Genomic DNA, 52,664 nt, shown 5'->3' with positions numbered 1-52,664 from the left:
TCGTAGGAGATTATACTGAGGCTGGTGCTGTCGGAGACATACGAGTAGCCGCTGCGCGGGTCGTGGGCAAGTGGCCCCAGCTTCTTCTCCTCGGCCAGCACATGGACTATCGGCTCCGCCGTTATGTTCGCGAGCGTGAACTCCAGCAGGTCGCCGTCCTGCTGCGAGGCCAGGATCTTGCGGCTCGCCCCTGTGTAGGCGATGCCGCCTATGATCCCGTCGGTCTCCTTCTCGACGGAGAGGCTAGGGGGCTGCTCCGGTTCCAGGTCGAAGGCGCCCATGTCGAAGAGCTCGAGGACCTCGCCGTAGGACACGGCGAGCTCGCGGTCGGATATCAGGAGGAACCCCGACGTGAGCGAGCTCAGGCCGAAGTTGAACGGGGGGCCTCCGCCCGCCTCCCAGACCTTCTCGGCGTCGGGGAACGCGCTCAGATCGGGGGGTGCCAGCAGCGCGAGGCACAGGGCCGCAGTCGCCGCCATCCCCTTGATCAAAGCGCGCGCGCTTCGCATCAGATATGCTCCTCGATCATGAGCTCGGCGATCTGCACCGCGTTGAGCGCCGCGCCCTTGCGCAGGTTGTCGGCCACGACCCACATCGCGAGCCCGTTCTCCACGCTCGGGTCGCGCCTCACCCTGCCCACGTACACCGGGTCCTTGCCCGAAGCCTCCATCGCGAGGGGGTACCTGCAGCGCGCGGGCTCGTCCACGAGCTCCACGCCCGGCGCTTCGGAGAGTATCTCCCTCGCCCGCTCCGGCGTGATCCCGTCGGCGAACTCCACGTTTATGGACTCAGAGTGGCCGCAGAACACAGGGACCCTCACCGTGGTCGCGGCGACCTTCAGGTCCGGATCCCCCATGATCTTGGCGGTCTCCTCGACCATCTTCCGCTCCTCCTCTGTGGAGCCGTCCTCTAGGAATTTGCCTATCTGCGGTATGCAGTTGAACGCGATCCTGTGCGGGAACACCTTCGCCCTGATCTCGCCGCCGGAGAAGAGCGCCACCGCCTGCTTCGAGAGCTCCTCCATCGCCTCTATCCCGGCGCCGGAGACCGCCTGATACGTCGAGACCACGATCCTGGTCGCGCGCGCCTCCCTGTGGAGCGGGGCGACCGCGACGAGCATCTGTATGGTCGAGCAGTTCGGGTTCGCTATGATGCGCTTTCTCTCCCAGTGCGCGAGGTCGCCCGGGTTCACCTCCGGCACGACGAGCGGGCAGTCGGGGTCCATCCTGAAGGCGGAGGTGTTGTCCACGACCACCGCGCCCGACGCTGCGGCGACCGGCGCGAACTCGCGGCTCACGTCGCCGCCCGCCGAGAACAGGGCTATGTCCACCCCCTTGAACGAGTCGACTCCGAGCACCTCCACCGGCACCGACTCGCCCCTGCAGGTCACCTCCCTGCCGATCGACCGCTCCGACGCGAGGGGGATCACCCTCTTCGCGGGGAACGAGCGCTCCTCCAGCACCTTGATCATCTCCGCGCCCACCGCGCCGGTGGCCCCGACCACGGCGACCGTGTATTCCCTCTTCTTCATCCGCGCCTCTCCTTTTCTGTCGCCCGGCTATTTCCTGAACAGCCCCTCCAGCCTCTTTCTGCTCTCCTCCTGCTTCGCCCTCTCGGCCTGCGCGTCCCTGCCGAACTCGAAGAACTCGCAGAAGTTGGAGCGCTCCTTGTCCCCCACCATGGCGGCCTGGCTCTCGCGGCACTGGTTGTGGAAGCTCCGGTCGTAGAAGCGGCACTGCAGGCACGCGTGCAGGTCCCTGCCGCAATGCGGGCAGGTGTCCTGGCGGCCCACCTTCCTGTAGATGAGCTCCACCTCGCGGCCGCAGAATGAGCACCGTGGCATGCAGCCCCCTACCCGGAGAGCCTCTCGCCCCGGTCCGAGTCCCTGCCGCCCACCACCTCGAGGCGCCCGGCGGCGTCGGGGGGCCTGCCCGACCTTATCCGCTCCACGAGCCTGCGGCTCTGCCTGAGGGTCACCGCCTCCTCGAAGATGCCTGAGGCCACGTACGCGACCGTGAGCGCCAGCATCATGACCTCGGGCCTGGCCGCCACGACGAAGAGACCGAACACCAAAAGCACCAGCACGAAGAACGGGTTGCGGCTCTTTATGTCCACGACCTTCATGCTCCGGTAGCGGATCGTGGAGACCATCAAGAGCGCCAGCGCTACCGTCATGCCCGCGGTCAGGATGCTGCTCTCGGGAGGGAAGACGAAGTAGAAGTGGTGGAAGATGATGCATGTCGCGATGACGTATGCGGCCACCGGTATCGGCAGCCCCTGGAAGAACTCCTGCTCCACGTCGTCGTGCTGCACGTTGTAGCGCGCGAGCCTCAGCGCCCCGCAGGCGAAGTAGAGGAAAGCGGCCAGCCACCCGAGCTTGTCCATGGTGTGCAACGACCATGTGTAGATGAGTATGGCGGGGGCGAGCCCGAATGACGCGAGGTCGACGAGCGAGTCGTACTCTATGCCGAACTGGCTCTCCGCCCTCGCGAGACGGGCGATCCTGCCGTCGAGCAGGTCGAAGAGCCCCGCCAGCACGATCGCCCACGCGGCCGGGACGAAGTGGCCGCCGAGCGACTTGATCACCGAGTAGAACCCGCAGAAAAGGCTCGCGGAGGTGAGCAGGTTGGGCAGGATATAGACCCCCCGCTTCATCCCCTCCCGCCTCCTGCGGGGCCTGTTCCTCATTCGAACCTCCCCAGCACCGTCTCGCCCGCGCGGGTCCTCGCGCCCGGAGAGAGATCGACCGTCGCCTCAGGCGGGAGATACAGATCCACCCTGGACCCGAACCTGATCAGCCCGAAGCGATCGCCAGCGCGGAGCCCATCGCCCTCCCTGACGTAGCAGACGATGCGCCTGGCGACGATCCCCGCTATCTGAACGACCACCATGCGCCTGCCGGCAGCGTCCTCGACGACCAGCGAGTTGCGCTCGTTGTGTTCGCTCGCCTTGTCCATGCTCGCGACGAAGAACCTGCCGGCGCTGTACACGGCCCGCCGGACCGTGCCTGCGATCGGGAAGCGGTTCACGTGCACGTCGAGGATCGACATGAATATGCTGACCTTGGTCGCGGGCTCGCCGGTGTGGGGGGCTATCGCGCCTTTCTCCACACTGATCACCCTGCCGTCGGCCGGCGCTATCACAAGGCCCTCGCCCTCGGGCGCCTTCCTGCGCGGATTGCGGAAGAAGAAGGCGGTGAAGGCCGCAAAGGCGAGCATGGCCGCGGACACCCAGGCCAGCGACATCATCCACGCGGCGAGCGCGGCGATGAGAGCCGCCGCGACGAAGGGGAAACCCTCCACCGCCACCGGGAGCTGTCTCGGCACGGGCCTGTATGCGGTGCTCGCCGATTCCATAGCGTTCTACCTCGCGCGGTAGGCGCGCAGTATCGCCTCCATCCTGTCGCGTCCCACCAGCTTCTTCTTCTGCAGGTTCTTTCTCTCGATCTCCTCGCCCGGCGTGAGGAACGGCTTGCTGTTGAATTTCTCCAGCATTCGCTCGTACTCGATGTGCTCGGTGTAGAGGGAGGCCAGCGCCCTGTCTTCCTTCATGTGCCGCTGTATGATGTCGATGTCCGACTTTTCCATGGCTCCATCCTCCTTTGAGCAATAAAACGGCCCGCGCGCAGCGCTGCGATCGGGCCTGCCGTATCAACTCTTCGGCAGCCGAGGAGAGCGCCCTGATCCACAAGCGCCCACCCCGGCGCGGTGCTCTGCCATGCGGCAAATGCTATAGGAAAGCCCCTCGGACTGTCAATCAATAATTGCTTGATTTTAATGGTTTTTTAAGCCTTTCGGCCCGATCTGGGCCTGTGCATCGCGTTGAACCCTATCTCCGCGTCGGAGCGCCTGACATAGTTGGGGGCGAGCGAGGCGAGATCGTCCGATCTGCCCCTCGCGAGCCGGGGGAGGGCTAGCATCGCGAGGTTGGCCGCCTGGGCCAGGGCCTGCGCCCCCCGGGCCACATGCGCCCTGGCGCCGAGCCCCCTCTTCAAGACCTCCGAATACGCCAGCGCCCCGTCGCCCACGAGCAGGAGCTGTCCCTTGATCTTCCCGAGGCCTGCGATCACCGACTCAGGCGAAGCGGCGCATTCCTTCGAGAGGGGGCGCATCGTGCCGCCCGACTCCACCTCCCAGGGCTGGGCGAACAGCTCGCCCCGCTTCGCGTCGATGAGGGGTACGACCGCGCCCGCGAACCCGGCCCCGTTCAGCGCAAGCGATTTGAGCGACGAGACCCCGACGATCGGGATGCCGAGCGACAGGGCCATCCCCTTCGCGGCCGCGAGCCCGATGCGCAGGCCCGTGAACGATCCGGGCCCGATCGCCACCGCGATCGCCTCCGGATCGCCCTTTCGCCAGCCGGCCAGCTCGAGCATCCTGTCGACGGAGCCGATGAGCCTCTCCGAGTGCGTTCCCGGGACCGCCTGCTGCTCGGAGGCCACGAGCCTCTCCCCGTCGGAGAGGGCGATCGATCCGGCGACCACGGTCGTGTCTATGGAAAGTATCTTCACGGCGCTCAGAATATCTTCTCGATCATCCTGCGGATGCCCCAGACGTTGTCGATATCGTTTATCGTGACCAGCAGCATGAGACCGATCAGCATCAAAAATCCCACGTGGTGAGCCACGGCCCTGACGGTCGAGTTCAGCGGCCGCCTGATCGCCGCCTCGAGGCCGAGGAACACAAGCTGCCCGCCGTCGAGCACGGGGATCGGCAGGAAGTTGAGTATGCCGAGCTGAAGCGAGAGGAACGCTATGAAGTAGAGGAAGTTCGCGAAGCCGGCCGCCGCGGCCGCCGCCGAGGTCTTGGCGATGATGATCGGGCCGCCGAGGACCTTGTAGGACAGCTTCAGAGTGACGAGCCTCCAGAGCACGTCGAAAGTCATGCGCGCGAGCTTTATGTTCTCCTTCGTGCCGCGCACTACCGAGTCCACGAACCCGTGACGGACCACGGTCATGGGCACGCCGCTCGCGCTGTCCTTGGATATCCCGATGACCCAGCGGCCGAACTCCTCGCTGTACTCGGCGGAGAGCTCCGACTCGACTGTCTCGCCGCCCCTATCGACCGCGATCCTCTGTTTTCCCCCCTTGCTCTCGTTGATCCTTTTGGTGAGGTCGAGCCAGTCGTCGACAGGGCCCCCGCCGTACGAGAGCACTCGGTCCCCCGGCCTTATCCCGGCCTCGTCCGCCGGCCCGCCGGACCTCACGTCGTCGACGACCGGATCGCCGCCCACGAAGAGCATCGGGGCGATCCCCACGTACCCGCCCTTCATGTCCGGCATCTCCTCGACCGCGACGTTCGCGTGCACGAGCTCGCCGCCGCGCTCGATCCCGAAGTCGATCGTCGAGCCGGGCGACACCAGTATCCTGCTCATCACGTCGTCCCAGGTGGAGACCGGCCTGCCGTCGAGGGACACGACGAGGTCGCCCTCGGCGAGGCCCGCGCGCTGCGCCGGGGAGTCGGCCTTCACACCCTCTATCAAAGGCCTCTCCCGCAGGAAGGCGGGCTCCGCCCTGCCGAGCATGAAGACCGCAGGCATGACGATGAGGCAGAGGATGATGTTCATCATCGGGCCCATGAGCACGACCCTGGCCCTGGTCCACACGCCCTTGGCCGCGTAGGAGCGCGGGTCGAGGCTCCCCTCTTCGCCCGGCTCCTCGCCGAGCATCTTCACGTAGCCGCCCAGCGGCAGGAGCGAGACCCGATAGTCGGTCTCCCCCCTTCTGAAGCCGAAGAGCCTCGGCCCGAAGCCGAGCGAGAAGACCTCCACGCAGACTCCCGCGCGCTTGGCCGTTATGAAGTGGCCCACCTCGTGGATGAAGATGAGGGCGCCGAGGGCGATTATGAAATACGCTATGGTCATAGGATGCCGCGGGCGTGCTCGCGCGCCCATCGGTCCGCTTCAAGTATCATGTCCAGGGTGTCGGCCGGCGCCTTGTCGTGCGCCGACATGGTCTCGTCGACAACGCGGGCGATCTCCATGAAGCCTATCCTACCGTCGAGGAACGCCTCGACCGCCACCTCGTTGGCCGCGTTGAGCACCGCGGGCATCGAGTCGCCCTCCTGCAGCGCCTGGTATGCGAGCGAGAGGCACGGGAACCTCGCGAGGTCCGGTTCCTCGAAGGTGAGGCTCTTCACCGCGGCGAGGTCGAGCCTGGGACAGCCGCTCTCCACGCGCTCGGGCCACGATATCGCGTAGGCGATCGGGGCCCTCATGTCCGGCATGCCCAGCTGCGCCATCACGCAGCCGTCGCGGTACTCCACGAGCGAGTGCACGATGCTCTGCGGGTGCACGATCACCCGGATCTTCTCCTGCGGCACGGAGAAGAGCCAGCGCGCCTCCATGACCTCGAGCCCCTTGTTCATGAGCGTGGCGGAGTCGATCGTGATCTTGGCGCCCATGTTCCAGCGGGGGTGGGCGATCGCCTGCTTTGGGGTGGCGGCGCGGATCTGGTCCATGCTCGCCCTGAGGAAAGGCCCTCCCGAGGCGGTGAGATGGAGGGCGGTCACGTCCTCGCGGCGGTGCCCGGCGAGCGACTGGTGTATTGCCGCGTGCTCGCTGTCCACCGGGAGTATCGCGACTCCCATGCGCGCGGCGGAACTCGATACCAGCGCGCCGGCCACCACCATGGTCTCCTTGTTGGCGAGCGCGACGTTCTTGCGCGCCTCGATCGCGCGCAGCGTGGGCAGAAGCCCCGCAGCCCCGACGATGGCGGAGACCACGAGGGCGGCCTCGGGGGCCTCGGCCACGCGGCACGCGCCCTCGATGCCGAAGAGGATCTCGGGCATGTGGCCGCGGACGATCTCCCTGAGCCTCGCTGCCGATTGGGCGTCGCGGACCGAGACCACCGCCGGCCTGAACCGCTCTATCTGACGGGCGAGCAGCTCCACGTCGTGGCCCTCGGCAAGCCCCACCACCTCGAAGCGGTCGGGGTTGCGCGCCACGACGTCCAGGGTGCTCTGGCCGATCGATCCGGTGCTTCCTAGTATCGAGATTTTTTTCATATGTCCCTTCACATCCCGACTACGTATCTGAAATAGGCGTACGCGGCCGGCGCGGTGAATATCAGCGCGTCGAGGCGGTCGAGCAGCCCCCCGTGCCCCGGTATGACGCTGCCCGAGTCCTTCAGCCCGCAGCTGCGCTTCAGCATCGACTCGATCAGATCGCCCAGCGGCGACACGATCCACACCACGAGGGCGAGCACGGCCGCGAATGCGAGCGAGAGCTCAGGCAGCATCGCGAAGCGCACCGCAGCGACCCCGACGGCGGAACCGACGAGCGAGCCCGCGAGCCCCTCCACGGTCTTGTTGGGGCTCACGGAGGGCGCGAGCTTGTGCCTGCCGAACGCCTTGCCGGCGACGAGGCCGAACACGTCGCACAGGCAGGCGGGAACGATCGCGATGAGGATCAGCGCCCTTCCGCTGTGCATCCTGAGAAACCATGACCAGATCGGGAACGCGACGCCGAGGTAGATAGCGCCCATGAGGGCGAGCCCCAGCCTCTCCGCGACCCGATCGAGAGCCCGCGCCCTGACCATGAACACCAGGGCGAGCGCGAAGAGCGCCGCGACTATCCCGAGGGCCGCCGCCTTGCGCCAGGGGGCGGGGCCCATCATCCACAGCGCGAGCAGCGCGCCGGCCGCGAAGGTCGCCCATCGCTCGACCCTGTCGGCGAAGAACATCCTGGAGTACTCGGCGAGGCCGGCCGCGGCGGCGCCGAATATGAGCGCGGCAAGCGCCCAGGCCGGGAGCCAGAGCACGGCGGCCAGGACCAGCGCGCCGAGGACGATCGCCACCACAACCCTTTTCATCCGCACCCCGTGCTAGAGAAGCTGCTCGTCGGTGAGCCCGAACCTGCGCTCCCTCGCCTTGTAGGATTCTATCGCCCTGTCGAGCTCCGCCTCGTCGAACTCCGGCCAGGGCCTGTCGGTGATGTAGAGCTCGGTGTATGCGATCTGCCAGAGCAGGAAGTTGCTCACCCTCATCTCGCCGCTGGTGCGCACGAGGAGGTCCGGGTCCGGCATGCCGGCCGTGTCGAGCGCCCCGGAGAGCGACTCCACCGTGACATCGGAGGCCCCCGAGCCGATCAACCTGTTGACCGCCCTCACGATCTCCTGCCTGCCGCCGTACGACAGCGCCACGACCAGGGTTATGTTCCGGCCGCGCGCGGTCGCCTCCACGGTCTCCGCGATCTCCTGCCTCACGTCGGCCGGCAGCCTCTCCACGTCGCCGATCACCCGGAAGCGCGTGCCCTCCTTCACCATCTCGGGGCGCTTGACCACGAGGAAGTGGCGCATCAGCTGCATGAGCGAGAGGACCTCCTCGGAGGGCCTCTGCCAGTTCTCCTCGGAGAAGGCGTAGAGCGTCACGTACTTCACTCCGCGGTAGCGGCAGGCGCTGACGATCCGCTCGATGGCCTCGGCGCCCATGCGGTGGCCCTCGGCGCGCGGGAGGTCGCGCTCCTTCGCCCACCGGCCGTTGCCGTCCATTATGATCGCTATGTGCCTGGGTATCCGCCGCATCAGAGCTGCATCACGTCCTTTTCCTTGTGGGCGATCGCATCGTCGACCTGCTTGATGAAGTCGTCGGTGAGCTTCTGCACCCGATCGTGGGCCTTGCGCTCCTCGTCCTCGGTGATCTCGCTCGCCTTCTTGAGGACCTTGAGCTCCTCGTTCGCGTCGCGGCGGACGTTGCGGACTATGACCTTGCAGTCCTCCCCGTGCTTCTTGATGACCTTCACGAGCTCGATGCGGCGCTCCTCGTTCAGCGGCGGCACCGGGAGCCTGATGACCTTGCCGTCGTTGGCCGGGTTGAGGCCCAGGTCCGCCTTCTGGATCGCCTTCTCGATGGCGGAGGCAGCCGAGTGGTCCCACGGCTGAATGACGATGGTTCGCGGGTCCGGGACCGACATCGTGGCGAGCTGGTTGAGCGGCGTCTGAGTCCCGTAGTACTCGACCCTCACGTCGTCGAGCACCGCGAGCGACGCCCGGCCCGTGCGGAGCTTCGAAAGCTCGTGGCGGAACGCCTCCAGCGCCTTCTTCATCTTCTCCTGCGACTTGTCGAACACTGTGTTATCCATAGATTATGGTCCCCGTTTTTTCCCCCTTCACCGCGCTCATGAGGTTCTTCGGCTTGAAGATGTCGAAGACGATGATGGGGAGGTTGTGTTCCATGCACATGGATATCGCGGTGGCGTCCATCACCTTCAGGCGCCTGCTCAGGACGTCGACGAATGTCAGGCTATCGAACCGCTCGGCCTTTGGCTCCTTGACCGGATCCGCGGAGTACACGCCGTCCACCTTGGTGCCCTTGAGGATGACCTCCGCGTTGATCTCCACCGCCCGGAGCGCGGCCGCGGTGTCGGTCGAGAAGAACGGGCTGCCGGTCCCCCCCGCGAAGACCAGGACCCTGCCCCTGGCGAGGTGCGCGAGCGCGCGGCGCCGGATGAACGGCTCGGCGATCTGGGGCATGGAGATGGCGGTGAGAAGCCTCGCGTCGAGGCCGCGCCGCTCGAGCGCCGACTGGAGGGCCAGGCCGTTTATCACGGTGGCGAGCATGCCCATCATGTCCGCCTGGGCCTGCTCGATGGCGCCTCCCTCGGCGGCCACGGCGCCGCGGAATATGTTGCCCCCGCCGATCACCACCGAGACCTCTGCGCCCGCCTTCGAGACAGCCTCTATCTCCCCCGCTATCGCGTCGGCTGAGTCGAGGCCGATCCCGCCCTGCCTGCCGCGGAGACCGAGCGCCTCGCCCGAGAGCTTGAGCAGAACCCTCTTGTATTTCATGGGAAGCCTACTCCTTCCTCTTTTCTACCCCCTCGCCTACCTGAAGGCGCACGAACGAGTCGACCTTGATGCCGTCGTCGATCTTCGCCAGCCACCTCCCCACCGTGGACTTGCCGTCCGGGTCGCGCACGAATATCTGCTCCTCTAGGCATATCTCGGTGAACACCTTGCCCATCTTGCCCGTGACTATCTTGTCCATGATCTCGGGCGGCTTCTTCGTTTCGCCCATCTGGGCCAGCATGATCTCCTTCTCCTTGGAGATCACCGACTCCGGTACGTCGTCGCGCCTGACGTACTGCGGGTGCATGGCTGCCACGTGCATCGCGACCTCGCGGGCCGTCGTTTCGTCGAGCTTCCTGTTGGGATCTCTGAACTTCACGATCACGCCGATCTTGGAGCCCGCGTGGATATACTGCGCGAGCCTGCCCTTCGCGTCGGCCTCGACCCTGGAAAACCGCCTCACGCCGAGGTTCTCGCCTATCTTCGCCACCAGCGCTGTCTGCGCCTCGCGAACCGTGGACCCCCTGAACGCCGCGCCCATCAGCGCGTCGAGGTCGGCCGGGTTCGCGTCGCGGATCACCCCAGGCAGCTCTGCCACGTATGCGCGGAAGTCGTCGGTCTTGGTGACGAAGTCGGTCTCGCAGTTGACCTCCACCAGCACCCCCACCCTCGCGTCGTCCGACATGGAATACCCGATGAGGCCGTCGGCCGCGGTGCGCCCCGCCTTCCTGGCTGCCGTGGCCACCCCCTTCTTCCTCAGTATCTCCACCGCGCTGTCCATGTTGCCGCTCGATTCGGCCAGCGCCGTTTTGCAGTCCATCATCCCTGCGCCCGTCTTCTCGCGCAGCTCCTTCACCATCTCGGGTGTTATAGACATCTGTTTCCTCCGTGAACTGTGATCAGTGATCAGTGATCGGTGATCTGTGATCAGTTGTCTGTTCTCAGCTTCTCAGCTTCTCAGCTTCTGCCTTCTCATCCCTCCACTTTCGGCGTCTCAGGCTCGACCTTCGCAGAGGCGAACTTCTCGGCCTCCGCATCGGGCGCCGCAGCCTCCTCGCGCCTGGCCACCCACGCCTTGCCCTTGCCCCCTATCTTCTGCTCGCGGACCGCCGGCCCCTTGGGCCTGGCCTCGCGCTCCTTGCCCGCGTGCTCCTTCTGCTCGCGCAGCGCCGCCTCTCGGCGCTGGGCCCCCTCGCTGCAGGCGTCGGCCACGAGCTTCGTGAAGAAAGATATGGAGCGGATCGCGTCGTCGTTGCCCGCGATGAGGTAGTCGATCCCGTCGGGATCGCTGTTGGTGTCGATGAGGGCGATGATCGGGATGCCGAGTTTCCTCGCCTCGAGCTTTGCGATCTGCTCGTGGTTCGGGTCCACTATGTACACCAGCCCCGGGGTCTTCGCCATGTCCTTGATGCCGCCGAGCGAGAACTCGAGCTTCTCTATCTCGCGGTCGAGCTTGAGCGTCTCCTTCTTGGGGAGCTTCTCGAACTCGCCCTTCTCCTTCTTGGCCTCCAGGTCCTTGAGCCTCGTGATCGACTGCTTGATGGTCTGGAAGTTGGTGAGCATGCCGCCCAGCCAGCGCTTGGTGACGAAGAACTGCCCCGCCCGCCTCGCCTCCTCCTCGACGACATCCTGGGCCTGCTTCTTGGTGCCCACAAAGAGCACCGAGTTGCCCAGGGCCACGGTGTCGGCCACGAACTTGTAGGCGCGCTGCGCCTGCTGCGCGGTCTGGTCCAGGTCGATTATGTGGATCCCGTCGCGGGCCGAGAAGATATACGGCCTCATCTTGGGGTTCCAGCGCCTCGTCTGGTGCCCGAAGTGAACCCCTGCCTCGAGCAGCTCCTTTACCTCGATCTGCGGTGACATCGTTGCCTCCCATGGTTTTGCCTGTGGGCCCCCTCAACCGCTTCCTGTCAGGACCACCCTGACCGGCTTCGCGGAACCATTGCGGGGGGCTTGAGGAAATATGCCGATATTATTACAGAAACGTCCCTTTTTTGAGTCCGTTGCCTCTAACACGCGAATTCCGGTTATGCAATAGAAATCAGCTGGTTTTCGGAGCGGATCTTGGCGGCTTCGGGTCCTGTCTGCGGACCACCCCCATTTGCGGCATCGCCGCAGCAAGCCCCGAGTCCAGACATGCGACGAAAGCGGCTGCTGGCGTCAAATGGGGGTCCCCCGCTCCGCAGCCACCCGAAGCCGGAAACAGTTCCGCTACGAGGAAGCCCCGTTCCGCTACGTCAAATCGGCACTGTTGCGCTCCTGCCTGTCGCCGTGTCGAGGTTGTCCGTTTCGGACACGGCGACGCCCGGAGGCGAAATAGTATCGATTTGACGGAGCGGGGCGGGGGATTCGGCAGACGGAGAGGGTCGGGGATACCCCATCTCGCTACGGTTCGTCGCCTCAGACGCCGCTCGAGGGGTATCCCCGACCCTCTCCGTCAAATCGGCACCCACTGCCTTTGCTCTTCAGCGTAGTGGTGCCTTGAGGGTTTTGGAGCGGGACGGCTGGTGAGCGGCGTCATGAGGCGCCGCTTTCCAAGCCTACGGTGCTGCGGCGCCGAATGCGCAGGTGAGCGAGCGGCGTCTGAGCGAGCGAGCCGTAGCGAACCGGCCGTCCCGCTCCAAAACCCGAACTGGTACCCGGAGGCACTTGTGCGTCTGCAGAGTTACGCTAGGAACTCTCGGGTTTTTCTGGTAGCATGGGGACAAACAGAGGGGCGATAAACTTAAAGTGGATTATAGATATGAAGTATAAATATTTAATATTTATAATTTTAACATTAATATATACCGTGGCAGGTGCGTCTCAGGCACCAGACATGAGACTGGGCGACATGATGGGGTCTGCACCGGTGCTGCCTGAGGCGAAGCACCCACCGCAGCCGGCAAAGGCGCCTCCCCCGGTTTCTGCCTCAACACCACCCGCTGCGCCGGCGACCGGGGTGGAGCCGATCCGGTCGACCACCCCCGACGACCTGAACCTCTACAGAAAACAGGGGCACAGGGACGCGAAGTGGGACGAGTTCATAACCCCGGCCTTTGAGTGCTTCGACGCCGACCGATTCGCGACAGCGGGAATCTTCCTCAGGAAGGCCTACGAGCTGGGCTGCCGCGACCCCCTGGTCATCTTCCGGCTCGCAATATGCCGCGAGAGCGCAGGCGACGCGAAACTGGCGGCGGAGCTCATGATCGAGGCGGAAAAGGGGCTCGCCTCGCGCTATCCCGGCCACCCGCTGTCGCAGGCCATAAGCAAGCACGCGGGACGGGCACTCTACAAGGCGGACCGGTACAAGGAGGCCCTGCCCCATCTCAGGAAGGCGCTGGAGAGGGAGCCCGGCGACTTCATGCTGCTGCTCATGGCCGGCCAGGTCGAGCGGATGGAGAAGAACCTAAGCGAGGCGCGCTCGCTCTTCGAAAAGGCGATTGCCTCCGGGGCGCCCGCCGGGATGATCCCCGATCCGGCGCTGACCCTCCTTCGGGAGCTCGTGATCCTCACCTACGAGCTCAAGGACTTTGCGGCCTGCGAGGCATATGTAGCGATGGTGAGGGAGCGCGACCCGCAGGACAGGGTGGCCGCGGAATACGACCGCAGGCTCAAGTCAGCGCGCGCCCGCGAGAAGGAGCTGGAGATAATAAAAAAAATGGTGCAGTGAAAACATGAAACGATTGGCCCGCGAAGACAAGCGATAGAACGCGATGAAACTCCGATGACAGGGCGATGGAAATGCGATCATTTACAGCCATCGCATGAGCCCCCAGAGCATCTTGCTGACCTCGGAAAGGCGCGATTTGAGCGAGAGCGCCCTCTCCTCGCGGATGAGCCCGAAGGCAAACATGAGGTCCACGCAGGCCGCGACCTCGGAGGCTGAGGCCCGGGCGATCTCGAAAAACCGGCGCCGCTCGGCATGACTCCTCCGGGCGTTTCCTTCGGCCGTGTTGAGAACCACAGAGGCCATCGCCCTTCGCTGCTGATCCAACAAGTATCCCAGGCCCTTGGGCCACCTGGCACCCCCCTTGCTTAACTCCTCTGCCAGCCTCACTGCCCTGCGGTAGCACTCCAGTTTTTCGTGCAACATAAACACCTCCAAAGGTTCGGTTTTCGTTTCGGGCTCCCGCCCGATTGAGAGCCCGAAACGAAAACCGAACCAAAAGGAGGTCGTATGAATCACGAAAAACTGGAGTGCTACAGGCAGTTGCTTTCAACGGCAGAGGAGGTTGCAAGGCGGGTGACCAGGTGGCCGCGGGGCCACGGCTACCTAGCCGATCAGCTCAGCCGGGCGATGGCCTCGGCCGTTCTCAATCTGTCCGAGGGAAATGGAAAACAGAGGCAGGGCATCGAGCGGCGCCGCTTCTTCAGGATCTCAATGGGTTCAATCTCCGAGGTCGCGGCCGCGCTCGACCTCGCCCATGCCTTCGGCCTCATCAAGAGGCCCGAGCAGGAGTCGCTCAAATCGCGCCTCCGCCTGGCCTATGTAAAAATAAGGGCCTTGCCGTAGCAAGGCCCCTTTTTTTCTCTCGGTTTTCCGTGTCTCAGTTCTCCCGATCTCCTCTCTATTTTTTTGGAAATAAGAACCCCGGGAAGCCGAAGCTAACCCGGGGCCTTTGGGGGAGCTCACTAACCCTTCATCTCAAGCAGAGGCGTTCCTCCGCCTCATCGCGATCGCCTTCACCGCGGCCAGCAGCACGCCCATGAGGTAGAACATGCTGGTGGGCGAGCCTCCCGCCGAGCCGACCATGGAGCAGCCTTCCCTTCCCAGGGTCGCGCGGCTGATGTTCTCGGTGCTGAAGCCGCGGCCGCCGTGTATCATCTCGTCGTAGTCGCTGAAGCCGTCGAGATCGGAGTCGGGGTTGCGCGGATCGGTCTCGAGGTAGCGGCCCTCCGCGTCCACGTCGCGGATCCCGTTGCAGTTGAGGTCCTCGCCCAGACCCATGCCGGCTATCCAGCCGTCCGGCAGCCCGTCGCCGTCGGTGTCCCACGAGAGCGCGTTGGTCTCCGCGCCGACGTCGTACACTCCGTTGCGGTTCGCGTCCTCGATGCCGTCGGGAACGCAGTCGCCGTCGGTGTCGATGTTGGTCGGGTCGGTCCCGTAGCGCAGCTCGTAGCCGTCGGTGAGGCTGTCGCCGTCCGTGTCGGAGTTGAGCGCGTTGGTCTCGCCCAGGTGCGGCTCGTACACGCCGTTGCGGTTTCCGTCCTCGATCCCGTCCCACACCCCGTCGCCGTCCGTGTCGGGGTTGTAGGGATCGGTCCCGAGCATCATCTCGTGCAGGTCGGATAGCCCGTCGCTGTCCGAGTCGAGGCCGTCGGCCGTGCCGTCCTCGCTGCCTATGCAGTTCGGGTCGGTGTTGAGCCTGCAGCCGGGGAGCTCGTCCTTGTCATGCATGATGTCGCCGTCCGAGTCGACCATGCAGGGATTGGAGTTGTAGAAGAATATGGAGTTTCCGCCGTACTCCTCACTGTCCGTCAGCCCGTCGTTGTCCGAGTCCTTGGCGTTCGGGTCGGAGCCGTGCCCGATGCCATCCACCCAGATCGTGGCGTCCTGCAGCATGGCCTTGAAGAGGTCCGGATCTATGATGTCGCCGTCGATCTCGACCTTGTCGGAGATGCCGTCGCCGTCGGTGTCGGCGTTCCTGGGGTCGGTGTCGAAGGTGCCGATGCCCTTGCACATCATGCCGGTGCGGTCGACGAAGGTGATGTACCTGTCGCCGTCCATGTCCTCTCCCAGGTCGGTGAGGCCGTCGCCGTCAGTGTCGATCAGCGCGGGGTTGGTCCTGTAGGGCCAGCCGAAGACCTCCTCGAAGTCGGAGAGGCCGTCGGCGTCGGTGTCTAGCTTAATCGGGTCGCTCTCCGAACGGACGATGCCTGCGAGTCCGTTCTGGGGAGTGTCGACCTTGCCGTTCTGGTCCTTGTCCTCCAGGCAGTCGCGCACGCCCTCCGAGTCGCGGTCGAGGAAGCAGGAGAGCACCTGAAGGGGCCTGCCGCCGTTGCTGTAGACCTCGCGCGGGTTGCAGCTGTAGTTCGGGTTGACCTCGTTGAATGCGTCGGAGTAGCCCATGGCGACCTTGTTCGTGAAGGGGCAGACGTCCGATTCCATGTCGCCCAGACCCATGCCGTCTATGAGGTCGTCGCCGTCGGTGTCCTGGTTATACGGATCCAGCCCTATGGTCTGCTCCTGCGTCGGGGTGCAGCTCCAGCTCCAGCGCTCCGCGCAGTCGGGTATGCCGTCCCTGTCGATGTCGGAGCAGCTGTCATGGATTACCTGATAGTCTATCACATCGATGCAGTCGTCCGGATCGTCGCCGCAGAACTTCATGGTCTGCTCGAAGAGATCGGGCACGCTGTTCCCGTCCTCGTCGGTGAGCTGGATCTTGGTGCCCACCTGCTCCCAGAACTTCTCGTCCGCATGGAGGGAGACGTAGGTCATTATCTCGCCCTCGACGCACAGCGGGGTGCACTTGTTGTCCGGGTGCATCCTCTGCGGGCAGCGGTCGTTGAGCCACGCCGGATTGCTCATGGTCAGAGCGCTGCTGTGGTACTCGCTGCACGAGGCAAAACCCACCCAATCGGTCTCCTGGGCGTCGATCGCCGCGCAGCCGGGGCCGTCGCCGTCGCACACGCAGTCGCCGTCGGTGTCCGCGTTGCGGGCGTTGGTCTCGCCGTTGACCTCGTTGTAGATGCCGTTGAAGTTCGTCGCCGAACTGACCGACTCGTTTATGCAGGCCATGGGGTACAGCCCCCTGCCGCTGCCGCTGGTGAGGATCCCCCCGATGTTGAACGGGGATGCGGAGACCGGCTCGGAGAGGTAGTTGCTCCCCGTGCCGCCTGCCACGTAGATGCCGTACATGATACCCTTGTCGAAGCCGTTGTTCGGGTCGGCCTTGAGCTCGTCGGTGCACTCCACCATGGAGCCCGCGTCCGCCTCGCCCGGGCCGGCCGGATAGTAGGTGTTGCCGATGGTGTCGAGATACCTCCAGTAGGCCCTCGCATAGGGATTGAACACGCGCGAGCGGTCCTCGGTGCCGTCTTTCAGCGAGTCGTTGTCGCTGTCCTCGTCCTTGCAGTCCGGGGTCCCGTCGCCCTCCGTGTCGGTGGGCTGGGGCTTGAGCTCTATCCCCTTCTCGCCCACGAGCGTGCCGAATTCGTCATTATAAGTATCGTCCAGGTAGTCCTTGCTCGCGTAGAACTTCCACGCGGTGAGGAAGTCGTACCGGTCCTTGCCGTCCTTTATGCCGTCGAAGTCGCTGTCGGGCCTGAACCAGCAGGTGAGCTCGGTGTCGTCGCAGTTGCAGTTCGCGTGCATGGGATCGTAGACCCACTTCCCGGCCTTCTTCCTGATGCCCATCTCGAGGAAGTCGGGTATGCCGTCCATGTCGCTGTCGGTCGTGGTGTCCACCATCTGGCCCGACTGCATGTCGGTCGCGATGGAGCACTCGCCCACCGTGAACCACTCGACCAGCTTGTCCATGCTCCAGGTCGTCGCGCCGTCCGTGTCGTAGTCCTCTCCGCTGCCGGAGATGTCGGTGCAGTCGTTCTGGCCGTTGGTCAGCCGCTTGTAGGCGCTCGCGCGGCCCATGAGCTCCCAGTCCTTGCTCACCGGCACCAGCACGAACTTCGCGCCCGTGAAGGCCTCCTGGCCGTCCGCCTCGGGGTCGAAGTAGAACTTGAACGTCCCCTCCTTGCCCTTGACGCCCATCGCCGAGTTGTTGCCCACCACGCCGGCGAATTTCATCTCGGTGTCGCTGACCATGAAGACCGCGAGGCGCGCCACGCTCTTGTCCACGACGAGGTCCTTGCACTGGATCTGGTCGAATCCGCCCTCGCCGTCCTCGTCGAGTTCCTCCACCTGAGCGAAGAACCCCTCCACCATATAGCGCTGGCTCGTGCCGATCTGCCTGACCTCGGTGACCAGGGGCACCACCTCTTTATTGGACTTGAGGAGGAGCTCCGCAGTCACGGAGATGTCGATCTTGGAAGTCCCGGCCGGATCGGAGACGCCGGAGAGATCGCCCAGCATCTGATTCACGGAGTAATACTCCTCCTCCTCCCAGATCAGGATGCCCTCGTCCGTCACCGCGTCGTAGCCGTCGTTGTCGACCGAGCCCACGCGGTTGGTCATGATCACTATGTTCGTGCCCGCGTTGCTCTTCGAGGAGTCGTCCAGTATGCCGACGCCGCTGTCGGTCGAGGCCTGGAACGTGCAGTTGGGCAGCACCTTGTTGCCCGTGACCCCGGGGCCGAACTCAAGGCCGGTCTCCCCGGCCGAGTTGACCTCGATGTCGCTCAGCCTCGCGTTGTTTCCCAGTAGCCTGACGCCCGCGCCGTCCACGTTGTTGATCTCGACGTCGGTCAGCTTGACGCCCTCCGCCTCGACCGCGATGCCGTTTCCGGAGTCGTAGATGTCGATATTGCTCGCCTCGGACTTGGTCCCCGATATCTTGACCCCGTCGTTGTCCATGTCGCTTATGGAGATCTCTTCGATCTTGCCGTCCTTCTTCTTCAGGCAGATCCCGCTGTGGTTGATGCCCGACTTTCCGGAGATGCTGAGGTTCTTGATGGTGACTTCCTCGGCGCTCACGTAGATGGCGCAGCCGTGGCCCGAGTTGCCGTCCGTGGCCGTGTGCCCAGACCACTTCGAGAGGTTGATGGTCTTGCCGTTGCCGTCGATCTCAAGGCCCTTGGCAGGCCCCAGTATCACGGCGGGGCTCTCCATGAACACATCGGTCATGAGAGTTATTTTGTCGTAGCAGGCGTAGTGCTGCCCGTCTATTTTGTTGGCGTACCAGAGCGCGCTGCGCAGGGATATGCCCGTGCTGCCGGGCGTGTGGTCCCAGCCGCCGTTATTGATCTCGCACTTGCCGAGATCGTCGGGATCGATGCCATCGGGCGGCGAACCCTTGGCAAATGCTGCCTGGGAGAGGCACAGGGCCAGGCACAAGGCCAGCGCCCCGAGCACCCTCGTCATCCCCTTTATCGTCATCTTCATCTTGACCTCCGTGTGATCCGTTCTCCCCCTGAATTCATCCGATCAGGATCCCCCTCCCGATCATTTGTTCACGAGATTCAACAGGCCCTCCAGGCCCAGCATGATAACGAAGGCGTGTGACACGCCCGTTGTCTTGACGCCGGCCCAATCCTCCTGCGGCTTGGTCCTCAGCCCGCTGTAGCCTGCGCTGAGCACTAACGCCATACCCGCATGTTCTCCTTCGAACGGGATCGCGACCTTGGCCAGGGCGAGCACGCCGTCGGCCTTGAGCTCGTCCATCACCGTGCCGACTATCGTCTCGCCCGAATATGCGTGCCTGTAGCCGAACTCGGCGCCGAGCGCAGCGAACTCGTGCACGCGGCCCATCACCTCGATGCCCGCATCCACGGTCAGAATCGGCTTGAGGTCCTGATATATCCCGTTGCCGTAGTTGTAGTCCTCCTGGGCCACCCAGCCGAGCGCGGTCTGCAACGCGATCCTGACTCTATCGCCGGCCGCGAATGCGAATTTCAGCCCTGCCCTGCCGGAGAACAGCCTTGACTCCGCATCCTTTGCCGGCTCGAAATTCGGGTCCTCACCCGACTGGAGATCTCCCTCCGGGCCCTCGCCCACCTTGGCGCCGTCGAAGGAGAAGCTCATCGTGTTGATGCCCACATCGGCCATCAGCCCCAGTTGAAAGCGGGACTTCCAGGACGCCTCGCCCTCGACAGATTCATCGGCCTCGTCGCCCTCATCGGCCTCATCGGCTTCATCGGTCTCATCGGTTTCATCAGTCTCATCGGTCTCATCGGTTTCACTGGTCTCAGTGGTCTCAGTGGTCTCAGTGGTCTCATCGGCAGGAGCGATGCTCAACGCGAGCATCGAGTGCTCCTCTTGAGTAAGACCGGAACTCCGGCTGATCTCCGACTCGGGATCGTACGCCTCTCCCAGATAGCTGTCGGTACAGGTCTTCACATTATCAGGGGAAGCAGCGTCGCCCCCCATAACCCCCTGGCAGGCGTCATAGAGGCTCATGGACGGAGTGAGGCATCCGTAGTCCTCTTCCTTTCCCGGGCAATACCCCTTGACGATCGTCATTTTGTCGCTCATGGCTCTTCTCCTCTTTGTGCCCCCTGAAAAGACGCATGCATACTCGTCTACGTTTTCTTCCATCTTCATTATCGGGTGAGGCCGAAGAAAGTTGCGTCATTTTTATCAAAGGCCCGTGAGGGGGGCGGGCACAGGGCGCCAAGGCACAAAAAAGTGACAGATTTATAGGGGGTTATAAAGACGCACCGCGTCCTGCGCATCGCGCAAAAAATTTATTTTTTGAGGAAAAAATACGGAAAAAAAACGGCGGACAAAATCGGCCTGCAGGGCACTATTGACAACTATTTATATTATAAGGGGTCAGAGCGATTCGACCACGATGGCCGTGGCGCCGCCGCCGCCGTTGCAGAGGGTGGCAAGGCCCTTTTTCGCCTTTTTCGCCTTCATCGCATAGAGGAGGGTCGTGAGTATCCTGGCGCCGGAGGCGCCGATCGGGTGGCCGAGGGCGACTGCCCCTCCGTGGATATTCACTTTGGAGTTGTCTATCCCGAACTCCCGCACAGCGGCCATGGTCACCGCAGAGAAGGCCTCATTAATCTCAAATAAATCTATATCTTTAATAGTTAGCTTGGCTTTATCAAGCACTGCTTTAATTGCCCCGACAGGGGCGGTCGTGAACCAGACCGGCTCGTGGGCAAAGCTCGCGTGTGCCACGACCCTTGCCATGGGCCTGATTTTGGCCTTATCCGCCCAATCCTCGGACATGAGGACAAGGGCGCTGGCCCCGTCGGAAACTGAGCTCGCGTTGGCCGCGGTGATCGTGCCACCCTGTTTGAAGCTGGGTCTGAGCCCCCTCATCTTCTCGAAGTCCGCCCTCCCCGGCTCCTCGTCAATGTCGAAGGTCACGCTCCCGCCCTTCCTCCCCGGCACCTCCACCGGCACGATCTCGGCCTTGAAGGCGCCGGAGGCGATCGCCCCCTGTGCCTTTTTGTAGCTCGCGGCCGCGAACTCGTCCTGCCCCTCCCGGGTGAACCCGTACTTCTCCGCGCACAGCTCCGCGCAGGCTCCCATGTGCTGGTTCGAGTGTATGTCCCAGAGGCCGTCGTGGACCATGCTGTCCACGGCCAGGGAGTTCCCCATGCGCATGCCGGAGCGGGCGTCGGGCAAAAGATACGGAGCGCGGGTCATGGACTCCATGCCGCCGGCCACCACGATGCGGTTGTCGCCGGCGCGTATGAGCTGGTCGGCCAGCATCACGGCGCGCAGCCCGGAGCTGCAGACGCGGTTTACGGTGATCGACTCGACCGAATCGGGGATGCCTGCCGCGATCGCGGCCTGGCGCGCGGGGTTCTGGCCCAGCCCCGCCGCGAGCACGCAGCCCATGAGCACCTCGTCCACGTCGGAGGGGGCCACCGACGCGCGCCTGAGCGCCTCGCGGATGACGCAGGCGCCGAGGTCGGTCGCCTTGACGGAGGCGAGCCCGCCCTGGAACGAGGCGAGCGGCGTGCGGACTGCGGAGAGGATCACAGAATGAGTCATCGCAGGACCTCCATTTTTCGGGGCCCGGGATTCGGGACCCGGGATCCGGAACGTCAATTCGCGTCACGTGTCACGATTTCGGATCGTACGGATATTTCAGAGCCAGATCCTCGAAGGTCTTACGCTCCTCGGAGCCTATGTCTTTGGGCGGAACGATCTTCACGATCACATACTGGTCCCCCTTGCCGCGCTCGCCGAGCTTCGGCGCCCCCTTGCCCTTGAGCCTGAACTTCTGGCCGCCCTCGGTGCCGGAGGGCACCTTCATGCTGGCGTGGCCGTCGAGGGTGGGGACCTCGACCGCGGCCCCCAGCACCGCATCATATATAGTGATGGGGACCTCGGTGTAGACGTCCGCCCCCTCGCGCCAGAAGTCGGGGTGGGGGCTCACGTGTATGCGCAGGTACAGGTCGCCCGATCGGCCGCCGCCGAAGCCGGGCTGCCCCTTGCCCGAGATGCGGACCTTGGAGCCGTTGTCCACGCCGGCCGGGACCTTGACCGTGAGTTTCTCGACCTTGTCGCCGCGGCGTATGGATATCTTGCGCTCCGTGCCGGCGATCGCCTCCTCGAAGGCGACCTCCACTTCCGCGTAGGTGTCGTGGCCGTTGACCGGCGCCTCGGGCCCGCTCCTGCCCCACTCGGGCCTCGGGGCCTTGCGCCTCACCCCGCCCATGTTGAAGAGCTCGCCGAAGAGATCGCCCAGGTCGCCGAAGTCCGCCTGCCTGAAGTCGAACCCCTCGGGGCCCGCTCCCGTGGACTGCCAGCTGAAGCCCCCGGGGCCCGCCCCGCCGAAGCCCCCCTGGCTGAAGAGGTCGTATTTCCTCCGTTGCTCCGGGTCGGAGAGGACGTTGTAGGCCTCGGAGATCCCCTTGAACTTCTCCTCCGCCGCCTTGTCGCCGCGGTTCACGTCGGGATGGTGCTGCTTGGCGAGCCTGCGGTAAGATTTCTTGATCTCGTCAGCGGAGGCCCCCCTCGGGACGCCGAGCACCTGGTAGTAGTCCTTCATGGCGCCCGATATTCAGGCCCTAACGCCTTGATGTCAATTGGTTTTAGAAGCTAGAGACAGCCATTCAGACTGAGCGAATCGGGCCGTTCTTCTCGCTCCGCTCGTCGCCTCATGCGCCGTCTCCTCGCTGGGCCACGTCGGCCGGATCATAACAGGCTACGGCACCCGGCCTCCGTGAGCCCCGCTGCGAAGAACACCCCGATTCGCTCAGTCAAAGCGACACCGTTCGGCCTCTGTGTGGCATAGTGTCGAGAGTCTCAGTTTCGTATTCACAGGGCGCGCGAGAGGGGGGAGGCGTCGGCGGGGTGGTTGGCCCGGAGTCTCGCGAGGTCATATACGAAGGATGCGCGGTCAGCTGACGGCGGGGGCAGCGGCCCCGCGTCCATGCGGAGGGCGTCGCAGGGGCACGCCTCGACGCATGCGTTGCAGCAGATGCAGGCGAGCATGTCGATCTCGAACGAGGAGGGCGCGCCCTCCCCGGCCTCCATCGCGATGCACTTCACGGGGCAGGCGATCGCGCAGAGCCCGCAGGCGTCGCAGCGCACCGCGCCGTCGGGGCGAAGCATGAGCCTCGGCGCGAAGGCCGGGGCCGCCTGGACGCGGGCCCGGGCTGCCCTGCCGGACCCCGTGCGCGCGATCGCGCCGGAGAGCCTCGAGAGGGCGGCGAGCCACAGCGTCCGCAGGGCGGACGGGATGAACAGGAACTCAGCGAAGGGGCTGCGATGTCCGTCGATCACGAGGGGAAAGTAACACAGCGGGTGCTCAATGCAAGCTCACCGAGCCGGGCCGCTGGGCGAAGAGCAGGTCGAGCGATCGGCGCTCGAAGGGGTCCTCGGCGAGCCCGTGCCAGTGCCCTATGGCCGGCTCGCCGTACTGCCACGAGAGCATGATCTCACGGCCGAAAAACCAGGTGTGAAAGCCGACCATGCCCAGGTCCACGTCGCACAGCACTGCCCCGGTGTCCGCGATGTCGTCGAGGATGTCTAGGTACTCCTCGGAGAGCTCCTTTATCCTCGCGCCTATGGCCGGCAAGGCCCGGCAGCCGCAATCGAGGCGGCCCTCGATGGCGTCCTCCACGTCTATCCTCACGCCCGCCGCCTCGGCGGCCCTGCAGAGGTCGTTGACCTTGAGCTGTATCTTCGCGAGCTCCGCGAAGAGGTGCTCCAGCTCCGGTATCATGCCCTCCGCCTCCACGAGGTCGAAATATTTTCTCAGCTCGTGCATCCCGCTCAGCCCTTTCCCTTCGCAGCGGTGATCTCCCTCTGCGCCTGGTACTTGCCCTTCTTGTCCGCGTACGAGACACGGCACGGCTCGTCTGCGCCCAGGAATATCACCTGGCCCATCCCCTCGCCCGCGTAGATGCGGGCCGGCAGCTTCGTGGCGTTGGATATCGCGATGGTCGCGTATCCCTCCCACTCGGGCTCGAACGGCGTCACGTGGATGTGCACCCCGCAGCGGGCGTAGGTGGACTTGCCGTACGTGACCGTGAGCACGTCCCTGGGTATGCGGAAGTACTCGACCGTTCGCGCAAGCACGTAGCTGTTCGGCGGGATCTCGCAGACCGGCCCCTTGAAGTCGCGGAAGTGCACGTGGCCGAAATCCTTGGGGTCCATCACCCCCATTCCCGCCGGGTCGAAGATCTTGAACTCGTCGGCGATGCGGAAGTCGTAGCCGTAGGAGGCGAGCCCGAAGGAGATGCCGGTGCGCACCTGCCCCTCCTCGAACGGCTCGATCATGCGCTGTTCCTTCGCCATCTTCCAGATCCACCTGTCCGATTTCACCGCCATAGCGCCTCCCGGAAACTCTCTGGGACCAAGGTCCGGCGGAATATACACAACGCCGGAGGGAGTTCAAGGAGAGACCCAAAAATTTACGGGAAGGCATTTGGCCTTCCCGTAAATTTGGCGACCCCAACGGGACGCCGGCTCGCGGTTCCCACTCGCCGGCACTTCAACATCAGATGAACCATTCTGTCTGAAGGTCGTCGAACAGCGGCCTCTCGGCCGCGGTTCTCGTCCCCCAATGGCTCAAGGAAATGGGGGGCATAAAGCCCCCCATTTCCTTGCGACCCCAACGGGACTCGAACCCGTGCTGCCGCCGTGAAAGGGCGGTGTCCTGACCGCTAGACGATGGGGTCCTATCTGTGAGCCGCCCCGGATTCGAACCGGGGACCCACGCCTTAAAAGGGCGTTGCTCTACCGACTGAGCTAGCGGCCCGCCTTACCGCCTAAATTGCTGATTTTCTTAACCCAAAAGACGCCGCAGGTAAAGCCAAGATGCGCACACAGGGCCGGCCCCGTTAACAGATGGTGCGCCGGATGTCAATTCGCCCCCGCCTCTTTTTTATTTGACTAAACAGCCGTTTTCCAAGATTGTAGGCCATCGAATTCAACGAAATAACCAAAAGGAGGGGATTGATATGGCAAGCGAAACTCTGGTGGTGGTCTCCAAGATCAAGGAGTACGTGAAGACCAAGGGCATGCAGACCTCTGAGACGGCGGTGGACGCCATTTCCAACGCAGTCCGCGAGCTCCTGGACAAGGCAGTGGCGCGCGCCAAGGACAACGGCCGCCAGACCATCAAGGACCGCGACATCTGAGTTGCAACGAAGTCGGCTAAAAGGACCCGGCGCCGCAGGCCCCGGGTCTTTTTGCGTCAGAGGCGGCCCTGTATGACAGAGGCCCTCCGCTGGGAAGAGGGGGCGTCCCTGCGCCTGTCGTAGAAGCGGGGCCTTGGGAGTATGGAGGCGAGAAATGCCGCCTCGCCCCTGCTCAGATCGGCCGCCGCCTTCCCGAAGTAGTGCCTGGAGGCGGCCTCGGCGCCGTAGATGCCGCCGCCCCACTCCACCACGTTGAGATACAGCTCCAGTATCCGCTCCTTCGAAAGGGTGCGCTCGATCTTGAGCGCGATCATGAGCTCCTTGAACTTCCTCAGCAGCGACTTGTCGGGGGACAGATAGAGGTTGCGCGCCAGCTGCATGGTGATGGTGGAGCCGCCGCGAGAGAAACGGCCGCGCCTGAGGTTGACCCTGGCCGCGTCCTTGATCGCCTCGATGTCATAGCCGTTGTGCGAATAGAAGCGGTCGTCCTCCGCTATCACCACCGCCTGCCTGAGGTACGGCGATATCCCGGAGAGCGGTTTCCAGGAAAACTTCAAAGGCCCGCTGCGGTCAGCGCGCATGTACGAGGTCACCCCGGGCCTCGCGAAGACAAGATGAGCGACCGGAGGCGTGCTCACGCACTTGGTGATCCAGAGGCACCAGGCGAGCCCCGCCGTCATCGCCGCGGTCATGAGGAGGGCGCCCCGCAGGGCGAGCCGCGATGATCTCATTTCGCCCCCCCCTTCCGCCCCACCGGCAGCGTCATCCGCACGGCGGTGCCCTGCCCCTTCGCGCTGAAGACCTGTATGTTGCCCCCGTGCTCGGTCACGATCGAGTGGGAGACGAACAGGCCGAGCCCGGTGCCCGATCTCCCCTTGGTCGTGAAGAACGGCTCGAAGAGATAGGGGATGTCGTTCTCCTCTATGCCGCAGCCCGTGTCGGACACCTCGATCTCCACCGCCTCCCCGCGGCCCGAGGTGGATATGGTGAGCTCGCCGCCCTCCTGCATGCTGTCGAGGGCGTTGATGAGGATGTTGAGCGCCGCCTGGTGCAGCCTCTTCTCGTCGCCTGACACCCTGGGCAGCCTCTCGTCGAGGAACCACCGGATGTTGATCCCCCTGTCCGCTTTGCTGGAGAGGAGCCCGAACGCGCTCCTGAGCACCTCGTTGACGTCGACCGGAGCGAACTCCACCTTCGACCGCGAGGCCTCGGAGAGCCTTCCTATGATCTCCGATATGCGTTTGAACCCCTCCAGCACGTGACCGTAGGTGCCCATGCCGCCCTCGCCCACGTGGCCGGCCAGCGCCTCGAGGTGGAGCAGTATGCCCTGAAGAGGGTTGTTGATCTCGTGGGCGAAGACCTGGCTGAGCCTTCCCATGGCGGCCAGCCTCTCGGCGCCGAGCATCTCCTCCTCGAGCCTGCTGCGCTCGATCTTCTGCGCCACTATCCTGCAGGCGCTGCTCAAGAGCTCGATGTCTACATCGTCCCAGCGACGGCTGCGGTCGCACTGGTCGAAGCCGATGAACCCGTGGGGCCTGCCGAAGACGAAGATGGGGATCGAGAGCACCGATTTCACCGACGTGGAGTTGAGCAACTCGACGAGCTCTGCGGACGGGGCCGCAGAGACATCCTCCAGGCAGACGATCCTGCCCGCCAGCATCTCTTTGCTCCACCACGGCTGCGCGCCGATCGGCACATCCTGCAGCATCTCCCTCGTGGGCTCGACGCCGGGCGCCACCCACTCGTGGGTGTTGCTGGCCGTCTGCCGCTCGTGGTCGTAGAGGAAGAAGTAGGAGCGGCTCACCTCAAGCCCCTCCCCGAGGATCGATATCACCGAGCCGAGGAAATCGTTCATGCGGTGGCGCGTGATCGAGCTGCGCACTATCTCCCTGACCATGTGCTCGAAGTGGACGCGCTGGCGGAACATGGACTTCGCCCGCTCGGAGCCGATCTGGAGCTCCTCCACCATCCTCTTCATGTCGGTTATGTCGCGGCTTATCCCTATGACCGCCCTCACCTCGCCGTGCGCGTCGAGGACAGGGTTGAGCGAGGTCGAGTAACAGCGGCTCACGCCCTTTATCGCGATCCACTCCTGCAGGGCCAGCGGCTTGCCTGACGAGATGACCTGCGCGTTGTTGCGCATGAAGGGGCGGCCCATCGCGGGCCCGAACGCCTCCACCGGCGTCCTGCCGATCACATCCTCCTGCCTGAAGCCGCACTCCTCGAGGCCGCGCCTGTTGAACATCGCATAGCGGCCTTCGCGGTCCACCACATAGACGAGGTCGTCCACCGCCTCGACGAAGGCGCTGTATATCTGTGCGCTTGACAGCCCGGGGCGCTTCCTGACTGGGCTCATGGCAGGGACGTGGGGAGGGGGGTCAACCCTTCCTCACCCTCTTCTTCTTGGGCCTGACGGCCCTGACACCCTTGCGGGGCTTCAGCATGTCAGCGACGCTCTCGAACAGCGCGGCGCGATCGATCGGCTTCGAGAGGCAGACGTCGGCGCCGAGCTCCTTTGCGCGATCGACGTTGCGCTCCGAGCCGAAGCCGGTGAGCACCATTATCTTCACGTGGGAGAGCGCGGGCGAGCGCCTGATGCTCTGGCACACCTTGAAGCCGTCCATGCCCGGCATGACAAGATCGAGTATCACGATGTCGGGCTTCACAGACTCCATGATCGTGCCCGCCTCGAAGCCGTCCGATGCCGTGTAGACCTCGATCTTCTCCGGAAAACCGCGCAGCGCGTCCTGGATCGCCGTGCGGATCACCTCCTCGTCGTCGACGACCAGGAGCTTCCTGGGGGCCGGCGCCGCCCTGTCGTCCATGGGTATCCCGTGTTCGCGGCAGAATATCCGTATGTCCTCGGAGTTGATCCGGAGGTGGCCGCCGGCGGTGCGGTAGGCGTTGAGCAGCCCCCTCTTTATCCAGTTCTTGATCGTGTTGTAGCTGACCCTGCAGAGCTTCGCAGCCTCGAATGTGGTGAGCACGTCCTTCTGGCGCATCTGATTTCCCTCCTTGGGCGTCGGTCCTCCGATTACGTTATAGAGATTGCACAATTGATACGTGAAGTTGCGCTCTTAGCAGATAGGGGATTATTCGACAACCCAAAATATAAAATCGCCGAATTCCATGATTTATGGCGCTTATTTATGCATAAAAAAAAGACCCACCGCAGCGTTGGAAATTCAACCATGAATTTGCTATAATTGTCTTGGCCAGGTCGGAGTGCGGGAATCAGCCAATTTTTCAAAACAGCCTGAACCAGGCTTGAAAGGAGGATAGGCGATTCCCTTCCGGACTTGGCCTTTTTTTATCCCCGCTTCAGCAGCGCTGCGAAGAACCCGTCCCAGTCGCCGAGCCGCGGATCTGTAAAAAGAAAACCCTGATCGGTGACGATCCCGCCCGGATCGACGCCGCGCCGCAACATGACCTCCCCGGCATCGACCGTCTCAAATCCGCCGCGTGCGATAAACCGCGCGACGACGCGTTCGTTCTCCTCCGCGAGCAGGCTGCACGTGGCGTAGAGCAGCCTCCCGCCGGGCCTCACAAGGCGCGCACAGCGCTCGAGCAGCCCAGACTGCAAAGCCGCCATCCCGCCCGCGGTCTCGGCGTCGATGCGCCACTTGAGGTCAGGGGCGCGCCTGAGCGTCCCGGTCCCTGTGCAGGGCGCGTCCACGAAGACCATGTCGAACGCCGCGCCCTCACTATCGAGCGCCGCTGCACCGACGGTCCTTGCGCACCTCGCCCCAGCCCGCGCCGCGCGCCTCGCGAACTCCTTCCTGCCGCGCCCCTTACTGTCGAAGGCGAGTATCTCGCCTCGGCCCCCCATCATTGCGGCGAGCGCGAGCGACTTGCCTCCCGCGCCCGCGCACGCGTCCAGCACCCTCTCCCCCGGCCGCGCGTCGGAGAGGATCGCCGCCAGCTGGCTCGACTCGTCCTGCGCCTCGAAGAGGCCGTCCGTGAACGAGCGAAGGCCGCGGAAGTTCGACCGGATCGACAGCCTGAGCCCGAATGGGGAGCGCGGCGTCGGCGTCGCACCGATCCCCTCCGCTCGGAGCCTTTCGATCAACTCCTCCCTCCCCGCGCGCAGCGTGTTGACCCTGAGCGTAGGGCCCATGGGGTCGTTGAGGACCTTTGCCATCTCGCGCGCGCCCTGCGCGCCGAACCGATCGACGAGCGCGCCGTAGAGAAAATCAGGGAACGAGAAGAAGGCCGCGTCGCCGCCGGGAAAACGCTCGATGCCGACCGCTTCCACGTCCAGCCCGTCCAGCCGCGGATCAGGGCGGAGCGCGGCGCGCATGCGCTCGAAGTCGTCGCACGGGTGCCAGCGCAGGTAGGCCTCGGCGCGCAGCCTGTGGTCGGGCCTTGCGATGCCGGCGAGCCGCATGCAGGCGTCGATCCTTCTTCCCCAGCGGGCCACGCCGTAGACCGCGCGGGCCACTACCCTGCGCTGCCTGGAGTTCATTTCAGGATGGTCTTTCAGGTAGGAGTCGAGCAGCCGGTCGAGCGGCGCGGGCTCGATCTCGAACATGCGCAGGACGCATGCTGCATGATCGATGGCGTCCATCTCAGAATGGGCTCTTGAGTATCATGTGGGCGCTGCGCTCGGAGCCGACCGAGACGAGGGAGATGGGGACCTCGACGATATCCGCGATGCGGGCGAGGTAGTCCTGCGCCTCGCGGGGGAGTTCCCCCAGGGTGCGCGCGGCCGAGATGTCGCCATCCCAGCCGGGCATCTCCTCGTAGACCGGCTCGATCCGCTCAAACTGCGCGAGCTCCGCCGGGAAGTCGTCTATGACGTTCCCCTCGCAGCGGTAGCCGGTGCAGATCCTGAGCCTCTCCAGCCCGGAGAGCACGTCCAGCTTGGTGACCGCGAGCATGGTGAGGCCGTTGACCCGCGCCGCGTGTCGCACCACCACCGCGTCAAACCAGCCGCACCGGCGCCTGCGGCCGGTGGTGGATCCGAACTCCCTGCCCTTCTCCTGCAGGTACTCGCCGGTCCCGTCGCGAAGCTCCGTGGGGAACGGGCCGTTCCCGACGCGGGTGGTGTACGCCTTGGTGATGCCGAGGACCCCGTCGATCATCGTGGGGCCCACGCCCGCGCCGCAGCACGCCGCGCCCGCGACCGTGTTGGACGAAGTGACGTAGGGATAGGTCCCGTGGTCCACGTCGAGAGCGGTGCCCTGCGCGCCCTCGAACAGTATCTTCGCCCCCTCCTTGATCTTCCGGTGGAGGAGCTGCTCGGCGTCGCACACGTGGCGCGAAAGCAGCCTGGACCACTCCGCGGCGGAGTCCATGAGCTCGTCATAGACAACCGCTTTCCCGCCCAGCATCTCGATCTGGCGGTTCTTCATCGGAAGCACCGCGTCGAGCCTCGACTTGAGGACGTCGGGGTCCATGAGATCGCCCGCCCTTATCCCGAGGCGCGAGACCTTGTCCTCATAGGCAGGGCCTATGCCCCTGCCGGTGGTCCCGATCCTCGCGCCGCCGAGAGACTCCTCCCTGAGCTGGTCGATGACCTTATGATAAGGGAGCACGAGGTGGGCGCTCTGGCTCACAGCGAGCCTGGATTTGTCCTTGAGATACCCCTGCTGTTGGAGCCCGTCGATCTCGTCGATGAGGACCTTGGGGTCCAAGACGACGCCGTTGCCGATGATGCACAGGCACCTCTCGTGGAGGATGCCGGACGGGACGAGGTGGAGGATGGTCCTCTGCCCGCCTATGACCATCGTGTGGCCCGCGTTTGCGCCGCCCTGGTAGCGTACGACCACGTCCGCCTGCGGCGTGAGCAGGTCGATGATCTTCCCCTTGCCCTCGTCGCCCCACTGAGTCCCCACCACAATCACGTTTGCCATCATCTCTCCCTGCTTCTAGCTTCTAGCTTCTTTTTTTCAGCCCATCAGCTTCTCAAGTATCGCCTTCTGCACGTGCAGCCTGTTCTCCGCCTGGTCGAACACCCTCGACTGCGGCCCGTCCATCACCTCGTCGGTGATCTCGTCGCCGCGGTGCGCGGGAAGGCAGTGCAGGACGATGGCGTCTTTCTTCGCCAGCGAGAGCAGCTGGGCGTTCACCTGGTAAGGCCGGAACACCTTGAGCTTTTCCTGTTCGCCCTCGCCCTCCTGCCCCATGCTCACCCACGTGTCGGTGTTGATCACATCCGCATCCTTCACCGCCTCGCGCGGGTCGCGCACGAGCCTTATGTTTGAATAGCCGCCGTCCTTGACCTTGTCCAGTATCATCCCGGCGGGGTCGTAGCCCTCCGGGCAGCCGAGGGAGAGCGAAAAGCCCAGGATGATCGCCGCGTTGATCCAGGAGTTGGCCATGTTGTTGCCGTCGCCGACGTACGCTATTCGCCGGTCCCTGATGGAGCCCGTGTTCTCGACGACGGTGAACATGTCGGTCAGCACCTGGCAGGGGTGGACGAGGTCGGAAAGCCCGTTGATCACAGGCACGCTCGATGCCGACGCCACCCTCTCTATCCTCCTCTGCTCGAAGGTGCGCATCATGATGCCGTCCACGTAGCGGGAGAGAACGCGGGAGGTGTCCTCGTAGGTCTCGCCGCGGCCGAGCTGGGATGCCTGGGTGGTGAGGTTGAGGGCGTGGCCGCCTAGCTGGTACATCCCCACCTCGAACGAGACCCTGGTGCGCGTGGACGACTTCTCGAAGACCATGCCCAGCGTCCTGCCCTCCAGTGGCCTGTGGCGCTTGCCCGCCCTCTGCATCTTCTTGAGCTCCGCGGCGCGCTTCATGAGGCCAGTGATCTCGTCGGCGGTGAAATCGAACATGGTGAGCAGGTGTCTCGGCATCGAATCCTCCTTTTTGTGGCATCGTTCGCCTGCGGCCCGGGACGGCACCTACAGTATGTATCGCGACAGGTCGCGGTCCCTCACGATGTCGGAGAGGCTCTCGCTCACGTATTTCCTGTCGATCGTGACCGACTGGGGCGAGCGCTCCGGCGCGGTGAACGAGAGCTCCTCGAGCAGCTTCTCCATCACCGTGTGCAGGCGCCGCGCCCCTATGTCCTCGAGCTGCGCGTTCACCTCGGCCGCTATCTCGGAGACCTCGCGCAGCGCCTGCTCGTCGAACTCTATCTGCGTGCCCTCGGTCTTCATCATGGCCTTGTACTGCTTGACCAGCGAGTTGTCGGGCTCGGTCAGTATCCTGAAGAAGTCGTCCTTCGTGAGAGTGTCGAGCTCGACGCGGATCGGGAAGCGCCCCTGGAGCTCGGGAATGAGGTCCGACGGCTTGGAGACGTGGAAAGCGCCCGAGGCGATGAAGAGTATGTGGTCGGTCTTCACCACGCCGTACTTGGTGACGACCGTCGAGCCCTCCACTATGGGGAGGATGTCCCTCTGCACGCCCTCCCGCGAGACGTCCGGGCCGAAGGATCGCCCCTCGCCCCTGGGGCTCGCGATCTTGTCGATCTCGTCGAGGAACACTATGCCGTTCTGTTCGACCCTCTCCACCGCCTGCTTCACCACCGCGTCCATGTCGATGAGCTTGCCCGCCTCCTCGTCGGCGAGGAACCCGAGCGCCTCGGTCACCTTCATCTTCCTGCGCTTGCGGCCCGAGGGGACGATGTTCGAGAGCATGTCGCGGAGGTTGGCGCTCATCTCCTCGAGGCTGGTCGCGGCCACGACCTCGATCGGGCCGCGGGGTGCGCGCGGCGCGCCGTCCAGCTCGACCGAGCGGCGGTCGAGCTCGCCCCTCCTCAGCATCTCGCGCAGCCTCTCGCGGGTGGCACCGCGCTTGTCCGCGGCCGACTCCTCCGCGCCGGGGGCCTGCGGAGGCTCCGCCTCCTGCCCGGGCAGCAGCAGGTCCAGCAGCCTCTCCTCCGCCTGCTCGCTCGCGCGGGCCTTGACCCGGCGCCCCTCCTCCTCGCGAACCATCTTCACCGCGATCTCGGTGAGCTCGCGGATCATGGACTCCACGTCCTTGCCCACGTAGCCGACCTCGGTGAACTTAGAGGCCTCGACCTTGATGAACGGCGCCTCGGCGAGCCTCGCGAGACGGCGGGCGATCTCGGTCTTGCCCACGCCGGTGGAGCCGATCATTATGATGTTCTTCGGCACGATCTCGTCGCGCAGCGGGGCGTCGACCTTGCGCCTGCGCCACCTGTTGCGCAACGCGATGGCCACGGCGCGCTTGGCCCTGCCCTGGCCGATGATGAAGCGGTCGAGCTCCGAAACTATCTCGCGGGGCGTGAAGTTTTTCTCGCTCATGGGGTCGGCGCCTGGTCCAGTCCCACAACATGTATGCGGTCGTTGGTGTAGATGCAGATCCTGCTCGCGATCGCCATCGCCTCCTCGGCGATCCTCTTTGCGTCGAGGGCGGTGTGGGCCATGAGAGCGCGCGCAGCGGAGAGGGCGTAGGGCCCGCCGGAGCCGATCGCGGTGACGCCGTCGTCCGGCTCGAGCACGTCTCCCGTGCCGGATATCGTGAAGGTCTTTTCCGCGTCGGCCACGATCATCATGGCCTCGAGCCTGCGCAGCACCCTGTCGGTGCGCCATTCCTTGGCGAGCTCGACCGCCGACCTGGTGAGGGCGCCGCGGTGCTGCTCGAGCTTCTGCTCGAACCTCTCGAAGAGGGTGAACGCGTCCGCGCTCGATCCCGCGAAGCCGGCCAGCACCTTGCCGTCGCGCATGGTCCGGATCTTGTTGGCGGTCTCCTTGATCACCATGTTGCCGAAGCTGACCTGGCCGTCGCCCGCGATCGCGACCTTCCCGTCGCGGCGCACGCAGAGGACTGTGGTGGAATGAAACATGGCCTCTCCTGTGATGAGAAAGCCCGCCCTGCATATCAGGGCGGGCCGGATGAATCAAGGCTCGCGTTCACGACCCCGTATTCGACCGCCGGTCACCTGCCCGTCCGGCAGGCAGGCGAGTCACGAGTTACGAGTCACGTATTTCAAGCCTTCGGATGCGACTGGTCGTACGCCCTCATGAGATTCTCTATGCCCACGTGGGTGTACTTCTGCGTCGTGGAGAGGCTCGAGTGGCCGAGCAGCTCCTGTATGCCCCTCATGTCCGCGCCGGCGCCGAGCAGGTGCGTGGCGAAGGTGTGCCTGAGCACGTGCGGGGTGACGGTCTTCTGGACGCCGCAGCGGCGCATGTACTTTGCGATGAGCCGCTCTATGGAGCGCGCGGTGAGCCTCCCGCCGTGGCGGTTGACGAAGAACGCCTTCTCCTGGCCCCTGTCGTCGGCAAGCGCCTTTCTCTTCTCGAGGTAGTTGACCAGCGAGGCGCACGCCTTCTCCCCCATCGGCACTATGCGCTCCTTGCGCCCCTTGCCCATGACCCTCACGGTCTGAGCCTTGAGGTCCACATCGTCGATATCGAGGCCCACCAGTTCACTGACCCTCAGGCCCGACGCATAGAGGAGCTCGAGGATCGCCCGATCGCGTATCCCGAGCGCCCCCTCGTCCGCAGCGGAATCCAGGAGCGCAAAGACTTCATCGACGGTCAGGAACTTGGGCACCCTCTTGGGGATCTTCGGTGTGGCCACTTCCTTTGCAGGATTCACTTCAATCATGCCTTTTTTGATGCAATAGTTAAAGAATGTTCTTAAGGAAGCCAGCTTTCTTGCCATTGAAGAAGGGCTCCAGTCGTTCCACATCTTTGACATGAAATCGCGTATGATCGAGGCGTCGAGCTTTCCGATATAAGCCTCGCCGGATGCCGATATCCCGGGATAGCGGCCTTCGAGGTAGGCCAAAAACTGCTGCATATCCACCAGATAATTCTTGGAGGTATGCGGTGAGACATCCCGCTCATGCTTCAGATAATTGAAAAAACTATCGATAAGCTTTTTCATCAAGACCTCCCCCATTTAATGAGGGAGATTCTACTTAAAATTCATATTAAATCAATAAGTTTGTCGTATAAAGGGGCGGGCTGTGGAAAAGGCAGCTATCATGAGGATAATAAAGCTGAATACAGGAATTCCGGACAGGGGACCTGATGTGTTGACCGCCCGGACGAGAGTGCATGCGCCCCCGTCCGTGGGATAGAGCGGCCCTTCGCCGAGCGCCGATTGGGCCTCCTCTGTACGTGCGCCCCTGCTCCCGCCTGAATTTGAATCAGATGCCGGCTCCGGGCAGAGTTTCGCATCTTTATCATATATATCGGGTATCCCGTTGTAATCGGCATCCAGCCAGCCCCCCTCCTGCGCGTCGGGGCAGCCGTCGTTATCCGAATCATCGTCCCTGGCGTTTGGCACGCCGTCGCAGTCCAGATCGGAGATATCCTTCGGAGGGATACAGCCTGCCTCGCCGCGGATCGACTGGAAATCGAAGTCAGGCAGCCCGTCGCCGTCGAAATCGCCCGTCGTCTCCACATAGTCGCAGAGCCCGTCGCCGTCCGTGTCGACTATCGACGGATCGGTCTCGTCCGGGTCTACCCATCCGTTGCCGTTTTTGTCCTCCTCGCCGTCCTGCAGCCCGTCGAAGTCGGAGTCAGGGTTCAGCGGGTCCATGCGGTAGGGGTTTTTGTAATTCGTGCCCGCGGCCATGAGGCCGTGACAGCCGTTTTTGACCTCGGGCTGGATCACGCCCATCTCGACACCGTCAGACAGCCCGTCGCCGTCGGTGTCGCACATGTTGCGCATGGTGCCGAGCCTTCGCTCTTCGCCGTCCGGGATGCCGTCGCCGTCGGTGTCGGCGACCAGCGGATCGGACTCGTCGGTGCCGAGCTCACCGTCGCCGTCGCGATCGCCCTCCTCGCCGTCGATAATCCCGTCGCCGTCGGTGTCCGGGTTATGGGAATCGGTCTCCCCAAGCTCAGGCTCCCAGATCCCGTTGCGATTCGCGTCCTCCAGACAGTCCACAATCCCGTCGCCGTCAGTGTCGATATCGCATGAGACAACCGGTTTTGCCCCGATTATCACGCCCTCAAAGCAATAAGCGGTGCCGGGCAACAGCGCCGGATGCCACGCCAGAAAGAGGATCAAGATGAACGATGCCCTTGCGATGGAAGCCATATGCCCCTTTTTCGCCTCTTTCTCGAAATAGTTGCGCGCTTTTTTATGCCGGAACCGGGATCGTGTGGAGGCGCGGCGCGTCATGGGCCTGACGCGCCGCCCGTTGAAACCTAGCAACTTATCCGTAGGATCGCCGATAAGGACCCGTTCGAAGGAGAGGCTCCATGTCTGAACCCATATCAGCGGACAGTTGCCGTGCCATCTCGGATGAGACCGCCAGGCTGACCTGCGAGATATGCCGGCCCGACGATCAGGGCCATTTTGTGATCAGCACCGATAAGGGCGAGTTCACGCCGGAGACGGAGGAGAGTTGCGCGTTAATTCTGCCGTCCCTGATCAAAATGGGATTCAAGCTTCTCATGCAGGGCAGGACGCAGAGCCCTCCGCCGCGGGCGACGGGGCAGCAGGCGGCCCCCGCAAACCGGGAAACGGCCGCCGGAGATCAGCGGACCGCTCAAGACGGGACCGAGCCGCCGGCGGAGGCGCGGCAGGAGGCGACGACCGACGAGACGGAAACGGCCGATCCGGAGGGAGACGGCCGGGCGATAGGAGAAGAGATCATAAAACCGTTCACGGCCCGGATAGTCACGGACGGCAGGACGGTGAAGGTCTCGAGGACGCTGCTCCTCGGCAAAGGCAAGGGTTTGAACCTGCTTTTGGAATATTCAGCGCTGCCCGCCGAAGAGCCCGGATCATACATCCTCACCTACTCCATCTACAAGGACGGGGCGCCGTTTGAGATCCTGCGGAGCATGAGGTTCAAGGCAAGCGAAGGCAAGGCGAACCTTGCGTTCCGGATCAACGCCTCGTCAGAGGATTTCAGCGGGATCAGCTCAATCAATATCGTGGACCTGGGCCGGTGAACCTACCCCTTTGATTCGCCCCTGTACTTGCATCCCTTCCTGCCGCAGGCGATGTGCGGCTCGCCGCCCCTCTTCGAGGGCTTCTTCACAAGGACCGGAAACCCGCACAGCGGGCACGGCCCTGCGACGGGCATGTCCCACAGGGCGAACTTGCACTTGGGGTAATCGGCGCAGCCGTAGAACGGCTTGCCGCGCTTGGTGCTCTTCTGGACGAGCTCCGCCTTGCCGCACTCGGGGCAGGTGACGCCGGTGCCGATCGAGCGCGTGCCCTTGCACTCCGGGTACTTCGAGCACGCGAGGAACTCGCCGTAGCGCCCCCTGCGCACGACCATCGGGCTGCCGCATGCGGGGCAGAGCTCGTCGGTCGTCGGCGCCGAGGAGACGACTATGTTGCCCCCCTCGTCGCGGGTGAACTCCTTGGTGTTTCGGCAATCGGGGTAGCCCGAGCATGCAAGGAACTCGCCGTGGCGGCCCCACTTGATGACCATGGCCTTGCCGCATCTTTCGCACTCGATGTCGGTCTCCACGGTCTGGCGCTTGACGTCGCGCATCTTCACCCGCGCCTTGGAGAGCGCCTCCTGGAACGGCCCGTAGAAGTCGTTGAGTGTCTCGACCCAGCCGCGGCGGCCCTCCTCCACCTCGTCGAGCTCCACCTCCATCTGCGCGGTGAAGCCGACGTCTAGCACCCTCGGGAAGCTGCTCACCAGCAGGCCGTTGACCAGCCTGCCGAGGTCGGAGGGGTGGAAGCGGCCCTCCGCCTTGCGGACGTAGCCCTTGTCCTGGATGACGCTCATGATCGACGCGTAGGTGGAGGGCCTGCCTATCCCCTTCTCCTCGAGCTCCTTGACCAGCGACGCCTCGGTGAAGCGCGGAGGCGGCTGCGTGAAGTGCTGGTGCGGCTCGATGCCGTGGAGAGTGAGGACCTCGCCCTCTTTCAGGTCGGGGAGCGTAGGGTTCTCCTCCTCGTCCTTCTCGGCCGCGTCGTCCTCACCCTCCAGATAGACCGCGATGAAGCCCGGGAATTTGAGGACCTGGCCGGTGGCGCGAAGCAGGAAGCGGCCCGCCGCGATGTCGAACGCGGTCTGGTCGAAGACCGCCGGTTTCATCTGCGAGGCGACGAAGCGCTTCCAGATCAGATCGTAGAGCCTGTGCAGGTCTCTATCGAGGTGATCGGCGACCGCCTCGGGCGGATAGCTCATGGAGGTGGGCCTTATCGCCTCGTGCGCCTCCTGCGCCCCCTTCTTCGACCTGTAGACGTTGGGCGAGGCGGGCAGGGTCTCGGCGCCGTAGCGGCCCTTTATGAACTCGCGCGCCTCGGCGACCGCCGAATCGGCGATGCGAGTCGAATCGGTGCGCATGTAGGTGATGAGGCCGACCGAGCCCTCGTCACCAAGATCGATCCCCTCGTAGAGCCTCTGCGCCAGGGACATGGTCTTCTTCGCCGTGAACCCGAGCTTGCGCGCCGCCTCCTGCTGCAGCTTCGAGGTGATGAACGGGGGCGACGGCTTGCGCTGCCGCTCCTTCCTGATGATGGAGGTGAGCGTGAACTTCCCGCCGCGCATCTCGTCGGTGACCGCGCGGGCCAGCTCGCCCGCGCCTATCTCGAAATCCTTGCCGTCGATCTTCACGAGCTTGGCCTCGAAAGGCGGCGGCAGGCTCCCCTCGAGGTTCGCGACCACGGACCAGTACTCCTTCGTCACGAACTTCTCTATCTCGTCCTCGCGCTCGCAGACTATGCGCACCGCCACCGACTGGACGCGCCCCGCGGACAGCCCCCTGCGGACCTTGTCCCAGAGCAGCGGCGAGATGCGGTAGCCCACCAGCCTGTCGAGTATGCGGCGCGCCTGCTGCGCCTCGAAGAGGTTGCGGTCGAGCACGGTCGGGTTCTCTATCGCCTGCTTGATGGCGCGCTGCGTGATCTCGTTGAAGCGCGCGCGGTGCATGCGCGGCCCGTCCGCCCCCTTCCTCCTGCCGAGGCTCTTTTTGATCTGCTCCGCAATGTGCCAGGCGATCGCCTCGCCCTCCCTGTCGGGGTCGGGCGCGAGATATATCTCGTCCGATTCGGCCGCCGCCTTGGTGATCTGCTTGAGGACCTTGGACTTGCCCTTTATGACGACGTACTTCGGCTCGAATCCCTTTTCCACGTCGACGCCGAGATCGCGCTGGGGCAGGTCCATGATGTGGCCCACCGAGGCCAGCACCGAATATCCCCTGCCGAGATACTTCTTGATCGTTCGGGCCTTTGCCGGGGACTCGACTATGACCAGCGCGTTAGGCATCGGTCCTCCTCCTGATCCTGCGCCACCTGCGGCCCGGGAGCTGCTCGACCTCGCCCGCGACGCAGAGCTCCCCGAGCCTCGCGAGCACCGAGGACGCCCTCATGCCGGTCCTCGCCACTATCTCGTCCACCGAGACGGCGCCGCGTGCGGGAACGGCGCCCAAAAGTGCTGAGTCCATTTCCACATCGGTTTCCAATTGTCCAGATATTTTGACGAATTGCCTGCCCGCGAGCAGCGGGTCTATGTGCGCGGCCACGTCGTCGGCGCTCTCGACCAGCGGCGCGCCGTCGCGGATGAGTGAGTTGACGCCCTTCGCCCCCGCGGTCCCTCCGGGGCCGGGGACCGCCATCACCTCCCGATTCTGCTCGAGCGCGAACCTGGCCGTGATGAGGCTGCCGCTTTTCTCCGCCGCCTCCACGACAACGGTGGCAAGCGCGATCCCGCTTATCACCCTGTTGCGCTGCGGGAAGTTCTGCCTGAACGGCGCGGTGCCGATCGGAAACTCCGAGAGGATGACGCCGCTGGCCGCTATGGCCTGATAAAGGCGCGCGTTCCCCGGCGGATAGACCATCTCCGGGCCGCAGCCCATCACCGCAACGGTCAGCCCGCCGCCGGCGATCGCGCCCCTGTGGCACGCCGAGTCGATGCCGTACGCGAGCCCGCTGGCGATCGTGTAGCCCGCCTCGGCAAGGCCCATGGCGATCGACGCGCCGGTCTCCATGGCCCGCTGGCTCGCCCTGCGCGAGCCGACCATGGCGATCACGGGCGCCGAGAGGGCCTCGATCGCGCCCCCCCTCGCGACGAGCGCAAGGGGCGGGTCGGCGATCTGGCGGAGGAGCGCGGGGTATCGGGGATCGTTGATCGGGATGAGGGCGAGCCCCAGCGCCTCGATCCTGTCGAGCTCCGACTCCGCCTCCCTGAGTTCGCTCCCCCCCAGCCCGAGAAACCTCCTCCAGAGCGCCTCATGCCGGAGGAAATGCGGCATGAACCTCGCGCGATCCCCTCCGAGGAGCTCCGCTGCGGAACCGGCCTCGTCGAGGAGCGATTTTCCGATAGAGGGGAATCCAAAGAAGACACTGCGAATAGCCAACAAAAAAATACGCTCGCGCCGGTCGTCCATGACACCTCCATCCCCCGCATGACCCGGCACGAGCCTATGTGTGCTGCGTGCGCCCCGCGGCGCACCCCGTCACGTCTGCTGCGCTGACTCCGCGATCCGATCGACCCTCTCCTTCAACTCCTTGCCCACCTTGAAGAACGGCAGCCGCTTCGGCCTCACCTGGATCGACTCCCCTGTCCTGGGATTGCGGCCTGTGTACGATCCGTACTCCTTGACCACGAAGCTGCCCAGCCCCCTGATCTCGATGCGATCCCCCTTTACGATCGCATCGGTCATGGAGTCGAAGATGAGGTTGACTACGTCTTCCGCCCTCTTCTTTGTAATCTGCGCCTTGGCGGATACCGCTTCGATGAGCTCTGATTTATTCATCGCCACCTCTGCGTAATTTGCCGATTTCACTCATGAAATTAACAATACCCCCGAGGGGTGTCAAGCATCATTTTGTAAAGAATGACATGCGAAGATACGATCACGACCTGCGGCCTATGGACATGAGGTTTCTGTCGCGCCCGGATGGATAGCCCCATGCGGCGTCGAATCTCGCGCCGGGCACCGCAAGTGCGGGCCGCGGCGGGAGCCCCGGATCGTGGAGCGTGACGAGATCGCCCCCCGCCTCGCAGATCACCACGAAATGCCCCGAATATCCCGGCTGGAGGTTGAGGGCCGCGGCGTTGATGTTGACTATGACCACCGATCCGCGATCGAGCCTCTCCTTCAGATCGGCCCTGCCAGGGACCCTCTGATCCACATGACAGAGCCTCGAGAAGCGGCGCGCCAGCTCCCTCTCGGCATCCACGTCGCTGTTGGCCATCTGGGCGGCTGCGACCTCCTCGCCGTAGCGTTCGACGAGGTAATCCCCGCCGCGGGCCGCGAACGCCGCGTAATCGAACTCCTCGACCAGCTCCACATCGAGCCCGTGCTCCATCATCCAGATCATCGCAGCGGTGGGCCAGGTCCACTTGCCGGGCGACTTCCCCGAGATGCGGTCAAGCTCCTCGTCCGTGAAGGTCCGCTCCGGCATGAGGACGGCCAGGGCCATCCTCATCGCCGCCTGGAAGCAGCGGGTGCCGTCGCCTGTGTTGGGAAAGAATGGGATCTTCATGAAAGGCCATCTGTTCCGGGCTTCGCCCTCCACGCATTATAGCTTCTGTACGTTCGAACGCGCGACCCCCTGCTTATCCCGATCCGACATGATTTTTTTAAAAAATCATAGGTCGGATCGAGGATCCTCGGTGCGGCCAATAGTCGATTGGTGGGCCCGGCGCGAATCGAACGCGCGACCCCCTGCTTAGGAGGCAGGTGCTCTATCCGCTGAGCTACGAGCCCACCAATCGACCATTTAACAGTTTTTTGCCTTAGCAAAAAACTGTGCCGCACCGGGAGGAGGCAGCCCCAATGCTGAGCTGCGAGCCCACAGGTCGGCCGTCAGTAGGTGACCATCGAGTACACCGGGATGCCCTTTATCCTCTCGCGGCCGTTCAAAAAACCCAGCTCCACGATGAAAGCGCACTCCACGACCCGGCCTCCCTGGCCCTCCACCAGCCGACAGGCGGCGCCCGCGGTGCCGCCGGTGGCGAGCAGGTCGTCTATGACGACCACCTTCTGCCCGCGCGAGATGGCGTCGGTGTGCATCTCGATGGTCGCGGAGCCATACTCAAGGTCGTAGGAAATGTCCACGGTCTTGTACGGCAGCTTCCCCTTCTTTCGCACCGGCACGAACGCGGCCCCGAGCTTCTCGGCCAGCGGCGCGCCGAAGATGAAGCCGCGGGATTCGATCCCCACCACCACGTCCACGCCCTTGTCCTGATATCGCCTCCGCAGGCTGTCGATGGTGGCCGAGAACGCCCCGTGATTGGCCAGGAGCGGCGTGATGTCCTTGAAAATTATCCCCGGCTTCGGGAAATCAGGGATGTCCCTGATGTTGTCCCTCACTATCTTCTCCATCCTCTCCTCCTCTTGGGTCCTTGCCATCCCGATTCGCCCCCGAGCGCGGCCCTAGCCCCGTTTGGGCAGGAAAAATAAGGGATTGCGCGCTGTTTGTCCATGTCGAATTTCGAAGTGCAGGTGCGGGCCCGACGCCCTTCCGGTGCGGCCGACCTTGCCGATCACATCGCCCTGCTTCACCACCTGCCCCTTCTTCACCTTGTTCACGCTGTTGTGCGCATAGGCGGTGAACATGTTGTCCTTGTGGCGCAGGAGGATCAGGTTCCCGTAGCCGCGCATGGAGCCCGCGAAGACCACCTTGCCCGCGGCCGAGGCCTTGATGGGCCTCCCGGTCTTTGCCCCTATGTCTATGCCGTCGTGCCTTCGGCCGTCGCGATACCCGAACGGGGAGGTCAGCTTGCCGTCAACGGGCCATATGAAGCGGCCCCGGTAGAACTTTATCTTGTCGGAGGGGGCGCGCTTCCTGATCCCCTTCGCGTCCCTGGCCGCCGCCACGTCGTCGCCGAACGGCAGCTTCTTGAAGCCGGCCTTCCTCGTGCGCGGCGGGATGTAGAGCCGCATGCCCGGCTTGATGTCGCCCGCATCGAGTATGTTGTTGTACTCGGCGAGCGTCTGCACGTCGGTGCGGTAGACCTTCGCTATGCGCTGGATCGACTCGCCGCCGCGCACCTTGTGGTACACCCCGCGCTTGTCGTAGGAGGTGGCGCACCCTGAGATCACGGCGCACAGCACGAAGACGAACGATATTTTTAAAACGCGTCCCATGGACTCAGTTCGATCTCCTCAACCTCAACCTCAACCTTCATTATGCCATCCCTCCCTGCCTATGAGCTTCACGAAGCGGCAGGCGGTGACGCTGCGCGTATCGAATCCGTCGCCGCGCCTCGTGATCACGTCGAGCCTCTGCATCTCCTCCCCTCCCACCGGGATCACCAGTCTTCCGCCGTCGGAGAGCTGGGCCATGAGGGCCTCGGGGACGACAGGCGCCCCGGCGGTCACGATGATGCCGTCGAACGGCGCCTCCTCGGGCCAGCCCAGAGTCCCGTCGCCGATGCGGAGCTTTATGTTCTCATAGCCGAGCCTGTACAGGACCTTGCGCGCGCGGATGGAGAGATCTGTTATGCGCTCGACGGTGCACACCGCGCCCGCCATCTCGGCGAGGATAGCGGCCTGGTACCCGGAGCCGGTGCCTATCTCGAGAACCTTCTCCCTGCCCTCCAGGGCGAGGGCCTCTGTCATGATCGCCACCATCAGGGGCTGCGATATGGTCTGATTGAGCCCGATCGGCAGCGGCCGATCCATGTACGCCTGGTCCTCCATCCCGGGGCTCACGAAGGCGTGCCGCTTGACCCTGCCCATGACCTCCAACACTCGCGAATCCCTGATGCCGCCGGGGATGAGCTGCTCGGTGACCATGCGCCGCCTCGCCACCGCGTATGTGTCCGGCACGCTGTCGGCCCTGTTCGCGAATGTCCCCTTGCGTTCGATCATCTCTTCGCGCGCCCCTTTTTCGACGCAAACCCCAGCCGCGCGAGGGCGCCGATCCCGGCCCGGTCGGAGAGGTTGACCCTCAGCGGAGTTATGGAGACAAAGCCCGCGCGGACCGCGTTGCAGTCCGAGCGGGGCACGTCCTCGAAGCCGCTCTGGTCGCCGCCGATCCAGTAATACTTCTTGCCCCGCGGGTCGGTCTTCTCGACAATGACTCCTCCGTAGTTGCGCTTGCCCTGCTTCGTGACCGAGACGCCCTTTATCATGCACATGGGGAGGTCGGGCACGTTGACGTTGAGCACGATCCCCCTGGGAAGCCCCCTGCGGAGCACCTTTTCCCCGATCTCACAGGCGATCTCGGCAGCCGAGTGCAGCCCGCTCCCGCTCCCCATGCACGAGACCGCGATCGACGGTATGCCGAGGATGCCTCCCTCGAACGCCACCGAGACCGTGCCGGAGTAGTGCACGTCGTCGCCCAGGTTGGGCCCGTGGTTGACGCCGGAGACGATGAGGTCGGGCCTCTGGCCGAGCAGGCCGTGGACCGCGAGCAGCACGCAGTCTGTCGGCGTGCCGTCGGCCGAATATTCGTCCCGCGATAGCCGCTCCACCCTCAGCGGCCTGTGAAGGGTGATCGAGTGGCTCGAGGCGCTTCGCTCCTTGTCGGGTGCGACCACCACCACCCTGCCCAGCGCGCGCAGCGCCCTTGAGAGGACGACGATCCCTTTCGAGCCGACCCCGTCGTCGTTGGAGACGAGGATCAGCGGCTTACCCCGCGGCTTTGTCTTTCTCTTTCCCATTTCAGGCGACACCATGGCGAGCTAATTTATTAATATTATTCGATATTTAAGGTATAGATCGTCATGTGTCAAGGGAAACCACCCCTTTCGGGACCCGGAACTCGGGACCAGGGACCCGGAACCAGGGACCTGGAAGAACATGTGCCGGTTCCCGGTTCCCGTCCTTCTTGCATTTTGTGCACGGCGTTGTTAATCGCCATCTTCATTATGAGCGAACAATACAAGAAGGCGGGCGTGGACATAGACGCGGGCAACCGGTTCGTCGAGATGATCAGGCCGATGGTCAAGGCGACCCATCGCCGCGGAGTGGTCTCGGACCTCGGCGGATACGGCGGCCTCTTCTCGCTCTGCGAGCTGGGGCTCGAGGATCCGGTCCTGGTCTCGGGCACCGACGGCGTGGGCACGAAGCTGCGCATCGCCATCGAGATGAACCGCTTCGACACCATCGGCATCGACCTCGTGGCCATGTGCGTCAACGACATAGCGTGCAGCGGGGCTGAGCCGCTCTTCTTCCTCGACTATTTCGCCACCTCGAGGCTCATGCCGGAGCGCCACTCGGAGATCGTCAAGGGGATCGCGGAGGCGTGCAAAAAGACCGGCTGCGCCCTCATCGGCGGCGAGACCGCGGAGATGCCCGACATGTACGCCGAGGGGGACTTCGACCTGGCGGGGTTCGCGGTCGGCGCGGCGGAGCGCTCGAGGATCATAGACGGCAGCTCAATCGGCATAGGCAACTCGATAGTGGGCGTCGCTTCCACCGGCTTCCACAGCAACGGGTTCTCTCTGGTGCGCAGGATCGTCCGGGAGGCGAAGCTCGACCTCGGCCGCGTCTACGACGGCCTCGAGCGGCCGCTGGGCGAGGCGCTGCTGACCCCTACCGCGCTCTACAGCCCGCTCGTCGCTCAGCTCGCGCGCTCCTTCGAGCTCAAGGGGGTCGCGCACATAACCGGGGGCGGCTTCTGGGACAACATCCCACGCATACTGCCTGCCGGGGTAAGGGCCGAGATCGACAGAAAGGCCTGGATGATCCCCGAGATCTTCCGCTTCTTCCAGACCAACGGGGGCATCGAAGACGAGGAGATGCTGCGCGTATTCAACTGCGGGGTCGGCATGGTCCTCGTCATCCCCGCGGACCAGCTCCCGGGAGTCATCGACAGCGCACGGATCGCGGGCTTTGAGGCCTTCAAGATCGGCAGCATAGCCAAACGCAGGGGCGGCGAGCCCCAGGTCACGGTGGGATAGATGGGGAACAGGGGGGACAGACCGCTGTCGATAGCAGTGCTCGCCTCGGGGAGCGGCACCAACCTCCAGTCGATCATCGACTCGTGCGAATCCGGCAGGATCCCGGCACGCGTGACCGCGGTCATAAGCGACGTTCCGGAGGCGCACGCGCTCAATCGGGCCGCGAGGCACGGGATATCGGCCCACGCGGTGAAGAGGGGCGACTTCGCCTCTAAGCGCGAGTTCGAGGAGAGGATCGTGGAGCTGCTCAGGGAGCACGGTGCGGAGCTCGTATGCCTCGCCGGCTACATGCGCATCGTGGGCAGCACGGTGCTTGACGCCTATCCGATGAGGGTCATGAACATCCACCCGGCGCTCCTCCCCTCTTTCCCGGGACTCGAGGGGCAGCGGCAGGCGCTGGAATACGGGGTGAAGGTCGCCGGCTGCACGGTCCACTTCGTGGACGCGCTGGCCGACCACGGCCCGATCATCGCTCAGAGGGCGGTCGAGGTGCACGAGGGCGACACGGTCGACTCGCTGAGGGAGAGGATCCTCGCCGAGGAGCACAGGCTCTACCCCCTCGCGATAAGGCTCTTCGCGGAGGGGAGGTTGACAGTCGAAGGCAGGATAGTGATTATCAGGGAGTAAACTCAAACAGGGACACAGGGGGATTTACGATGAAGAGACTCGCCGCATTCGCGATGGCCGCGCTCATTTCCGCATTCGCCCTCACGGCCGGGGCGCAGAGCAACAGCGCCGGCAACTTCACGGTGGGACTCGGGCCCGCGGGCAACATCTACGTCGTGGACTCAAGCCCCGAGCTGGACCCGGGAATCGGCGGCTATCTCTTCTTCGACTACCGCTGGTCGCCGCAGTTCTCCACACAGGTCGGCGTGATCGTCACCACCCAGGACGGCACCGGCCGATCGGCAGGCGACGGGGGCATCGAGTTCCTGGGCATCCCCACCTTCGACCTGAAGTTCTACCTCTTCAACGAGCCTTCGCGCTGGGACCCCTACGGCCTCATCGGCCTGGGCGTGTACGCGGTGACCGAGGGGTCGCAGGACAACGGGACGTGGGCCGTGGGCATAGGCGCGGACATAGGGCTCGGCACCGACTTCTACCTCACTGAGAAGTGGTCGCTCGGGCTCCAGTTCATCTTCCGCTCCATAGGGCTCATCGACTCCACAAGCGGCGGGAACAACGGCACCGCCCTCTTCCCGTTCTCGATGCTCGCGAACGTGGCGTATCATTTTTGACGGGTGAAATGAGAGAAGGTTGAGGTTTAGGTTTAGGTTGAGGTGGATAAAAAATGGGATGCCGCTCCACAATAGCGTTATCTGCAGTCATATTGTTGGCCCTCCTGTCTTCTTCCTGCTCGCGCAGGCCTCAGACGTTCGAGGAGAAGCGAAGGGAGATGGTGCGGACGCAGATCGAGGGGCGCGGGATCACCGGCTCCGAAATAATCAGGGCGTTTCTGGCGGTGCCGCGGGAGGAGTTCGTGATCGCCCCCTACAAGGAACGCGCCTACGAGGACAACGAGGCGCCGATCGGATACGAGCAGTCGCTCGACCGCCCCTACGAGAACGCCCTCATGATCCACGCGCTGAACATCAGGCCCGCGAGCAGGGTGCTGGAGGTCGGGACCGGTTCGGGCTACCTCGCCTCTCTCATCGCCCAGATCGCGAAGGAGGTCTACACCATCGAGATAGTGCCGGAGATAGCGGACATGGCCCGCGGCCACATAGCGAGGCTCGGCTATGACAACATAATCGTGAAGACCGGCGATGGATTTATAGGGTGGCCCGAGCACGCCCCCTTCGACGCGATCGTCATGACCGCGAGCCCCAACAGGGTGCCGAAGCCGCTGGAGGAGCAGCTCGCCGAGGGCGGACGCATAGTCCTTCCCATGGGCGGCACAGAGAAGTTTCAGCTGCTGGTGCTCTTCGAGAAAAAGGGCGGGAAGCTAGTGGAGAGGGCGAAGCTCATGCCCGCGGTGTTCGTGCCCATGCAGGGCATCATCCTCGATCGGGGCGAACAGAGATAAAGCGGAGCGCCGCATCGACGAGCGGTTCGACGATTTCGAGGACCTCTGCGTCACCCGCCTCCTCCAGGCGCATCGAGACCGCGCCGAGCCTGCCCAGGGCCATGGTCCAGAACGAAATGCCAGGATCTTCGACGCCCGCAACCCTCAAGTGATCCGAAAACCCCCAGACGGAGCGGATGAGGAATCCGGCCTGCGTCAGAGGGTCGGTCTCCTCGATGGCTCTCTTCACCGGTACATGGGCGAGCTCGCTGTAGAGGTCCCTCCTGCCGGCGAGCCAGGCGTTGGCCAGCCCGCGAAACACGCGTATGTTCCAACTCTCGCTGTCCCTGTTGAAGACAAGGGAGGCCAGCCACTGGCCTGCGGCCATGGACCTTATGGGGTTCGATTTCTTCCCGCCGCCTTCGCGGCGGTCGCGCAGGTCGGCCTTGAGTTCGTATAGCATGGCTGCCGAGATGTTGTCGGGGATCGGGAACTGAAGGAACTCGACCGCAGCCGCGGAGAAGGCCTGCTCCGCCATGCTGAGCGCCCAGCGGGCCTTCATATTGGCGTAGAGCACGCCCGCCGCGAACATGATCTCCGTCGGGTCCCCCGCGGCTTCATCATCGGGCCGATCGTTCAGCACGAGCTCGGAGACCTCACGGGCCAGCGCCTGCCCCCTGGTGAGCAGCGCCTCCGCAAGATCGGCGTGGCAATAGCCCCCTCCCTCGAGAAAAGCGATTGTCGAGAGCCTCCCCGCAACGTCCCCGACCGTGAGCCTCGAGAATTCCAGAGAGGGATTGAATTGCGAATCAGGGAAGGGGCCCTCCTCGCGGGCGGCTCCCTCTATGTCGAAGACGCCCCCCTCCTCCCTCTCGGGCCGAAGGGTCCCGGCCACCTGTTCTACCATGCGATCGAGCCCTGCCGCCTGCACATATTCGACGGGCATCATGAGGTTCATCCTGTTGTCGAAGATGCTGCGCAGGACCGCGAGTTTTTCGAAGAGATCGTTGTCCCTGGAAGCCTTGAACAGGCGCTCGATCTCGGGATCGGCCCCGCTGTCCCTCGACCGGTCGACGTTGAGCATGGGAGCTATTCTCGGCATGGCCGCATCCAGCGGGCCGAATCTAAACGACCCGTCCGATTCGAGCCCCAGCGGCACCACGCCGATCGACGGGTGGTTTGCCAGCCCCGTCAGCGCCAGGTGGAACTGCGGAAAGGTGCTCATCGAGCTTGTCATTATAGTGCTCCTGTCCAAACTGCTGATTATCCGACGTTCCTAGCGCATGAGGAGATTGGAGGCAACAAAAAAGGCAGGGCCTCATAGCAGGGCTATATTATCTCTTTCTCCTGCTGCTGCTTGAGCTTGTACACATACACCAGGACCTCGGCGACCGCGGCGTAGAGCTCCTCCGGGATCTCGTCGCCGACGTCCAGCTCGATGAGCGTCCATGCCAGAGGCGGGTTCTGCACGATCGGGATGCCGAACTCCTCCGCCATCTCGCGGATCGACTGGGCGAAGAGCCTTTGCCCCTTTGCCATGACCTGCGGGGCCACCATCTCCCTGTCGTCGTACTTCACCGCCACCGCGAGCTCGGTGGGGTTTGTGATGACAGCATCGGCCGACTTCACAGCCTGGCGGGTGTCGCCCATGGCCAGCTCCTGGTGGAGGTGGCGGCGCATGCTCTTGATGAGAGGGTCCCCCTCGTCCTGCTTGTACTCGCGCTTGACCTCGTCCTTGGACATGCGCAGCTGCTTTCTGTACTCCCAGCGCTGAACCGCGAAGTCGATGAAGGCTATTATGATGAAGACCACGAAGACCTTGATCAGAAACGAGACCACGAGGCTCCCGGCGAGTTTCGCGGAGGCGTCCGGTTCCGCCCCCACCGTCGAGACCACCTCCCTCAAGCTGTCGGCGATGACGAGATATGCCAGGAAGAAGATCAGCGTGATCTTTGCGACGTTCTTCACGAGCTCGATGAGGGTCTTCACCTTGAACATGTTCTTGAGATTCTGGACCGCGTTCATCCGCTTCATCTGCGGCTTCATCGGCTCCGTTGAGAAGATGGCGCCGGTCTGCAGAAATCCCACCGCGACCGCGATGAAGGTGATCGCAGCCAAAAACGGCCCCAGGATCCTCACCAGCGTCATGAAGTTGCGCTGCCCCTCGAGCGCCATGAGCTCGAAGGTGATATCTTTCCTGCCCACTATGTCGATGTTGGACTGCAAAAGGCTCTTGAGCTCCTCGCCTATGAATCCGCGCATGAACAGGATGAGCGCGAAGGCGGCGATGAGGATGACTATGGTGTTGAGGTCGCGGGAGCGCGCGACCTGCCCCTTCTTTCGCGCGTCCCGCAGGCGCTTTGGAGTGGCCTCCTCGGTCTTTTCCTGGCTGGACTGCTCTGCCATGGCTCACCTCCCGCTCATCCCCCCCGGGGGCGTGAAGGGATTCAAAACGACATAAAGTAACAGTTTAAATATGAAGCTTATATTGTTGAACATTATCGATAATTAACCTGGGTTCGGTGACCCTCTGCACATCCTGCGGGGTCCATCCCGGGGCCACCTCGCGGAGGATGAGCCCCTTCGGCGTGACGTCAATGACCGCGATGTCGGTGACCACCATGTCCACGCACTCCCTGCAGGTGAGCGGGTATGTGCACTCCTTCACGACCCTCGCCCCGCCCTCCTTTGTCACGTGCTGCATGAGCACGATCACCTTCTTCGCGCCGGTGGCCAGGTCCATGGCCCCGCCGTAGCTGCCGACCTTTCTGGCCGGCAGCTTCCAGTTGGCCAGATCGCCGTTTTGGGCGACCTGAAACCCGCCGAGCACGGTCACGTCCAGGTGGCCGCCCCTTATCATGTCGAACGAGAGCCCGCTGTCGAAGAACGCTGCGCCCGGGATCACGGTGATGTTCTCGTCCCCCGCGTTGGAGAGGTCTATGTCCTCCTCGCCTGCCTTAGCATGCGGCCCGCAGCCGAGCACGCCGTTCTCGGCCTGAAAATAGACCGTGCGTCCCGGCGGGATGTGGGTGGCCACGAGCATGGGCATTCCGATGCCCAGGTTCACGTAGAACCCGTCCTCGAGTTCCATTGCGACCCTGGTGGCCATCTGCTCCCTGCTGAGCGGCGCCTTGGTCATCTCGCACCCCTCTTCGGAACGACGACTATCCTGTCCACGAATATCGCGGGCGTCATCACGTGGTCGGGATCGATGTCCCCTATCTCCTCGAGTATCTCCGCCTCCGCGATCGTGACCCTCGCCGCAGCGGCCATGATCGGATTGAAATTGCGCGCGGTCTTTCTGTACACGAGGTTGCCCATGCGGTCGGCGCGGTGCGCCTTCACCAGCGCGAAGTCGGCGTGGAGCGCGGTCTCGAGCACCATCTCGCGGCCGTCGATGACCCGCACCTCCTTGCCTTCGGCAGCGGCGGTGCCGACCCCGACCGGCGTGTAGAACCCTCCTATGCCACCTGCCCCGGCGCGTATTCGCTCCGCGAGAGTCCCCTGCGGGGAGAGCTCGAGCTCCGTCACGCCCTCGAGCACCTTGGCCTCGAGAGCGCTCACCTCCTTGGGCGAGCCGAAGACCGCGAAGCAGGTGATCACCTTCTTCACGAGCCCCGCTTCGAAGAGTATGTTGGTGTCGTTCGGGTTGGTGCGGCTGCCTGCTGTGTCGTTGCGGATGAGCGTGATGTCCCGCACCCCTTTGTCCCGCAGGGCGATGAGCAGGTTCGACGGCACGCCGCGGCCTATGAAGCCGCCCACCATGACGGTGGCGCCGTCCTTGATGTCCGCCACCGCCTCCGAGCAGCTCTTATAAATTTTATCCTTCATGGATGCCCTTGGTATGCCAATTGCGAAAGGTTGTCAATTTGGCCTCTCAAAATCCGTGCGCAGACTTGACGGCCCGCAGCCGCGGGTGTATAGGCGCCGCACGAACTCAAAACAGAAAGGAAGGGACCGATGAAAAAGTTCTCAGCAGTGGCAGTGGCAGCGTTGCTCGCGATCGGCGTCGCAGGGTGCGGCGGGAGCAGCGACGGCGGCGGCGGCGGAGGAACGACCGAGGCGGTCGCGACCGGGACGAGCTATCAGGTCATGAGCAAGAGCTTCGAACTCATGACGCCGATGCTCGCTCAGATCGGCGGCGGCGCTGCAGGGCAGGTCGTCAAGACGGGGGATCCCTCTGTCACATGCACCGAATCCGCAGGCACATGGACATGCACTGTCGCGGGGGAGATGGGCGGGACGGCCACCCTCACAGGCACGGTCGATTATCAGACCTATACCTACAGCTTCAACGCCGTGTTCACCGACTTCAGGCCTGATGCGGATACCTTCATCGATGGCTCGTTCCTCTGGAATTTCACCGTCAACCCGAACCTCTTCAACACCGCGAGCGCCAGCGTAAAGGATGTTTTCGCGAAGTCCCTCGTCTCAAAGGAGACGGAATACGACTGCACCTATGAAAACAGCGTGGACGGCGAGGGGTTCTGCGCGGAGACCACCACGCAGTGCACGTCCGACTCGGCAAATCACTACTTCAGCTACGCTTTCACGATCGGTCCTGACGGCTTCACCTATACCGATATCTGCGGCACCTTCACCTACGGCGCAGGCACGACGATGACGATGGACTACTGCTCCGACAACTGGGAAACCGGCGGCCTGTTCTCGATGACGATCAACGGCACGTTCAACGGCCAGACCGTGAATGAGAATTTCAACGCCCTCTGCGACTGGTCGAACCTGTAGGCAGGCTCGTTTCGCTGATCACGCATCACAAAGCGCCCATCTTCGGAGGGGCGCTTTTTTGCGCCCGCTCACTCCCGGGGCCGCATACGGGCGGTTGCGTTTCTCGAAAATTGCAGCTAGATTGATTGGATACGGGAGGCGCGATGTCGGGTAAGCCGCCGCAGGGCCAGCAGGGCTCGATCGGCCAGTACTACATCATGGAGAAGGTCGCCCAGGGCGGCATGGCCGAGATCTACCGGGGGCTCGCCTACGACGTCCACGGCATC

The 52,664-nt window shown here is 64.0% G+C and carries 53 protein-coding genes and 3 tRNA genes; 9 read left to right on the top strand and 47 right to left on the bottom strand.

Features of this window, described 5'->3' with window-relative positions; genetic code table 11:
• The 15 genes from JXA24_07085 to rpsB all read right to left on the bottom strand — a co-directional run.
• Nucleotides 1-509, bottom strand: a 509-nt coding sequence (locus JXA24_07085) for a hypothetical protein (GenBank protein ID MBN1283515.1), incomplete at its 3' end; no start/stop codon positions are given.
• Entirely contained in the window at nt 509-1,531 is a 1,023-nt protein-coding gene (locus JXA24_07080) for an aspartate-semialdehyde dehydrogenase (GenBank protein MBN1283514.1), read from the bottom strand. The genes JXA24_07080 and JXA24_07085, both read right to left, overlap by 1 nt.
• A 27-nt stretch (nt 1,532-1,558) precedes the next feature.
• Nucleotides 1,559-1,843, bottom strand: a complete 285-nt coding sequence (locus JXA24_07075; GenBank protein ID MBN1283513.1) for a hypothetical protein — start codon at nt 1,841-1,843, stop codon at nt 1,559-1,561.
• A gap of 8 nt (nt 1,844-1,851) precedes the next feature.
• Nucleotides 1,852-2,688, bottom strand: coding sequence for a CDP-diacylglycerol--serine O-phosphatidyltransferase (pssA, locus tag JXA24_07070; GenBank protein MBN1283512.1), 837 nt, complete (start codon nt 2,686-2,688; stop codon nt 1,852-1,854).
• Nucleotides 2,685-3,356, bottom strand: coding sequence for a phosphatidylserine decarboxylase family protein (locus JXA24_07065; GenBank protein ID MBN1283511.1), 672 nt, complete (start codon nt 3,354-3,356; stop codon nt 2,685-2,687). The genes pssA and JXA24_07065 overlap by 4 nt, the downstream gene beginning before the upstream one ends.
• Before the next feature lie 6 nt (nt 3,357-3,362).
• On the bottom strand, nt 3,363-3,587 hold the full coding sequence (locus JXA24_07060) for a DUF465 domain-containing protein (protein ID MBN1283510.1): 225 nt from the start codon (nt 3,585-3,587) through the stop codon (nt 3,363-3,365).
• A 197-nt stretch (nt 3,588-3,784) separates the two neighbouring features.
• The gene (gene tsaB / locus JXA24_07055; GenBank protein MBN1283509.1) at nt 3,785-4,510 is read right to left on the bottom strand and encodes a tRNA (adenosine(37)-N6)-threonylcarbamoyltransferase complex dimerization subunit type 1 TsaB; all 726 of its coding nucleotides are present in this window, start codon (nt 4,508-4,510) and stop codon (nt 3,785-3,787) included.
• A gap of 5 nt (nt 4,511-4,515) precedes the next feature.
• Complete coding sequence (rseP, locus tag JXA24_07050; GenBank protein ID MBN1283508.1) at nt 4,516-5,862, bottom strand: RIP metalloprotease RseP; 1,347 nt, start codon at nt 5,860-5,862, stop codon at nt 4,516-4,518.
• Nucleotides 5,859-7,004, bottom strand: a complete 1,146-nt coding sequence (locus tag JXA24_07045) for a 1-deoxy-D-xylulose-5-phosphate reductoisomerase (GenBank protein MBN1283507.1) — start codon at nt 7,002-7,004, stop codon at nt 5,859-5,861. Before JXA24_07045 ends, rseP begins: the two co-directional genes overlap by 4 nt.
• Nucleotides 7,005-7,012: 8 nt before the next feature.
• Nucleotides 7,013-7,810 (bottom strand): phosphatidate cytidylyltransferase, encoded by a 798-nt coding sequence (locus JXA24_07040; GenBank protein ID MBN1283506.1) that lies wholly within the window; start codon nt 7,808-7,810, stop codon nt 7,013-7,015.
• 12 nt (nt 7,811-7,822) lie between these two features.
• Entirely contained in the window at nt 7,823-8,521 is a 699-nt protein-coding gene (gene uppS / locus JXA24_07035; GenBank protein MBN1283505.1) for a di-trans,poly-cis-decaprenylcistransferase, read from the bottom strand.
• Nucleotides 8,521-9,078, bottom strand: a complete 558-nt coding sequence (gene frr / locus JXA24_07030) for a ribosome recycling factor (protein MBN1283504.1) — start codon at nt 9,076-9,078, stop codon at nt 8,521-8,523. Before frr ends, uppS begins: the two co-directional genes overlap by 1 nt.
• Nucleotides 9,071-9,784, bottom strand: a complete 714-nt coding sequence (locus tag JXA24_07025; GenBank protein MBN1283503.1) for a UMP kinase — start codon at nt 9,782-9,784, stop codon at nt 9,071-9,073. The genes frr and JXA24_07025 overlap by 8 nt, the downstream gene beginning before the upstream one ends.
• Before the next feature lie 7 nt (nt 9,785-9,791).
• The gene (locus tag JXA24_07020; protein MBN1283502.1) at nt 9,792-10,661 is read right to left on the bottom strand and encodes an elongation factor Ts; all 870 of its coding nucleotides are present in this window, start codon (nt 10,659-10,661) and stop codon (nt 9,792-9,794) included.
• A gap of 95 nt (nt 10,662-10,756) precedes the next feature.
• Nucleotides 10,757-11,647, bottom strand: a complete 891-nt coding sequence (gene rpsB / locus JXA24_07015) for a 30S ribosomal protein S2 (GenBank protein ID MBN1283501.1) — start codon at nt 11,645-11,647, stop codon at nt 10,757-10,759.
• A gap of 955 nt (nt 11,648-12,602) precedes the next feature.
• Here rpsB and JXA24_07010 point away from each other — a divergent pair.
• Nucleotides 12,603-13,436 carry a hypothetical protein gene (locus JXA24_07010; protein ID MBN1283500.1) on the top strand — a complete coding sequence of 278 codons (834 nt, stop codon included), beginning with the start codon at nt 12,603-12,605 and terminating at the stop codon, nt 13,434-13,436.
• 81 nt (nt 13,437-13,517) lie between these two features.
• Here the strand turns inward: JXA24_07010 and JXA24_07005 are convergent, their stop codons facing one another.
• Nucleotides 13,518-13,859 (bottom strand): four helix bundle protein, encoded by a 342-nt coding sequence (locus JXA24_07005; GenBank protein ID MBN1283499.1) that lies wholly within the window; start codon nt 13,857-13,859, stop codon nt 13,518-13,520.
• Nucleotides 13,860-13,943: 84 nt separating this feature from the next.
• Between JXA24_07005 and JXA24_07000 the strand changes: the two genes are divergently transcribed.
• Nucleotides 13,944-14,279: a four helix bundle protein gene (locus JXA24_07000; protein ID MBN1283498.1), complete on the top strand. Its 336-nt coding sequence runs from the start codon at nt 13,944-13,946 to the stop codon at nt 14,277-14,279.
• A 132-nt stretch (nt 14,280-14,411) separates the two neighbouring features.
• Here the strand turns inward: JXA24_07000 and JXA24_06995 are convergent, their stop codons facing one another.
• The 9 genes from JXA24_06995 to JXA24_06955 all read right to left on the bottom strand — a co-directional run bounded on the left by JXA24_06995 (nt 14,412) and on the right by JXA24_06955 (nt 24,552).
• Nucleotides 14,412-18,764 carry a hypothetical protein gene (locus JXA24_06995; GenBank protein ID MBN1283497.1) on the bottom strand — a complete coding sequence of 1,451 codons (4,353 nt, stop codon included), beginning with the start codon at nt 18,762-18,764 and terminating at the stop codon, nt 14,412-14,414.
• A gap of 60 nt (nt 18,765-18,824) precedes the next feature.
• Nucleotides 18,825-19,853, bottom strand: a complete 1,029-nt coding sequence (locus JXA24_06990) for a hypothetical protein (GenBank protein MBN1283496.1) — start codon at nt 19,851-19,853, stop codon at nt 18,825-18,827.
• A 300-nt stretch (nt 19,854-20,153) separates the two neighbouring features.
• On the bottom strand, nt 20,154-21,332 hold the full coding sequence (locus JXA24_06985) for an acetyl-CoA C-acetyltransferase (protein ID MBN1283495.1): 1,179 nt from the start codon (nt 21,330-21,332) through the stop codon (nt 20,154-20,156).
• 70 nt (nt 21,333-21,402) lie between these two features.
• The gene (locus JXA24_06980) at nt 21,403-22,335 is read right to left on the bottom strand and encodes a DnaJ domain-containing protein (protein ID MBN1283494.1); all 933 of its coding nucleotides are present in this window, start codon (nt 22,333-22,335) and stop codon (nt 21,403-21,405) included.
• Nucleotides 22,336-22,604: 269 nt separating this feature from the next.
• Nucleotides 22,605-23,072: a hypothetical protein gene (locus tag JXA24_06975; GenBank protein ID MBN1283493.1), complete on the bottom strand. Its 468-nt coding sequence runs from the start codon at nt 23,070-23,072 to the stop codon at nt 22,605-22,607.
• Nucleotides 23,073-23,097: 25 nt separating this feature from the next.
• Nucleotides 23,098-23,559: a DUF2203 family protein gene (locus JXA24_06970; GenBank protein ID MBN1283492.1), complete on the bottom strand. Its 462-nt coding sequence runs from the start codon at nt 23,557-23,559 to the stop codon at nt 23,098-23,100.
• 5 nt (nt 23,560-23,564) lie between these two features.
• Nucleotides 23,565-24,122, bottom strand: a complete 558-nt coding sequence (locus JXA24_06965; GenBank protein ID MBN1283491.1) for a dCTP deaminase — start codon at nt 24,120-24,122, stop codon at nt 23,565-23,567.
• A gap of 278 nt (nt 24,123-24,400) precedes the next feature.
• A tRNA-Glu gene (locus JXA24_06960) sits at nt 24,401-24,472 on the bottom strand.
• A gap of 7 nt (nt 24,473-24,479) precedes the next feature.
• Nucleotides 24,480-24,552, bottom strand: a tRNA-Lys gene (locus JXA24_06955).
• A gap of 202 nt (nt 24,553-24,754) precedes the next feature.
• Here JXA24_06955 and JXA24_06950 point away from each other — a divergent pair.
• A complete protein-coding gene (locus tag JXA24_06950; GenBank protein ID MBN1283490.1) occupies nt 24,755-24,934 on the top strand; it encodes a hypothetical protein in 180 nt (59 codons plus the stop codon).
• Between the two features lie 56 nt (nt 24,935-24,990).
• Here the strand turns inward: JXA24_06950 and mtgA are convergent, their stop codons facing one another.
• From mtgA to JXA24_06905, 9 genes are all read right to left on the bottom strand, one after another.
• Complete coding sequence (gene mtgA / locus JXA24_06945; GenBank protein ID MBN1283489.1) at nt 24,991-25,665, bottom strand: monofunctional biosynthetic peptidoglycan transglycosylase; 675 nt, start codon at nt 25,663-25,665, stop codon at nt 24,991-24,993.
• Nucleotides 25,662-27,290, bottom strand: a complete 1,629-nt coding sequence (locus tag JXA24_06940) for a PAS domain-containing protein (protein MBN1283488.1) — start codon at nt 27,288-27,290, stop codon at nt 25,662-25,664. Before JXA24_06940 ends, mtgA begins: the two co-directional genes overlap by 4 nt.
• Nucleotides 27,291-27,312: 22 nt before the next feature.
• The gene (locus JXA24_06935; protein MBN1283487.1) at nt 27,313-27,936 is read right to left on the bottom strand and encodes a response regulator; all 624 of its coding nucleotides are present in this window, start codon (nt 27,934-27,936) and stop codon (nt 27,313-27,315) included.
• 308 nt (nt 27,937-28,244) lie between these two features.
• Nucleotides 28,245-29,501 carry an RsmB/NOP family class I SAM-dependent RNA methyltransferase gene (locus tag JXA24_06930; GenBank protein ID MBN1283486.1) on the bottom strand — a complete coding sequence of 419 codons (1,257 nt, stop codon included), beginning with the start codon at nt 29,499-29,501 and terminating at the stop codon, nt 28,245-28,247.
• A 1-nt stretch (nt 29,502) separates the two neighbouring features.
• The gene (locus JXA24_06925; protein ID MBN1283485.1) at nt 29,503-30,789 is read right to left on the bottom strand and encodes an adenylosuccinate synthase; all 1,287 of its coding nucleotides are present in this window, start codon (nt 30,787-30,789) and stop codon (nt 29,503-29,505) included.
• 36 nt (nt 30,790-30,825) lie between these two features.
• Nucleotides 30,826-31,740, bottom strand: a complete 915-nt coding sequence (gene argF / locus JXA24_06920) for an ornithine carbamoyltransferase (protein MBN1283484.1) — start codon at nt 31,738-31,740, stop codon at nt 30,826-30,828.
• A 48-nt stretch (nt 31,741-31,788) separates the two neighbouring features.
• Entirely contained in the window at nt 31,789-33,444 is a 1,656-nt protein-coding gene (gene hslU / locus JXA24_06915) for an ATP-dependent protease ATPase subunit HslU (protein MBN1283483.1), read from the bottom strand.
• 397 nt (nt 33,445-33,841) lie between these two features.
• Nucleotides 33,842-34,747, bottom strand: a complete 906-nt coding sequence (gene xerC, locus JXA24_06910; GenBank protein ID MBN1283482.1) for a tyrosine recombinase XerC — start codon at nt 34,745-34,747, stop codon at nt 33,842-33,844.
• 51 nt (nt 34,748-34,798) lie between these two features.
• Nucleotides 34,799-35,911 (bottom strand): hypothetical protein, encoded by a 1,113-nt coding sequence (locus JXA24_06905; GenBank protein MBN1283481.1) that lies wholly within the window; start codon nt 35,909-35,911, stop codon nt 34,799-34,801.
• A gap of 164 nt (nt 35,912-36,075) precedes the next feature.
• Here JXA24_06905 and JXA24_06900 point away from each other — a divergent pair, with 164 nt between their 5' ends.
• Nucleotides 36,076-36,774 (top strand): hypothetical protein, encoded by a 699-nt coding sequence (locus JXA24_06900; GenBank protein ID MBN1283480.1) that lies wholly within the window; start codon nt 36,076-36,078, stop codon nt 36,772-36,774.
• 2 nt (nt 36,775-36,776) lie between these two features.
• On the opposite strand, the gene topA is transcribed toward JXA24_06900, so the two are convergent.
• The 9 genes from topA to surE form a co-directional block, all read right to left on the bottom strand.
• Nucleotides 36,777-39,053, bottom strand: coding sequence for a type I DNA topoisomerase (gene topA, locus JXA24_06895; protein MBN1283479.1), 2,277 nt, complete (start codon nt 39,051-39,053; stop codon nt 36,777-36,779).
• Nucleotides 39,046-40,143, bottom strand: a complete 1,098-nt coding sequence (gene dprA, locus JXA24_06890; GenBank protein ID MBN1283478.1) for a DNA-processing protein DprA — start codon at nt 40,141-40,143, stop codon at nt 39,046-39,048. The genes topA and dprA overlap by 8 nt, the downstream gene beginning before the upstream one ends.
• 99 nt (nt 40,144-40,242) lie before the next feature.
• Entirely contained in the window at nt 40,243-40,542 is a 300-nt protein-coding gene (locus JXA24_06885) for an integration host factor subunit beta (GenBank protein ID MBN1283477.1), read from the bottom strand.
• Between the two features lie 100 nt (nt 40,543-40,642).
• Nucleotides 40,643-41,275, bottom strand: a complete 633-nt coding sequence (locus JXA24_06880; GenBank protein MBN1283476.1) for a hypothetical protein — start codon at nt 41,273-41,275, stop codon at nt 40,643-40,645.
• Between the two features lie 148 nt (nt 41,276-41,423).
• A tRNA-Arg gene (locus JXA24_06875) sits at nt 41,424-41,499 on the bottom strand.
• A gap of 99 nt (nt 41,500-41,598) precedes the next feature.
• Nucleotides 41,599-42,117 carry an adenine phosphoribosyltransferase gene (locus tag JXA24_06870; protein ID MBN1283475.1) on the bottom strand — a complete coding sequence of 173 codons (519 nt, stop codon included), beginning with the start codon at nt 42,115-42,117 and terminating at the stop codon, nt 41,599-41,601.
• Between the two features lie 51 nt (nt 42,118-42,168).
• Nucleotides 42,169-42,882 (bottom strand): peptidoglycan DD-metalloendopeptidase family protein, encoded by a 714-nt coding sequence (locus JXA24_06865; GenBank protein MBN1283474.1) that lies wholly within the window; start codon nt 42,880-42,882, stop codon nt 42,169-42,171.
• 30 nt (nt 42,883-42,912) lie between these two features.
• A complete protein-coding gene (locus tag JXA24_06860; protein MBN1283473.1) occupies nt 42,913-43,608 on the bottom strand; it encodes a protein-L-isoaspartate(D-aspartate) O-methyltransferase in 696 nt (231 codons plus the stop codon).
• On the bottom strand, nt 43,605-44,402 hold the full coding sequence (gene surE, locus JXA24_06855) for a 5'/3'-nucleotidase SurE (GenBank protein MBN1283472.1): 798 nt from the start codon (nt 44,400-44,402) through the stop codon (nt 43,605-43,607). Before surE ends, JXA24_06860 begins: the two co-directional genes overlap by 4 nt.
• Before the next feature lie 207 nt (nt 44,403-44,609).
• Here surE and JXA24_06850 point away from each other — a divergent pair, with 207 nt between their 5' ends.
• The 4 genes from JXA24_06850 (at nt 44,610) to JXA24_06835 (ending at nt 47,670) form a co-directional block, all read left to right on the top strand.
• Complete coding sequence (locus JXA24_06850) at nt 44,610-45,644, top strand: phosphoribosylformylglycinamidine cyclo-ligase (protein MBN1283471.1); 1,035 nt, start codon at nt 44,610-44,612, stop codon at nt 45,642-45,644.
• Entirely contained in the window at nt 45,645-46,271 is a 627-nt protein-coding gene (locus JXA24_06845; protein MBN1283470.1) for a phosphoribosylglycinamide formyltransferase, read from the top strand. It abuts the gene before it with no gap.
• A 29-nt stretch (nt 46,272-46,300) separates the two neighbouring features.
• Nucleotides 46,301-46,882, top strand: a complete 582-nt coding sequence (locus JXA24_06840; protein MBN1283469.1) for an outer membrane beta-barrel protein — start codon at nt 46,301-46,303, stop codon at nt 46,880-46,882.
• A gap of 158 nt (nt 46,883-47,040) precedes the next feature.
• Nucleotides 47,041-47,670 carry a protein-L-isoaspartate(D-aspartate) O-methyltransferase gene (locus tag JXA24_06835; GenBank protein MBN1283468.1) on the top strand — a complete coding sequence of 210 codons (630 nt, stop codon included), beginning with the start codon at nt 47,041-47,043 and terminating at the stop codon, nt 47,668-47,670.
• Here the strand turns inward: JXA24_06835 and JXA24_06830 are convergent.
• The 4 genes from JXA24_06830 to JXA24_06815 form a co-directional block, all read right to left on the bottom strand.
• Nucleotides 47,642-48,886 carry a hypothetical protein gene (locus tag JXA24_06830; protein ID MBN1283467.1) on the bottom strand — a complete coding sequence of 415 codons (1,245 nt, stop codon included), beginning with the start codon at nt 48,884-48,886 and terminating at the stop codon, nt 47,642-47,644. The genes JXA24_06835 and JXA24_06830 overlap by 29 nt on opposite strands.
• Nucleotides 48,887-48,978: 92 nt before the next feature.
• The gene (locus tag JXA24_06825) at nt 48,979-50,055 is read right to left on the bottom strand and encodes an EscU/YscU/HrcU family type III secretion system export apparatus switch protein (protein ID MBN1283466.1); all 1,077 of its coding nucleotides are present in this window, start codon (nt 50,053-50,055) and stop codon (nt 48,979-48,981) included.
• A gap of 64 nt (nt 50,056-50,119) precedes the next feature.
• Nucleotides 50,120-50,788 (bottom strand): 3-oxoacid CoA-transferase subunit B, encoded by a 669-nt coding sequence (locus JXA24_06820; protein ID MBN1283465.1) that lies wholly within the window; start codon nt 50,786-50,788, stop codon nt 50,120-50,122.
• A complete protein-coding gene (locus JXA24_06815) occupies nt 50,785-51,480 on the bottom strand; it encodes a 3-oxoacid CoA-transferase subunit A (protein MBN1283464.1) in 696 nt (231 codons plus the stop codon). Before JXA24_06815 ends, JXA24_06820 begins: the two co-directional genes overlap by 4 nt.
• Nucleotides 51,481-51,609: 129 nt before the next feature.
• On the opposite strand from JXA24_06815, the gene JXA24_06810 reads away from it, so the two are divergent.
• Nucleotides 51,610-52,398, top strand: coding sequence for a hypothetical protein (locus JXA24_06810; GenBank protein MBN1283463.1), 789 nt, complete (start codon nt 51,610-51,612; stop codon nt 52,396-52,398).
• The last annotated feature ends 266 nt before the right edge of the window (nt 52,399-52,664 follow it).

This window comes from Pseudomonadota bacterium (assembly GCA_016927275.1).
Classification (GTDB): Bacteria; UBA10199; UBA10199; order 2-02-FULL-44-16; family JAAZCA01; genus JAFGMW01.
This window is presented reverse-complemented; position numbering and strand designations above follow the sequence as displayed.

Coding starts and splice junctions, on each gene's coding strand:
- JXA24_07080 (MBN1283514.1), bottom strand. CDS start 1,531: ATGAAGAAGAGGGAATACACGGTCGCCGTGGTCGGGGCCACCGGCGCG.
- JXA24_07075 (MBN1283513.1), bottom strand. CDS start 1,843: ATGCCACGGTGCTCATTCTGCGGCCGCGAGGTGGAGCTCATCTACAGG.
- pssA (MBN1283512.1), bottom strand. CDS start 2,688: ATGAGGAACAGGCCCCGCAGGAGGCGGGAGGGGATGAAGCGGGGGGTC.
- JXA24_07065 (MBN1283511.1), bottom strand. CDS start 3,356: ATGGAATCGGCGAGCACCGCATACAGGCCCGTGCCGAGACAGCTCCCG.
- JXA24_07060 (MBN1283510.1), bottom strand. CDS start 3,587: ATGGAAAAGTCGGACATCGACATCATACAGCGGCACATGAAGGAAGAC.
- rseP (MBN1283508.1), bottom strand. CDS start 5,862: ATGACCATAGCGTATTTCATAATCGCCCTCGGCGCCCTCATCTTCATC.
- JXA24_07045 (MBN1283507.1), bottom strand. CDS start 7,004: ATGAAAAAAATCTCGATACTAGGAAGCACCGGATCGATCGGCCAGAGC.
- JXA24_07040 (MBN1283506.1), bottom strand. CDS start 7,810: ATGAAAAGGGTTGTGGTGGCGATCGTCCTCGGCGCGCTGGTCCTGGCC.
- uppS (MBN1283505.1), bottom strand. CDS start 8,521: ATGCGGCGGATACCCAGGCACATAGCGATCATAATGGACGGCAACGGC.
- frr (MBN1283504.1), bottom strand. CDS start 9,078: ATGGATAACACAGTGTTCGACAAGTCGCAGGAGAAGATGAAGAAGGCG.
- JXA24_07025 (MBN1283503.1), bottom strand. CDS start 9,784: ATGAAATACAAGAGGGTTCTGCTCAAGCTCTCGGGCGAGGCGCTCGGT.
- JXA24_07020 (MBN1283502.1), bottom strand. CDS start 10,661: ATGTCTATAACACCCGAGATGGTGAAGGAGCTGCGCGAGAAGACGGGC.
- rpsB (MBN1283501.1), bottom strand. CDS start 11,647: ATGTCACCGCAGATCGAGGTAAAGGAGCTGCTCGAGGCAGGGGTTCAC.
- JXA24_07010 (MBN1283500.1), top strand. CDS start 12,603: ATGAGACTGGGCGACATGATGGGGTCTGCACCGGTGCTGCCTGAGGCG.
- JXA24_07005 (MBN1283499.1), bottom strand. CDS start 13,859: ATGTTGCACGAAAAACTGGAGTGCTACCGCAGGGCAGTGAGGCTGGCA.
- JXA24_07000 (MBN1283498.1), top strand. CDS start 13,944: ATGAATCACGAAAAACTGGAGTGCTACAGGCAGTTGCTTTCAACGGCA.
- JXA24_06995 (MBN1283497.1), bottom strand. CDS start 18,764: ATGAAGATGACGATAAAGGGGATGACGAGGGTGCTCGGGGCGCTGGCC.
- JXA24_06990 (MBN1283496.1), bottom strand. CDS start 19,853: ATGAGCGACAAAATGACGATCGTCAAGGGGTATTGCCCGGGAAAGGAA.
- JXA24_06985 (MBN1283495.1), bottom strand. CDS start 21,332: ATGACTCATTCTGTGATCCTCTCCGCAGTCCGCACGCCGCTCGCCTCG.
- JXA24_06980 (MBN1283494.1), bottom strand. CDS start 22,335: ATGAAGGACTACTACCAGGTGCTCGGCGTCCCGAGGGGGGCCTCCGCT.
- JXA24_06970 (MBN1283492.1), bottom strand. CDS start 23,559: ATGCACGAGCTGAGAAAATATTTCGACCTCGTGGAGGCGGAGGGCATG.
- JXA24_06965 (MBN1283491.1), bottom strand. CDS start 24,122: ATGGCGGTGAAATCGGACAGGTGGATCTGGAAGATGGCGAAGGAACAG.
- JXA24_06950 (MBN1283490.1), top strand. CDS start 24,755: ATGGCAAGCGAAACTCTGGTGGTGGTCTCCAAGATCAAGGAGTACGTG.
- mtgA (MBN1283489.1), bottom strand. CDS start 25,665: ATGAGATCATCGCGGCTCGCCCTGCGGGGCGCCCTCCTCATGACCGCG.
- JXA24_06940 (MBN1283488.1), bottom strand. CDS start 27,290: ATGAGCCCAGTCAGGAAGCGCCCCGGGCTGTCAAGCGCACAGATATAC.
- JXA24_06935 (MBN1283487.1), bottom strand. CDS start 27,936: ATGCGCCAGAAGGACGTGCTCACCACATTCGAGGCTGCGAAGCTCTGC.
- JXA24_06930 (MBN1283486.1), bottom strand. CDS start 29,501: ATGGACGCCATCGATCATGCAGCATGCGTCCTGCGCATGTTCGAGATC.
- JXA24_06925 (MBN1283485.1), bottom strand. CDS start 30,789: ATGGCAAACGTGATTGTGGTGGGGACTCAGTGGGGCGACGAGGGCAAG.
- argF (MBN1283484.1), bottom strand. CDS start 31,740: ATGCCGAGACACCTGCTCACCATGTTCGATTTCACCGCCGACGAGATC.
- hslU (MBN1283483.1), bottom strand. CDS start 33,444: ATGGCGCACCGACAGGGTGCTGCGCAGGCTCGAGGCCATGATGATCGT.
- xerC (MBN1283482.1), bottom strand. CDS start 34,747: ATGAAAAAGCTTATCGATAGTTTTTTCAATTATCTGAAGCATGAGCGG.
- JXA24_06905 (MBN1283481.1), bottom strand. CDS start 35,911: ATGGCTTCCATCGCAAGGGCATCGTTCATCTTGATCCTCTTTCTGGCG.
- JXA24_06900 (MBN1283480.1), top strand. CDS start 36,076: ATGTCTGAACCCATATCAGCGGACAGTTGCCGTGCCATCTCGGATGAG.
- topA (MBN1283479.1), bottom strand. CDS start 39,053: ATGCCTAACGCGCTGGTCATAGTCGAGTCCCCGGCAAAGGCCCGAACG.
- JXA24_06885 (MBN1283477.1), bottom strand. CDS start 40,542: ATGAATAAATCAGAGCTCATCGAAGCGGTATCCGCCAAGGCGCAGATT.
- JXA24_06880 (MBN1283476.1), bottom strand. CDS start 41,275: ATGAAGATCCCATTCTTTCCCAACACAGGCGACGGCACCCGCTGCTTC.
- JXA24_06870 (MBN1283475.1), bottom strand. CDS start 42,117: ATGGAGAAGATAGTGAGGGACAACATCAGGGACATCCCTGATTTCCCG.
- JXA24_06865 (MBN1283474.1), bottom strand. CDS start 42,882: ATGGGACGCGTTTTAAAAATATCGTTCGTCTTCGTGCTGTGCGCCGTG.
- JXA24_06860 (MBN1283473.1), bottom strand. CDS start 43,608: ATGATCGAACGCAAGGGGACATTCGCGAACAGGGCCGACAGCGTGCCG.
- surE (MBN1283472.1), bottom strand. CDS start 44,402: ATGGGAAAGAGAAAGACAAAGCCGCGGGGTAAGCCGCTGATCCTCGTC.
- JXA24_06850 (MBN1283471.1), top strand. CDS start 44,610: ATGAGCGAACAATACAAGAAGGCGGGCGTGGACATAGACGCGGGCAAC.
- JXA24_06845 (MBN1283470.1), top strand. CDS start 45,645: ATGGGGAACAGGGGGGACAGACCGCTGTCGATAGCAGTGCTCGCCTCG.
- JXA24_06840 (MBN1283469.1), top strand. CDS start 46,301: ATGAAGAGACTCGCCGCATTCGCGATGGCCGCGCTCATTTCCGCATTC.
- JXA24_06835 (MBN1283468.1), top strand. CDS start 47,041: ATGGTGCGGACGCAGATCGAGGGGCGCGGGATCACCGGCTCCGAAATA.
- JXA24_06830 (MBN1283467.1), bottom strand. CDS start 48,886: ATGACAAGCTCGATGAGCACCTTTCCGCAGTTCCACCTGGCGCTGACG.
- JXA24_06825 (MBN1283466.1), bottom strand. CDS start 50,055: ATGGCAGAGCAGTCCAGCCAGGAAAAGACCGAGGAGGCCACTCCAAAG.
- JXA24_06820 (MBN1283465.1), bottom strand. CDS start 50,788: ATGACCAAGGCGCCGCTCAGCAGGGAGCAGATGGCCACCAGGGTCGCA.
- JXA24_06815 (MBN1283464.1), bottom strand. CDS start 51,480: ATGAAGGATAAAATTTATAAGAGCTGCTCGGAGGCGGTGGCGGACATC.
- JXA24_06810 (MBN1283463.1), top strand. CDS start 51,610: ATGAAAAAGTTCTCAGCAGTGGCAGTGGCAGCGTTGCTCGCGATCGGC.